We start from the raw sequence: 50,743 nt of genomic DNA, 5'->3' as shown, positions 1-50,743 counted from the left end.
TATGTGCGGTGTGGGCGTTGCAGGCGATATCTTGACGCTGAAATGAAGCTCGTGACGCTCATTTGACGCTCGCCCTGATGGGGTGCCAGGTGAACTGTTGGGCAGGTCAGGCCCTGTCGGGTGGCGCGTATCTATGAGGCGCCGAGGGCGGGCGACGTTCTGCGCGGAGCTGCTGGTGCCTGATGATCACTTGTCCCGGAAGAGACCAGTGAACGCGGTGACCTGCCGCGATGAGTGACTGATGGTCGCTGACCTGCGCGAATGACCTTTCAGCTGTTTCACGTTCGTGCCGGTTGATGGGGCCGGAAGTCCCAGAAAAGTCCCAGAGGGCTCCCACCGCTGACGGGCGCCCTTTCGGCTCTATACGCCAATGCGAGCTCGGCGAACGCCCTGTTGTCGACGGGGGTGCTGGAACCCTCCCCACACGCTCCCCAGGGCCGCGCATACTCCCCGGATTCTCCCCAGAGGAGCCCCCGGTCCGGGGACGGGCGGCGCGGTGCCCATGTTGGCCGGATGGCTGGCAGGCGTCATTCCGAGTGGCGGTTTTTCTGTTCAGTGGGGCAGTCATGGGAGTTGATGTTGTAGTCGGCTGTGCCGTCGCTGTTGTGGTGGATGCCCGCGATGCGGCGGAGTCGCGCTTGTTCCTGCCGCGTCGACGCAGGGGACCATCACGCGGTGGAGGGGGCGGAGAAGCGGTGGTGCTTGGCCCCCCAAGGGCAGGTACTGGCCGGGTCGGCGGGGACCACTCTTCGGCCGGCGAGACCATCTTCATGGCCTTCGGAACATCCCCACGTCGGCCGGGGTCGCGCTGCGTGGCATGCACGGCGACCACGGAAGACCCCAGCGGGCGGGGCAGGTACGCCGCGCTGGGCAAGTTGGCATCCGTGCGTGGCAAGCGGCACCACGCCTGAGGGAGGGGGTCCACAGGGCGTCCACGTGTGGCGGAGCGGATTCCTCGGCGGATCGGTGCCGTCGTCCGATGGATTGACGGCCATCCGCGCAGCCCGCCCCGCCCCGGCACGTGCAAGGGCAAGCGCCGCGCACCGTTGTGCGACGGGTTCGCTCCCCCACGCGTAGTCCGTGCAGCCGTGGGAAACGGCGGGTCAGCGAGCAGCCTGCGCCGTTGCCTCGCCGCCGGCTTCCACACGACGTGTGCGAGCCGAACTCGCCAGCTTCTCGGCAGCCACTTGGGAGGTGATGCCCTGAATCTCCTCGCCCGCCTCGATGGCTGCGCGTCTGACTTCGAGGGTCAGGCCGATCGACGTCTTGATGATGCCTCGCACCAGCGGTTTCGCCACTCTCTTGACCAGAGGGGCCGCGACGAGGCCAACGAGAAAGGGGGGAGGAACTACAGGGGGCATGAGTGAACCCTCTCTTCTGTACACGGCACGGTTGCACATGGCACGGTCACCCCCGCCAAAAACACCGTAGTCGGCCCTCGGCCGATGCGCCCGGGGACGCCGACGCTTTTCATTCGTTCGGACTGCGCACCTGGGCAGACCGTGGCTGCGGAACGGGATCACAACGGATCGGCTCCGCCCGGCCCGCGTTCGTCCAGCAGAGAGCCCACCACATGCACAACGAACTCGGGTACGCGGTCGGGAAAGTCGTGGCCGGTTCCCTCCGGGGTATAGACCCTCCGGGCCGAGCTGGAGGCTGTGAGGAAGCGGTCTCTCGCGGTGAGCAGGAAGTGTCGAACCCGGGCGCTCTCCTCCGGATCGTCGACCGCGTCGAAGATCTCGCCACCGCCCGTCAGATCGCGTGGCGCCACGAGGAGGAGAGGCAGCGAGCCGAGTTCGCCGTCGTACACGACCGTCTGCCAACCGACTCGGGTGATGCCGCCCGGCGACAGCTCTCGCAGGATCGATGCCGCGGCGCAGTTCGCCTTGGTCCTGGTCTCGATCACGGCGAGAACATGCGTCGGGTCTTCGGGAGAATGCGCCTCGTTCTTGGGCGCGAGGGCGTGGAGGCCGAAGAGGTGGCGCAGTGCGAGGGTGGTCTGGTCCCTCACGGTATGCCGCAGGGCCGGGAGTGGCGGGCCGAAGGCGACGACATCGGGCGGGGTGGGATCGAGCAGCACCAGGCCGGCCACCAGGTCGGGGCGGCGCCTGGCGGCGTTGGCCATGAGCAGTCCCCCGAAAGAATGCCCCACGAATACGTAGGGTCCCTTTTCGCCGGCCCGCTCCAGCGCCGTGAGCAGTTCGACGGCTTCGCCGGCCGTCGTGCGCGGGAACGGGCCCAGGTCGCTCCAGCCGGAGCCCGGACGGTCCACCAGGACCGAACGCGTCCGTTCGCGCGCCAGCGCGTGCAGCCGGTACATGGCGTACCCGCCGGTATGGCCGCCCGGCATCCAGACCACGGTTGGCTTCGGTCCGGCGTCTCCCTCGGCCAGGACATGCATGCGGTAGCCGCCCACGTCGACCATTCGTCCGGGTGGCGGATACCTCACCCGTATCCGGCCCACGTGCACCAAATGGCGGAACGACCCGAGACTGAGTGCGAGGGCCACGGCCCACAGCACACCACCGAGAATCCGCCGGCCGGTCCCCCTGGATACACACCGCGCACCCCCGGCCGCCGGTAGCAGAGCAATGCCCAGCCCGGCCCAGTCCCGGCCGAGCAGCCGGAGTATCGCGTCGGCGGCACGTGTTCCCGGTCGCATAGTCCCTTCTCCGTCCCAGCCTTCGCGGCCGCTGCCGGGGACACCGCACGTCTCAGCGACCGGTACAACCATCGTCCCCTGGGAACCCCGCGGGCGCCATGCGCGGTGCCGGGGCCCCGCCTTCCGTCACGGCCGGGCAGCCGCCGACACCGTGCGGACCCTGCCAGGAACCGACCGCGCACAGTCCGGGACCTGTGGGTGTGCGCCGTGGTCTTCCAGGATCTCGATACGGGCATTCGCCGTCAGGCCTGACCAGCGCCTCACGCGCGCGCAAGGCGTGCTGCCACGTCTGCGACCACTTCGGCCTCCCGGGCTGCGAGGTAGAAGTGGTCCCCGGGGAACGGGCACAGCTCGAAGGAGCCCGGGGCGGTCAGGCCGGACCAGGCGAGGACCCCGTCGAGTACGCAACTCGGATCGTCCTGGCCGACGTACGCGGTGATCGGCGCCTTGACCGGAGCCGGATTCGGGGGGTGGTAGCCCTCGATCAGCCGGTAGTCCGAACGGAGGGCGGGCAGCAGCAGGTCACGCAGCTCCGGGATGTCGTAGGCCTCCGAGTGCAGGTCTCCGAGGTGCCGGACATGGGTGATCAGGGTTTCGTCGTCGGCGTCGTGCAGCGCAACGCATTCGGCCCACTGGGGGGCTTCGTGTGCGGAGACCAGCAGGTGCTCGGGGACGATGCCGCGGGCCTCCAGCCGCAGGGCCACCTCGTAGGCGACGCAGGCGCCCATGCTGTGCCCGAAGAACGCCAGCGGCCGGTCGAGCCAGGGCCGCAGTGCGTCCTCGATCGTGTCGGCCAGGGTGGCCATGTCCTCGATGCAGGTTTCCGCAAGCCGGTCCTGGCGGCCGGGGTACCGCACGGCGAGCACCTCGACGTCCGCCGGCAGCAGCGCGGGCCAGCCGTGGAACAACTGTGCCGTGCCGCCGGCGTGCGGGAAACACACCAGTCTCAGCCTGGGGTCCGCCGCACGCCGGTGAACACGGAACCACTTCTTCGCTTCGGTCGCCGTCATCGCCGACGGATCCCGCACAGGTGCAGGGAGCTGGGCTTGGCAAGAGAAGCGGGAAGCTGTTCCACCGCCCTCGTGGACACGCATGCAGGCCGCACGGTGTGGCGCCGGCGATCGGGCACGACGAGTTCGCAGGCACCGCCTTCCCGGATGAGTGCCGCGGAATACAGGGGGGTTCCAGTCGCAGACATCTGACCTGCCTCCATCAGGGTGTCGTGGTGGCCGATACAGCGCAGCCCACCATGTCGCCGTTGGCGCGGTGCTCGCATGCGCGAGGCCGAGCCGACGAACGGCCGCTCTGGCTGGGACTTGGAAGCCTGGACCGGTTACGCAGACGAAAACGTGGCCGTGACATTGGGACGAGCCAAAATCACACGGAGAGTCGGCGGGCAGACTCAGCGCGCCTTGGCGGCGGCCGAACCGGCGCTACGGGCCTTGCCGACGGGCTTGTCCTGACCGCCGGTCCGTCCCTCGGGGGCCTCTGCCGCTGCGGGCGCAGGCTTGGTGGCCTCAGCGGCCCGGCCCGCGGTGCCGTCCTTCGGGGCGCTGACGCCGTGTGCGGCTCCCGGTGTCCCCTGGGCTGCGAGCACCCCAGCGGTCGCCTCGGCAGCGAGATCATGGACTCCCTCGCCGGCTTCATGGACGGCCCGCTTGACTTCGATTCCCAGGCCCACCGACGCTTTGACGACCCCTCGCACCAAGGGCTTGCCCAGCCTCTTCACCAGGGATGCGGCGATCAAACCGATCAGGAAAGGAGGTACTACAGGCGGCATGGCACAACATCCTTCTCTTCTGTCGAGGAGATGATGATTAGACGGACGCACTCCGCTTCAGCGGACCCGCACCCTCCATCACAGAGAGTATCCGAGGCCGGGCAAACGGCTACGAATTCCCCGTGGCCTTCACTCATTCGAGTAGAGCGGCCTTCCCTGGAAGCCTGGTCGGCCGTCTGCCCCGTGCAGTTCCCTCTCCACCCGTCGGCGCAGGGCGGGAAACGGCAGCGTGCCGCCGGCCAGCACGGTCTCGTGAAAGGCGCGCACGTCGAACGCGGCGCCGGAGTCGCGTTCGTACGCTGCCCGCAATGCCGTGAACTCCGTATGGCCCGCCCGGTACGTCAGCGCCTGTCCCGGCATATCGGTCGCGTAGCGCAGCAACTCGGTCGCGATCTGCTCCTCGGACTCGGCCGCCGCGTGGGCGCGCATGAAGGTGCGCGCCTCCTCCAGCGTCATGGTCCCGAGGTTGAGGCCGGTGTCGACGACGAGGCGCTGCGCGGTGAACCGTTCATGGGCCAGGCGTCCGTACGCGTCCCACGGGTCGTCGTACAGCCCCATCTCCCAGGCGAGCCCTGCCGCGTACTCCGCCCAGCCCTCCTGGAACCCGCTGAAGGGCACCAGTTCGCGTCGCAGGTCGGGCAGTTCGGTGCTCTCGGCCTGACGGGCGAGGTGGAAGTGGTGTCCGGGCGCGAGCTCGTGGTAGATCAGCGCGGCCGCGCCGAGCAGTGACCGGTGCGCCAGGTCCGAGGCGTTGTAGCGGTAACGGCCCACCGGTTGCGTGGCGGTCGGCGGGTCGTAGTAGCCGAACGTCATCGACGCCTCCAGCGCCGGGTCGAGGCGGGCCACGCCGTACGGGGCGTCGGGCAGGACCGTGAACCAGCGTGGCAGCAGCGGCGTGAGGCGGTCGAGGTGTCCGCGGTAGCGGGCCTCGACCTCCTCCGGGGTGGCGGCGTACAGGCGGGGCTCGGTCGCGAGCCGTTCGTGGAACTCCGCCTCCGTCCCCGCGAAGCCGAGTGTGGCTCGCATCTCCCGCATCCGCTCGCTGAGTTCGCGGCAGTGCTCCCGGCCGAGTTCGTGGAGGCGTTCGGGTGGTGTGTCGCCGGATGTGTACGTCCTGACGAACGCCCGGTACGCCGCTTCGCCTTCCGGGTAGTGGGCCCATCCGACGGTCTCCGGCGCTTCCCTGAGGTAGTCCGGGTCGTCCACGAGGGCGAGGAGGCGGTCGAACGCCGGCTCCAGTTCGGCGGCCACGAGCCCCGCCACCGCGTCGTGCAGGTGGCCCCGGCTCGCCGCGTCGAGCCGGGTGAGCCGCTCGGCGTCCGCTCGGACGTACCGCGTCGCCGACGCCCGCAGCCTGGTGAGGGTGGTGTGGACCCCGGCCAGCGCCGGGGCCGGGATGCGAAAGCCCCGTGCCGCCTGCCCGGCGGCCTTGTCACCGACCGTCGCGACGCAGCGGGCCAGGTCCCGTACGAGGGACACGTACCGGTCCGTGTCGGCCCGCTGCTCGAAGCGGAACGGGCGGAAGACCGTGTCACCGTACTGCTGGAGGCGGAAGAGCTGGTACGGCGTGGCGGTGGGCGTGAGCCAGTGGAAACGTCCCGCCTCCGCTTCCTGTTCGGCCAGCGCCCGAAGGAATTCCGCGGTGTCGGCGGAGGGGCCGGGCGGCACCGCGGACCGCAGCGTGTCCAGCCGGTTCAGCACCCCTGCCGCGAACCCGGCGCGCTCGTCGGCCTCCGCGTCGGACACCCCCGGCAGCGACTCGACGGGCAGACCGCGGCGGGTCCGCAGCGACGGCTCACGTGCGAGCAGGAAGTCCCAGTACGCGGCCGCGAGTCGGTCGACCTCCCGCGCCGCCGAGCCGTCCGGGAGGTCCGATGAGTGGTTCGCCATGGTGCCAGTGTGCGTGCCGGGTGACGCCACATCAGGCACGGAGATCAACCGCGAGTCGGGGGTCTCACTCGGACGGGGGAATTCGTCCGCCCCGTTCGTGTCCGGCCCGGGAGAGACGGTCCATGCCGTTGATCGCGGTGACACGATGAACGGCATGCGCCGCCGAACCGTGTCGTTTCCCAGGGCCCGGTCGGCCGCGGTGGCGTCCGCCGCCGTCGCGTCAGCCGTGCTCGCCGGTTGTGGCGGCGGCGACGTGTCATCGACCCGCACCCCTGTCGTCGTGGGGGGAACCGTCACGATCGCCACCGCATCCGAGACCCCGAGCTTCCACCCGTACGCGCAGTTCGGCTCTGCCCTGGCTCCTTACGCCTACGACTCGTTGGTCACCATGGCGCCGGACGGGCAGGTGGTGTCGGGCCTGGCCGAGAAGTGGCGGGCCGGAGCCACTTCGGCGAGTTTCACCCTGCGCAAGGGTGTGACCTGCTCCGACGGCACGATCCTCACGGCCTCCGGGGTGGCCCGGTCACTGAGCTATGCGGGCGATCCCCGCAACCGGCTCGTCGGCGCCCGGGCGGCACTGCCCGGTGTGCCGTTCACGTCGTCGGCCGACGACGCGGCCCGGACGGTGTCGGTACGGATGGCGTCGCCGTACAGCTTCATCGTGCGGACGATCGGTCTGCTGCCCGTCGTCTGCCCCTCCGGGCTGGCGGATCCCGGCGCGCTGGACAGGAGCACGCAGGGCACCGGGCCGTACGTGCTGAGCGGCTACACCTCGGGCGGCCCGTACCTCTTCACCCGGCGCAAGGGGTACGCGTGGGGTCCGCGCGGAGCGACGAACGCGGCTGCGGGCCAGCCTGAGCGGATCGTGGTGTCGGTGGTGCCGCAGGAGTCCACGGTGGCCAATCTGCTGCTCACGGGCGGCGTGAACATCGCGACGGTGACCGGCCCGGACCGCGCTCGGCTGACCGGCCACGGCCTGGCCACCGCACAGGTGCCGACCGTGGTGGGGCTGACCTTCTTCAACGAACGGTCCGGCCGCCCCTTGAGCGATCCCGTGCTGCGTCAGGCACTGGTGGGAGCCCTGGACCGCAAGGGCCTCGCCAATGTGGCGATCGGCGGCGACGGAACGCCCGCGAGCCATCTGACCGCCGCGGGCTCCGTCTGCCACACCGACGTGACCGCCCGAAACCTGCCTTCGCACAGTGCCGTGGCAGCCCTGAGCGCCGCGGGCTGGACGAAGAACGCACGGGGCAGGCTGGTCAAGCAGGGCCGGCCGCTACGGCTGCGGCTGCTCAGCAGCGCCGACTTCGGCTCCACCCTTCCGTCGGTCGCCGAACTGATGGCCGCCACCTGGCAGGCGCTGGGCGCGGACGTCGACCTCGTCAGCGAGAGCCGCAACGCGGTGGTACAGGCCATGTACCAGAGCGGGGACTTCGACGTCGTGGTCGGCAGCTCGCCGGGTCCGCCGCTGCCCGCGCAACTCGTCCCGTACTTCTCCGGTCCGCCGCCGTCCCGGGGACTGAACTTCGCACACGTCGTCAACCGCGCCTACGACCGCTATGTCGCCCTCGCGCTGCGCGCGCCGGGCACGGCCAGCTGCGCGGACTGGAACAGGGCCGCCGCGGCGCTGTTCCGCTCGGCCGACGCGCTGCCCGTCGCCGACGGCACGGGCACGGTGTACGGCTACCGGACGACCTTCGCCGTCGCGCCCGGCGGCCAGATCGTACCGACCAGCATCCGCCTGCATCGATAGCGGCGCTGGACGTCGCACACGGCCGACCGCCACCAATCGAGGAGGTCCCCCATGACGACCGTGTCCGCACGGCTCGGTGCCCTGGCCCGGCGCCACCCGTGGGTGGTGTTCTGCTGTCGGCGTGCGGTGCGGCTGACGGTCTCCCTCTTCGTGGTCGTCACCGCTTCCTTCGCGATGATCCGGCTGGTGCCCGGTGACCCCGTCCGGGCCGCGCTGGGCGTGGACGCCCCGCCGGACCTGGTAGCGGCGAAGCGACACGAACTCGGCCTGGATCATGGCCTGTCGGCGCAGTACTGGCGGTATCTGAGGCATCTGACCCACGGGGACCTCGGGGTCTCCCTGGTGACCGGCGAGCCGGTGGCCGACCTGATCAGGGCACGTCTGCCGGCCACCTTGCTGCTGGCTGTCCTGGCGTTCGCCTGCGTACTCGTCGTCGCCCTCCCCGGGGGGCTGCTCGCGGCGGTGTGGACACGCGAAGGGCGGCGGCCCCGGGCGGAGCTGGCGTTCACCGCCACCACCTCCGTCATGGCGGGCGTTCCGGACTTCGTGCTCGCGGCGGGTCTCACCGCGGGACTGGCGGTCGCCCTGCGCATCTTTCCGGTGGCCGGCGACCTCGGTCCCCAGTCCTACGTGCTGCCCGTGCTCGCGCTGGCCCTCGCTCCGACCGCGGTACTCCTGCGGATCGTCCGGGTGGAGACGCTCAAGGTGCTCGCGACGGACTATCTGCGTGCCGCCCGCGCGAAACGGCTGTCCGCCGTCCCGCTCTACCTGCGCCACGTGGCACCGAACACGCTGACCGCGTCGCTGACGGTGGCCGGGAACCTGCTGCCTGCCCTGATCGCGGGAACGGTACTGGTCGAGAAGGTGTTCGCCTGGCCAGGCATCGGGTCGGCGATGGCGCAGTCCGTGGCCGCACAGGACTACGCCGTCGTCGAGGCGTCGGTCCTGGTGCTGGGCTCGGCCGTCCTCGTGGTGAACTTCCTGGTCGATCTGGCTCTCGCGCTGCTCGACCCCCGCTCGGTCATCCGGGAGACGTGATCCGATGGTGTTGTCCTCCCCTTCCCCGCTCACGCCGCGTGCCACCGCCGGCCGTTCTCGTGCGACCCGGTCGGGCTGGTCCACACCGATGGGCGTGATCACCCTGGTGATGCTCGGATCGCTCGCCGTACTGGCCGTCGCGGGGGCGGTGCTGTGGGGGCAGGCCGCCGACCGTCCGGACCCGTCGGCGGTGCTGCGGGCGCCTACGGCAAGTCATCTGCTCGGCACGGACCACCTCGGGCGCGACCTGCTCGCCCGACTGCTCTCGGCGACCTGGCTCTCCCTGCTGCCGGCCGTTGCGGCCACGCTCCTCGGCGCGACGGCCGGGATCACACTCGGGTCGCTCACGGCCGTCGTCGGCGGACGCGCCCGCCGCCTGCTGGGAGCCCTGATCAACCTCCTGCTGGCCTTCCCCGCGCTCCTCGTCGCGATGTTCTTCGCGGCCCTCTTCGGTGCGGGCGCGGGTGGGGCGGTGTGCGCACTCGCCGTCGCCTGTGCACCGGGCTTCGCGCGGATCACCCAGACCCTTGCCGCCAAAGTGGCCGGAACCGACTTCATGGCGGCCGCGCGCGTGCTGGGCCTGCGCCGCCACCGGCTCCTGCTGCGCCATGTCCTGCCCCACATCGCCGAACCGCTGATGCTCAACACCACGGTCGCCACGGGCTCGGCACTCGTGGCCCTGTCGGGACTGAGCTTCCTCGGACTGGGGGTGCAGCCCCCCTCGTACGACTGGGGGCTCCTGCTCAGCCAGGGCCTGGACCGCATCTACACCGAACCGCTGCCCGCCGTGGCACCCGGCATCGCCATCGTCTACGCCGCCGTGGCCTTCCAACTGCTCGGCGAGATGCTGGCCGGAGCCGCCGCGCGACGCGTCCGCCCACGGCAGTCGGAAGAACCCGCGCTGCACCCGGCGCGCACGGGCGTTCCGGAAGCCGCGGACCACGTGCTGGAGGTGGAAGATCTGCGGGTGGCCCTTCCCACGGCGGAGGGGGTGGTCCGGCCCGTCCGCGGTGTCACCCTCGCCCTGCGGCGCGGCGAGATGGTCGGCCTGGTCGGAGAGTCCGGCTCCGGCAAGTCACTGACGGCGCTCGCCATCGCCGACCTGCTGCCGGACGGGGCCTGCGCCACCTGGGGCACCCACCGCTTTCTCGGCACGGACGCCGACTCGTTGTCCCGCAGAGAGCGACGCAGGCAGCTGGCGACGGGGATGGCGATGATCTTCCAGAACCCGGCCTCGGCCTTCAACCCGTCGCTCCGCATCGGTACGCAGATGACGGAGGCCGTGCGCGCACACCATCGCACCCCTCGTGCCCAGGCCGTCGAGCAGGCCCTGGCCCAGCTGCAGCGGGTCGCGCTGCCCGGCGGGCGCCGGCTGCTGCGCTCCCGGCCCTTCCAGCTGTCCGGCGGTCAACGCCAGCGAGTGGCGATCGCCGCCGCTTCGATGATGCGGCCCGACCTCATCGTCGCGGACGAGCCGACGACAGCCCTGGACGTCACCGTGCAGCGGCAGATCATGGACCTGCTCCACGGTGTCCGGCGCGACGACGCCACCGCGATCCTCTTCATCAGCCACGACATCGCCCTGGTGGCCGACGCCTGCGACCGGGTTCTGGTCATGTACGGGGGAACGATCGTGGAGAACCTTCCGGCCCATGAGCTGGCGACCGGCGCACGGCACCCGTACACGCGGATGCTCGTCGCCTCGGTCCCGGACCTGGCCACGGATCGCGACCACCCCCTGCACACCATCGAGGGAAGGCCGCCCGATCCGTGCGGTACGGCCCCGGGCTGCCCGTTCCATGACCGCTGCCCGCATCGAGTGGACCGGTGTGCCGTGGAGAGCCCCGTGTTGTCCGCCCTCGACCCGGAGCACGAGGTTGCCTGCTGGCAGCCCCTGGCCCCGGCACAGTTCCACGGACAGCGTGAGACCGAGGAGGCGGAGCAGTGAGGGAAGAGGCAGAGGCAGGGCTGGCGCTGTATGACGTCACCGTCCGCCACCACGGGCCGTTCGGGCCGGTCACGGCGGTGGACGGGGTGTCACTGGAGGTTCCCCGGGGCACGACGGTCGGCCTGGTCGGCGAGTCCGGTTCGGGGAAGTCCACGCTGGCGCGTGCGGTCGTCGGGCTGGACAGCCCGTGCGCCGGACGGATCACGGTCGGCGGACGGGAGTACCGAGGCCGCCGGGCGGCCGATCGGCGTCGGCTGGGCCAACAGGTCCAACTGGTGTTCCAGGACCCGGACACGGCACTCGACCCCCGCATGACGGTCCGTCAGTCGCTCGCCGAAGCGGCCGGAGCCTTCGTCCGGCTGGACCGCCGCAGCCGCGAACAGCGCATCGGCGGACTGCTGGAACTGGTCGGTCTCGACGCCGGCTGCGCCGACCGGGTGCCGCGGCAGCTCTCGGGCGGCCAGCGCCAACGCGTGGCCGTCGCCCGCGCGCTCGCCGTCGATCCGGCGGTTCTCATCGCCGACGAAGTCACCTCGGCTCTCGACGTGTCGGTCCGGGCGGCGCTTCTGACCACGCTCCGGGACCTGCAGCGGCGCATGGGCTTCGCCATGCTGTTCATCAGCCATGACCTCGCCGCCGTCCGCCAGGTGTCGGACGTCGTCGCCGTGATGTACCTCGGCCGGATCGTCGAGACCGCGGCCACCGAGAACCTGCTGCGCGGCCCGCGGCATCCCTACACCCGGACGCTGCTGTCCGCCGTGCCGAGCCTGCACGCCGGACGACGACCGGTCGGGGAGCCGCTCCTGCCCGGAGAGGTACCCGACCCCGCGTCGCCACCGACCGGATGCCGCTTTCATCCGCGCTGCCCCGTCGGGCCGAACCGGCGTCCCGAGCGGGACGTGTGCGCCGCACGGGACCCCCAGCAGGAGGCGGCCGGACAGCCGCACCGCGCCGCGTGCCACTTCCCGTATCCCGCCGATGCCTGCCCGCCCCACGTCGTCAGCGTGCACCAGAACGCGGACGGTGACCGGACTCCGCGAACCCCCGGGGACCTGCCGTCATGACGGCCAGGGAACCGGACACCCTTCCGTCCGGCGCGGACGCGGTCGTCGTGGGGGCCGGTGTGATCGGTAGCGCGGTGGCACTGGAACTGGCGCGCACCGGCCGGCGCGTCGTGGTCGTCGACAAGGCCGGCGGCGTGGGTCACGGATCCACCAGCGCATCGAGTGCGGTCATCCGTTTCAATTACTCGACCTGGGACGGTGTCGCCACCGCCTGGGAATCCCGGCACTGCTGGGCACGATGGGCGGAGCACCTGGGCACCATGCGGGGCCCGGGCCTGGCGGCGTTCCGGCGGACCGGAGCGGTGTTCCTCGACGCGCCGGACTCCGGGACGCCGGAGGTCATCGCCCTGTTCGAGCGTGCCGGCGTGCCGTACGAGCGCTGGGATGCCGCGACGCTGCGCAGCCGGATCCCCGGCATCGACGTCGGACGCTACGGTCCTCCCAAGCCGCTGCGGGACGAGGCGTTCTTCTCCGGCCCCGAAGGTGAACTCGGCGCGCTGTTCACACCCGACGCGGGCTTCGTCGACGATCCACAGCTCGCGGCACAGAATCTCGCGGACGCGGCGGGCCGCCTCGGAGCGCGCTTCCTCTTCCATCGCACAGTCGTCGGTGTCCTGCGTCGCGAGGACCGGGTGGCGGGCCTCCGGCTCGCCGACGGCACCGCGATCACGGCACCGGTGGTGATCAACGCCGCCGGGCCCTGGTCGGGAGCGTTCAACCGGCTGGCCGGCGTCGGGGCCGAGTTCACCGTCGGGGTGCGCCCGCTGCGGCAGGAAGTCCACCAGGTGGCCGCACCGGTCTGCCAGGGCGGCACCACCTCGTCGGGCCCGGGCGGTGCCGCGACCACGCCCGGCCTGATCGTGGCCGATACCGACCTCGGGACGTACCTGCGCCCCAGCGGCGGACACCTCCTCATCGGCAGCACGCTGCCCGCCTGCGACCCGAGGGAATGGCTCGACGACCCCGACCTGTGCAACCCGCACCCGACGCCCACCAGGTTCGACACCCAAGTGACCAGGGCCGCACGCCGATTCCCGCTGCTGCGCGTGCCGAACCGGCCGACCGGCATCGCCGGCGTGTACGACGCCGCCGACGACTGGGCCCCCCTCTACGACCGCACCGATCTGCCCGGCTTCTACGTCGCGATGGGCACGAGCGGCAACCAGTTCAAGAACGCTCCGCTGGCGGGCCGATTCCTCGCCACCCTGGTCGACCGCGTCGAGGCCGGCCACGACCATGACCGCGATCCGCTGCGGTACACCGGCGAACACACCGGCACGGTCGTCAACCTCGGTGCGTTCTCCCGCAAACGGCCCCTGGCCGAGGGGGCCGCCTCCCGAACCGTCATGGGCTGACCCGTGGCGCGGCGGGGCCGGTGCCGTCCGGGAGTTGCCCCACCGGACGGCACCGGCCGCTGACGTCGGAAGAGGACTACCAGCGACTGCGCACGGGTGCGGAGCCGAGCTTGGAAGTCAGCACGGACAGGAAGGTCGGGAGCCGGTCGACCGCGGATTTGGGGACAGGGGTGATCTGGACCGTGTCCCGCACCACGTCCTGCACGACGAGCTTGTAGGCGCCGTCTTCCTGGACGAGTTCGGCGGCGTAGAGCAGTGTTTCCACCAGGGGTCCTTCAGTTGTGGTGGGCGAGGGGTCAGGCGCCGTTGAGCCAGGCGGTCCACGCCTTGGTGGCCTGCTGTTCGTCCACGTCCTCGGCGAACAGGTGGTGGCCCAGCCAGATCGGCCAGTTCCACGAGCTGCCGTTGAAGAACCGGTACAGCGCGTCCGGGCCTCGCAGGCCGACGAAGTCAGGGCTCAGCCAGTCCACGACCACCTCCGTCGAACCGCCGTCCGTACCCGGGAGGTCGAGCGACAACCGGTCGCCGACGGCCGCGCCGTCGTCGAGGCCGAGGCGTCGGCACAGAGCGGCGAAGTCGGCGGGGTCTTCGGTGGACTCGCCACGGGCGGCCTTGACGTAGACGGCGGGGCGGCCGGCGAAGTGCCTCAGGTACTCGGGGAGGGAGTGCTGGTAGAAGTCGACGTGCTTCTCGGCCGCGTCCGCCTTCGTGTCCCAGTTCCAGGTGTCGTCGACGACGCCCGTGTGCACCCAGTGGATTCCCATCCGCAGGTGGCTCGCGCCGCCGTCGGCCGGCTCGATGCGGTAGGTGAGCGTGTTGGAGAACCCGCCGTCCTGGGTGGCCCGAACCGCGAAGTGGTGCGGCGGCTCCCACGCCACAACGGTGCTGTCGCCGCGCGTGGCCTTTCCGCCGACGCGCGGCTCGACCTCCATCGGGTAGAGCCAGCCGAGGTTGCCGGCGCCGGTGGCGACCGCGTCCCAGACCTGTTCGGGCGTGGCGGGCAGGTCCTGTTCCCGGCGGACCTCGAGCTCTCGGGCCATGGTCACTTCTCCTTCGTCGTTCATGGGTCAGTAGGTGAGCGGAAGCGCGGTGAGCCGCCGTTGCAGCGGGTTGGGCCGCCAGTCGAGTACCGCGCCGTCAGCGAGCCGCAGGTGCGGGAGCCGGCGGATCAGCGTGCCGACGGCCACCTCCGCCTGGAGCTTGGCCAGCGGGCCGCCGAGGCAGAAGTGCGGGCCGTTGCCGAAGCTGAGGTGCCGGTTGCCCGGGCGGGTCAGGTCGAGCCGGTCGGGGTCCTCGAAGCGCTCGGGATCCCGGTTGGTCGCGGCGAGGAACAGGTAGGCCAGCTCGCCCTCGCGCAGCGTCCGCCCGCCGATCTCGACGTCCTCGGCGGCAACCCGGACGATCGCCTGGGTCGGCGTGTCGTAGCGGGCGAGTTCGTCGACGGCCGTGCGGATCAGCATCGGGTCCTCGCGCAACCGGGCCAGCTGGTCGGGGTGGCGCAGCAGGGCGAGCATGCCGTTGCCGACCAGGTGGGTGGTGGTCTCGTCGCCGGCGGTGATCAGGACGAAGCAGGTGGCCAGCAGCTCGGAGTCGGTGAGCCGGTCGTCCTGCGACTGGGTGGCGACCAGGGCGCTGATGAGGTCGTCGCCGGGGTCGGCCCGGCGGCGGCGGACGAGCCGGGCGAGGTACTCCTCGTACTGCTCGATCGCCGCCTCGGACTTGTCGATGTCCTCGGTCAGCCGGCCGAAGCGCTGGAACCAGGTCTTGACCTGCGGGAGGTCCTCGGGCGGGATGCCGAAGAGCTCGCAGACGACGGACATCGGCAGCGGGGAGGCGATCGCCTCGATCAGGTCCATGGCCGGCCCGGCCGCGACCGCCTCGTCGATGAGCCGGTCGACGATCCGCTGGATGCCGTCGCGCAGGGCTTCGACGCGCCGCGCGGTGAAGGCACGGTTGGCCAGCCTGCGCAGCCGGGCGTGGTCCGGCGGGTCGGTGTTGCTCATCACCCGGCCGAGCCGGTCGGTGAGCCGGCTGAAGGCCTTGAGGTCGCCGCCGAGCGCACTGTAGGCGCGGGTCATCCGGTCCCGGTCGTTGGACAGCCGCAGGTCGCTCAGGGCCGCCTCGACGTCGGCGTACCGGGTGAGGTACCAGATGCCCTGGGTACTGCGGTGGACCGGGTCCTCGCGGCGCATGCGGGCGTAGAACGGGTACGGGTCCCGGCGGGCCTCGGGCGTGAGCAGGGCCGCGGCGAGGTCGTCGGACCGGGCGAGGCCCGCGCTGGCGCGGGCCTCGTCGGTGGTTTCGGTCAGGTTCACTGCGAGCCGCGCTACCGCTGGGCGTTCATGGCGTCGGCGAGGCTCTTGGGCCGCATGTCGGTCCAGTTCCGCTCGATGTACTCCAGGCAGGCGGCGTGGGTGTCGGGTCCGTGGGCGACGCTCCAGCCGTCGGGGACGTCCGCGAACTGCGGCCACAGCGAGTGCTGGTTCTCGTCGTTGGTGAGCACGAGGAAGGTGCCGTCCTCGTCGTCGAACGGGTTGGTCATGGGAATCAGTCCTCATGGTGGTGGGTTGGGGTGTCACCGGCGACCTCGGCGAGGCGGGCGGCCAGGATCGGTCCGATCTGGGCCAGTGAGCCGGCTTCGGTCATCCGGTTGTGCCGGGTGGTGATCTCGTGCGATTCGATCCGGCCCGCGATGTACGGGCGCCAGGTCGCGGGCCCGGCGTCGTCCCCGTCACGGTCGATCGTGGAGTTGAACAGCAGCAGGTCGCCGTCGAACCCGGCGGGGACGAAGTCGACCGCCAGCCTCGCGTTGTTGATCATGATGTGGACGATGACCTCGATCTGCTGCTCCGTCAGGCCCTGCAGCGCGCTGCCCCGCCGGTTCAGGACCTCGGCGACCTCGGCGTAGGTCAGCTCCCGGTCGCCCAGCTCGTCCGGGTCGACGTCGAGCACACCGACAAGCACGTCCCGCTCGGTGGGCACGGGCATCTCCTCGAACTGCACGTCCTTCACCGGATAGGCGTCGAGGATGGCCAGCAGCGCGGTCCGCTCGCCGCGCGCCTGCAGCTCGCAGGCGATCGCGTGGGCGATCAGCCCGCCGGCCGACCAGCCGAGCAGCAGGTACGGGCCCTCGGGCTGGATCTTGCGGATCTGGTCGGCGTAGTCGGCCGCCATCTCCTCGAAGGACGTCGGCAGGGGTTCGGGCCGGCCCAGGCCGCGCGCCTGGATCGCGTAGACCGGGTGCTGGGGATCGATGTGGTTCAGGAGCCCGCTGTACGACCAGCTGATGCCGCCGCCGGGGTGGATGCAGAACAGCGGCGTGCGGGTCCCGGTCGAACGCAGCGGCAGCACCACGTCCAGCGCGTCGGCGGGGTCGTCCATGACCAGGCGCTCGGTGAGTCCGGCCACGGTCGGCGCCTCGAACAGCATGCGCAGGCCAAGCTCCAGGCCGAGGGTCTCGCGGACGCGGGAGGCCAGGCGGGCGGCCAGCAGCGAGTGCCCGCCCAGATCGAAGAAGTTGTCGTCGATGTGCACCTGTTCCCGGCCGAGGACCTCGGCGAAGAGGCCGCACAGCAGCTGCTCTCGCGGCGTCCGGGGGCCGCGTCCGGTGCCCTGCGCCCCGTACTCGGGGGCGGGCAGGGCGGCCCGGTCCAGCTTGCCGTTGGCGGTCAACGGCAGCGTGTCCAGGGTGACGAACGCCGACGGCACCATGTAGTCGGGCAGTTCACGGCGCAGTCGCCCGGAGAGCTCGCCCGTCTCGGGGGCGCCCTCGGGGGCGGGCACCAGGTAGGCGACGAGCCGCTTGTCGCCGGGCCGGTCCTCGCGGGCGACGACGGCCGCCTGGGCGACGCCCGGGCAGCTCGCGAGGATCGCCTCGATCTCGCCGGGCTCGATCCGCAGACCGCGGAGCTTGACCTGGTGGTCGGTCCGTCCGGCGAACTCCAGTGTGCCCTCGGCCGGCCACCACGCCAGGTCGCCGGTGCGGTACATCCGGCTCCCGGGCGGCCCGTACGGGTCGGCGGTGAAGCGCTCCGCGGTCAGGCCGGGTCGGCCGAGGTAGCCGCGGGCCACGCCCGTCCCCGCGAGGTACAGCTCGCCGACCAGGCCCGTGGGCACCGGCCGCAGGCGGTCGTCGAGGACGTAGGCGCGCATGTTCGCCATCGGCCCGCCGATCGGCACGGTCGCGGCGTGCTCGGGGAGGCTGTGCACCGGGTGGCAGGTAGCCAGGGTCGTGGCCTCGGTGGGCCCGTAGCCGTTGACCACCTCGATGCCGGGGCAGACCTCCAGCACCCGGGCGACGGCGGCTGGGGAGACCACGTCACCGCCGGTCCACACCTCGCGGACCCCCGCGAGCAGGGCCGGCCGCTCCTCGGCGACCAGGCGGAACAGCCCGGCCGTCAGCCACAGTCCGGTCACCCCGTGCGTGCTGATCGTGTGCTGCAGCAGGTCGAGGTCGAGCCGCTCGGGCGGTGCGACCACGACCCGGCCGCCGTTGAGCAGCGGCACCCACAGCTCGTAGGTCGAGAGGTCGAAGGCGGTCGGGGAGTGCATCAGCACCCGCTCGTGTCCGCCGCCGTGGTATTCAGGGGTGAGCGCGAGGCCCACCACGTCTCGGTGGGTGACGGCCACGCCCTTGGGCCGGCCGGTCGAGCCGGAGGTGTACATCACGTACGCCAACTGCCGCTGGTCGCAGCGTACTTCGATGTCGGACGCGTCGGGTTCGCCCTCGATCGAGGCGGTCAGCACGTCCTCGGTGAGCACCAGGGCGGCCCCGGCCTCCTGGAGGATCAGGTCGATCCGGGACTGCGGGAAGCGCGAGTCGAGGGGCGTGTAGGCGCCGCCCGCCTTGATGATCGCCAGGAGCGCCACGACGAGGTCCGCCGAGCGGTCCAGCAGCACCGCGACCGGTGTCTCCGGTCGTACGCCCTGGCGGATCAGTGCCCGCGCGAGGCGGTTGGACCGCTGGTCGAGTTCCCGGTAGGTCAGCTCGGAGGCGCCCGCCACGACGGCCACCGCGTCCGGGGTGGCGCGCACCTGGCGGGCGAACAGCTCCGGCAACGCGGCCTCGGGCAGCTCGACCGCGGCGCCGGTGGACCGGGACAGCAGCCGGCGGCGTTCCTCGCCCGACATGATGTCGATCCGGCTGATCGGCCGGCCTGGGTCGGCGACCGCCGCGCGCAGCAGCCGCGCCCAGCGCTCGAACAGCAGCTCCACGGTGGCCGGGTCGAACAGGTCGGTGGCGTACTCCACCGCGCCGATCAGGCCGTCGGGGCTGGGGGCACCTCCCGGGCCGCCAGGCCCAGGGGGACCGTCCGGGCGGAACTGCTCGGCCAGACTGAACGTCAGGTCGACCCGCGAGGTCCCGGTCGACGCCTCCAGGTGGCCGGTCTCCAGGCCCGGCAGCGCGAACTCGCCCACTGGCGCGTTCTGCAGGGCCAGCATGATCTGGAACAGCGGGTGGTGCGACAGCGAACGGGCCGGGTTGACCACCTCGACCAGGTACTCGAACGGCACGTCCTGGTGGTCGTACGCGGCGAGCGCCTTCTGCCGCACCCGGCCGAGCAGTTCGGCGAAGCCGGGATCGCCGCTCGTGTCGGTGCGCAGCACCAGGGTGTTGACGAAGAAGCCGACGAGGTCGTCCAGCGCCTGGTCGGTACGGCCGGCGATCGGGCTGCCCACGGGGATGTCCGTACCGGCACCGAGCCGGGTGAGCAGCGCGGCGAGGCCGGCCTGGAGCACCATGAACATGCTGGCGCCGCGCTCGGCAGCCAGGTCTCGCAGTGCCTGGTGCAGTTCGGGGTCCAGCCGGACCGCGACCCTGCTGCCCTGCTGGGAGGCCACCGGCGGCCGGGGCCGGTCTGCGGGCAGCTGCACCTGCTGCGGAATGCCCGCCAGTTCGTCCTTCCAGTAGGCCAGTTGCCGGGCGAACAGGCTGTCCGGGTCGGCGGCGATGCCGAGCAGTTCGCGTTGCCAGCAGGTGTAGTCGGCGTACTGCACCGGCAGCGGGGCCCACTGCGGCTCCTCGCCACGGCAGCGCGCCGTGTAGGCGGCCGCGAGGTCGCCGGAGAGCGGCCCCATCGACCAACCGTCGGCCGCGATGTGGTGCACCACGACCAGCAGCACATGCCGGTCGGGCGCGAGCGCGTACAGCTCCGCCCGGACCGGCGGCTCCGCCGCCAGGTCGAAGCCTCGCCGGGCCGTCTGCGCCAGCCGCTCGGCCAGCCGGCTCTCGTCGAGCTCGACCACCGGCAGCTCCGGGTGCGCCTGTGAAGCGCTCAGCACGACCTGGTACGGCACACCGTCCGTCTCGCGGAAGACCGTCCGCAGGCTCTCGTGCCGGGCGATCACGTCCGCGAGCGCGGCGTGCAGGGCCGGGCGGTCGAGTTCGCCGGTCAGGCTCAGCGCGAGCGGCATGTTGTAGGTGGCGCTCGGCCCGTCCATCCGGTGCAGGAACCACAGGCGGCGTTGGGCGAAGGACAGCTCCACGTGTTCGGGTCGCGGCTGGGCGGTCAGCGTGGGCCGCGCCGTGCCGGAACCGTCGAGGCGGGCCGCCAGTCCGGCCACGGTCGGCGTCTCGAACAGCGTCCGGACTTCGAGCTCCGCGCCGAGGGTCGCCCGGACGCGGGAGGCCAGGCGGGTCGCCAGCAGTGAGTGTCCGCCCAGGTCGAAGAAGCTGTCCTCGACGCCGACCTGGGCCAGGCCGAGCACCTCGGCGAACAGCTCGGCGAGGAGCTGTTCCTGCGGGGTGCGCGGCGCCCGCCCGGCTCCGGCCGGGCCGAGGTCGGGCGCGGGCAGCGCGCGGCGGTCGAGCTTGCCGCTGGCCGTCAGCGGCAACGTCTCCAGCGCCACGAACGCCGACGGGATCAGGTAGTCAGGCAGTCGCCCGCGCAGCCATTCGCGGAGTTCGCCGATGAGGGCGCCGGTGCCCCGGCTGCCGGTCGGGCGGTTGGTCAGCGACGACAGCGGCCTGCCGGCGGTCCGGGCCGACCGGTACGGCTCGACCGGGGAGCCGTCATGCGCCCGCGGGTCGGCGAAGACGACGTCCAAGGCGTCGGCCACGGTGGCCGACCAGGTGACGCCCACCCAGCGGTCGAACTCCAGCCCGATGGCCCGGAAGTCCTCCGGGTCCGGGAGTTCGCTCTCTTCCGGGCCGTGCAGCCGCTCCAGCAGCTCGGCGAGCGAGCCGTCGCCGTTCTGCACCGCCCGCGAAAGGGCGGACTCGCGCAGCACCCGGCGGTTCGGCACTCCGGTGATCCGCAGCACGTCAGCGGGGGGCTGGGCGAGGAGTTCGCGCAGCTCGGCCAGTCCCGCGAGCTGGTGTCCCCACTCCAGCTCGACTGTCCGGCCCGGGGCCGCCGGAACGACCGGGGCCTTGTGCAGCGTCACGTCGTAGCGGTAGCGGGTCAGTTCGTTGTGGTGACGGCCGCGCTTGACCTCCACGGCCACCGCGCCGATGTCCGTGCCGTGCTCCCGCAGGACGGTGAAGAAGTCCGGGTCGACCAGGAGTTCCTTCTCCACCCTCACGGCCTGCTCCACCGCGCGGCGCACCGCCGCGAGGTCGCCGTCGGCACCGGTGCGGTGCAGTTGGACCGCGGTGGCCAGCGGGCGCAGCAGCCGCAGGTTGCGGACGTCGCCGACGAAGAGCGTGCCGCCGGGGGCGAGCAGCCGCATCAGCTTCCCGGTCACGTCAGCGAGGTAGTCGGCGGACGGGAAGTACTGCACCACCGAGTTGATCACGATGGTGTCGAACCACCCGGCCGGCAGGCCCTCGGTGTCGTGCGCCGGGCGGGTCTGCAGCACCACACGCTCGGCCAGGCCGTCCTGCCGGGCGACCTGCGCGGTCAGCGCGTCGACCGCCGTGGCGGAGAAGTCCGTCGCCCAATAGGTCTCACAGTGCGGTGCGATCTGCGAGAGCAGCAGTCCGGTGCCGACGCCGACCTCCAGCACTCGGCGGGGGCACAGGGCCAGGATGCGGGCCACGGTGGCGTCCCGCCACTCCCGCATCTGCTCGACCGGGATCGGGCTCGCGTCGTAACTGCTGTTCCAGCCGACGAAGTTCTGGCCGAAGCCGGCTTCCTCAGGGGTGATGGGCAGGGCGTCGTAGATGTCCTGCCACTCGCCCACGTGGTCCGCTTCCAGGCCACTGTCCCGGGCCTCGTCCTGGTGCGGGACGACGTAGCCGACGAGCCGGTCGTCCTGGGCGAGGACGGCGGCCCGGGCGACCGCAGGGTGCTCGGCCAGCGCCGCCTCGACCTCGCCGGGCTCGACCCGGAAGCCGCGTACCTTCACCTGGTCGTCGGCACGGCCGACGTACTCCAGCTCGCCGTCGTTGCGCCAGCGCACCAGGTCTCCGGTGCGGTACATGCGCTCACCGGCTCCGAACGGGCAGGCGACGAACCGTCCGGCCGTCAGGCCCGGCCGGTTCAGGTAGCCGCGCGCCAGTCCCGCGCCCGCGACGTACAGCTCCCCCGCCACGCCCGGCGGCACCGGCCGCAGCCGCTCGTCCAGCACGTACACCCGGGTGTTGGCGATCGGACGGCCGATCGGCGGGACGCCCGTCCCCGGGGACAGCGGGGCGCTCATGGTCGCGCACACGGTGGTCTCGGTCGGACCGTACGCGTTGATCATCCGGCGCCCTGACGCCCAGCGGTCCACCAGTTCCGGCGGGCACGCCTCACCCGCCACCACCAGTGTCGACACCCGCACCGAGCCCTCCGGCAGGGCGGCGAGGACGGACGGGGGCACGGTCACGTGGGTGACGGCGAGGTCCCGGTCGGCCAGCGCGGCCACCGGGTCCGCCGTCGGGGGCAGCACCAGGGCCGCGCCGCGCAGCAGGGCGGTGTAGATCTCCGACACCGAGGCGTCGAAGCTGGGCGAGGCGAACTGGAGCACCCGGCTGTCGGGTTCGATCGCGAACCGCTCGATCTGTGCGGCGACCAGGCTCGCGACGCCGCCGTGGCCGACCACGACGCCCTTGGGGCGGCCGGTCGAGCCCGAGGTGTAGATCACGTAGGCCGGGTGCCGGACGTCGAGCGCGACCACGGGATCGGTGTCCGGCCAGGCGGACACCTCGGTCACCAGCGCCGGGTCGTCGACCATCAGGGCCGGCCGGGCGTCGTCCAGCATGTACGCGATCCGCGCCGACGGGTACGCCGGATCCACGGGCAGGTACGCGGCCCCGGCCTTCAGTACGCCCAGGACGGCCACCACGGACTCCACCGAGCGCGGCAGGGCCACGGCCACGGTCTGCTCCGGACCGACGCCCCGGGCGATCAGCGCGTGCGCGAACCGGTTCGCCCGGGCGTTCAGCTGCCGGTACGTCAACTCGGCGTCGCCGCACACCAGCGCGAGGGCGTCCGGGGTTGCCACGACCTGTGCCGCGAACGCCTGCGGCACCGGGACGGCCGCCACCTCGCGGGCGGTCGCGTTGCCCCGCTCCAGCAAACGGTGCCGCTCGTCGGCGTCGAGGAGCTCGATCCGTCCGATCGACCGGTCCGGGTCGGCGGTGACCGCCTCCAGCAGGCGCGTCCAGCGCCCGGCGAGCGCCGCGACCGTCGAGCGGTCGAACAGGTCGGTGGCGTACTCCACCGCGCCGACGATCCCCGCCGGGCTGCCGTCCGGACCGAACTGTTCGACGAGACTCACACCGAGGTCGAACTTGGCGGTTTTGGTGGCCACCGCGTAGGTGGCGACGTCCAGACCGGGCAGGGAGAACCGGCCCATCGGAGCGTTCTGCACCGCCAGGATGGTCTGGAACAGCGGGTGGTGGGACAGCGAGCGGGACGGGTTCAGCGCCTCCACCAGGTGCTCGAACGGCACGTCCTGGTGCGCGTACGCCGACAGCGCCGTCTCCCGCACCCGACCCAGCAGCTCGGCGAAACTCGGATCACCGCTCGTGTCGGTCCGCAGCACCAGCGTGTTCACGAAGAACCCGACCAGCTCGTCCAGCGCCTCGTCGGTACGCCCCGCGATCGGAGACCCGATCGGGATGTCCGTGCCCGCACCCAGCCGCGTGTACAGCGCCGCCAACGCCGCCTGCAGCACCATGAACAGGCTCGCACCCGACCTTCGGGCCAACTCCAGCAGGGAGGTGTGCAGTTCGGGGCTCAGCTCCAGGCTGACGTGGTCCCCGCGCCAGCCGGCGACGGCCGGCCTCGGCCGGTCGACGGGCAGCTGGAGCAGCTCCGGCAGGTCGGACAGCTGACGCTTCCAGTAGTCGAGCTGCTCGGCGAACCGGCTCTGAGGGTCGGCGGCGTCGCCGAGCAGGTCGCGCTGCCACAGCGTGTAGTCCGCGTACTGCACCGGCAGGACCGGCCACTGCGGCGCGCGCCCCTCGCACCGGGCGGCGTACGCCTCGGCCAGGTCGCGGGCCAGCGGGCCGGTGGACCAGCCGTCCCCGGCGATGTGGTGCATCACCAGCAGCAGCACGTGCTCGTCCGGCGCGATTACGAACAGCTCCGCCCGCAGTGGCGCTTCGGCCTCCAGGTCGAAGGGCTGTCGTGCGAACTCGGCGAGCTGCTCGAACAGTTCGGCCTCCGACATCTCGGTCAGCCGCGCCCGGGGCCGGGCCTCGGCCGGGTCCAGGACGAGCTGGCAGGGTACGCCGTCAACCTCCGGGAAGACCGTCCGCAGGCTCTCGTGCCGGGCCACCACGTCGGCCAGCGCCTCGTCCAGCGCCGCCCGGTCGAGCGTCCCGGTCAGCCGGAGCGCCAGCGGGATGTGGTACGTCGCGGCGGTGCCGTCCATGCGGTGCAGGAACCAGAGCCGACGCTGGGCGAAGGACAGCGGCACCGCCTCCGGCCGCTCGTGCGTGGTCAGCGCCGGGCGGCCGTGACCAGCCCCGGCCAGCGCCTCGGCCAGGCCCACCACGGTGGGCGCCAGGAACAGCGCGCGCAACCCCAGCTCCACACCGAGCACCGAGCGCACCCGCGCGGCCAGCCGGGTGGCGAGCAGGGAGTGCCCGCCCAGGTCGAAGAAGTCGTCGTCGAGCCCGACCCGCGGCACGCCCAGCACCTCGGCGAACAGCTCGCACAGGATCTGCTCCTGCGGCGTGCGCGGCGCCCGGCCGCCGACGGTCGTGCCCGGCTCCGACGCGGGCAACGCCGCCCGGTCCAGCTTCCCGTTCGGTGTCAACGGCAGCACATCGAGCACCACGAACGCCGACGGCACCAGATAGTCGGGCAGACGGTCACGCAGATACGCCGTCAGCTCCGCCGGGCGTACGTCCGTGTCGGGCCGCGCCGCCACGTAGCCGATGAGCCGGTCATCCTGGGCGAGGACGGCGGCCTGGGCGACCACGGGGTGCTCGGCCAGCGCCGCCTCGATCTCGCCGGGCTCGATGCGGAACCCGCGGACCTTCACCTGCTGGTCGGCGCGGCCGACGTACTCCAGCCCGCCGTTGGTGCGCCGGCGCACCAGGTCGCCCGTGCGGTACATCCGCGCGCCAGCCGGGCCGAACGGGCAGGCGACGAACCGCCCCGCCGTCAGCCCGGGCCGGTTCAGGTATCCGCGCGCCAGACCGGGGCCGGCGACGTACAACTCCCCCGCCACCCCCGGCGGCACGATGCGCAGCCGCTCGTCGAGGACGTACACCCGGAAGCCCGCGACCGATCGGCCGATCGGCGGCACACCGGGCCCCGGGGACAGCGGGTCGCTCATGGTCGCGCACACCGTCGTCTCCGTCGGACCGTACGCGTTGATCATCCGCCGGCCCGGCGCCCACCGGGCCACCAGCTCCGGCGTGCAGGCCTCACCCGCCACCACCAGGGTGGTGGCCGTGAGGTCGGCGCTCTCCAGAGCGGCCAGCGCCGAGGGCGGAAGCGTCACATGGGTGACGTCGAGCCGACGGTCCGTCAGGGCCTCCAGCGGGGCCTCGGACGGGGCCAGGACGAGGGCGGCGCCGGTGAGCACGGCAGCGCACAGGTCCCAGAAGGACGCGTCGAAGCTGGGCGAGGCGAACTGGAGAACGCGACTGCCCGGCGCCACGCCGAGCCGGTCGACCTGCGCCGCCACCAGGCCCGACACGCCGGTGTGGCTCACCATGACGCCCTTGGGCCGGCCGGTCGAACCCGAGGTGTAGATCACGTAGGCCGGGTGCCGGGGGTCGAGCGCGGTCTGCGGGTCGGTGTCCGGCCAGTTTCCTTCGGTCACTGTCGCCGGGTCGTCGATCACCACCGTGGGCCGCGCGTCGTCCAGCATGAACGCGATCCGTGCCGCCGGGTACGCCGGATCCACCGGCAGGTACGCGGCCCCGGTCTTCAGCACACCCAGGACCGCCACCACTGACTCCACCGAGCGCGGCAGGGCCACGGCCACGGTCTGCTCCGGACCGACGCCCCGGGCGATCAGCGTGTGCGCGAACCGGTTCGCGCGAGCGTCGAGTTGACGGTACGTCACCTCGACATCACCGCAGACGAGCGCGACCGCGTCCGGCGTCGCCGCCACCTGCGCCGCGAACAGCTCCGGCAGGCTCACCCCGGCCGCCCCGCCCTCGACCGCGGGCAGCAACTCGCGACGCTCCTCGGCGGACAGCAGGTCGATCCCGCCGATCGGCTGGTCGGGCGCGGCGGCGACCGCGGCCAGCAGCCTGGTCCACCGGGCGACCAGTGCCTCGACCGTCGAGCGGTCGAACAGGTCGGTGCTGTACTCGACCGCACCGCCGATCCCGGCCGGCGCGCCGTCGGTCCCGTGCTCCTCCGCGAACCCGAAGGTCAGGTCGAGCCGCGCGGTCCCGGTGAGCACGGTCACCCCGGAGACCTGGAGACCCGGCAGCTCGAAGTCGCCGCCCGGCGCGTTCTGTACGACCAGCCCGGTCTGGAACAGCGGGTGGTGCGACAGCGAGCGGGACGGGTTCAGCGCCTCCACCAGGTGCTCGAAGGGCACGTCCTGGTGCGCGTACGCCGACAGCGCCGTCTCCCGCACCCGACCCAGCAGTTCGGCGAAACTCGGATCACCGCTGGTGTCGGTGCGCAGCACCAGCGTGTTGATGAAGAACCCGACCAGCTCGTCCAGCGCCTCGTCGGTACGCCCCGCGATCGGAGACCCGATCGGGATGTCCGTGCCCGCGCCCAGCCGCGTGTACAGCGCGGCGAGCGCGGCCTGCAGCACCATGAACAGGGTGGCACCCGACCTTCGGGCCAACTCCACCAGTGCCGCGTGCAGTTCGGCGTCGATCCGGAGTTCCAGCAGGTCGCCGCCGTACGACATGGTGGCCGGGCGCGGTCGGTCGGCAGGCAGCTGCAGCTGCTCGGGCAGCCCGGCCAGCGCCTCGGTCCAGTAGGTGACCTGGCGGGCGAACACGCTGTCCGTGTCGTGCTCGTCGCCGAGGATCTCGTGCTGCCACAGGGTGTAGTCGCCGTAGGTGACCGGCAGCGGCGGCCATGCCGGAGCCCCACCGCCCTGCCGGGTGGTGTAGGCGGTGGCCAGGTCACGGGCCAGCGGGCCCATGGACCAGCCGTCCCCGACGATGTGGTGCATCACCAGCAGCAGCACGTGCTCGTCCGGCGCGAGCGCGAACAGCTCCGCCCGCAGCGGTACTTCCGAGGTCAGGTCGAACGCCCGTACCGCCGCCTCGCGCAGCAGGGCGGGCACCTCCGCCTCGCCGGCCGCGCGTACGGTCAGCGGGACGGCGGCCTCGCCGGCGTCCAGCACCCGCTGGTACGGGACTCCGGCGGTGTGCGGGAAGACCGTGCGCAGGGTCTCGTGCCGGGCCACCACGTCCGCGAGCGCGGCGCTCAGCGCGGCCCGGTCGAGGTCGCCGGACAGCCGCAGGGCGAGCGGCATGTGGTAGGTCGCGCTCGGCGCCCCGAACTGCTGGAGGAACCAGAGCCGGCGCTGGGCGAACGACAGCGGCATCGGATCGCGGCGGGGCCGGGGTACCAGGGCCTGCCGCGCGGTGCCGGCGTCGTGCAGCCCGGCCGCGAGCCCGGCGGGTGTCGGCGCCTGGAACAGGCTGCGCAGTTCCAGCTCGACCCCGAGGGTCGCCCGGACCCGCGAGACCAGCCGGGTGGCGAGCAGGGAATGCCCGCCCAGGTCGAAGAAGCCGTCGTCGACCCCGACCCGCGGCACGCCCAGCACCTCGGCGAACAGCTCGCACAGGATCTGCTCCTGCGGCGTGCGCGGCGCCCGGCCGCCGACGGTCGTGCCCGGCTCGGGCGCGGGCAGCGCCGCCCGGTCCAGCTTCCCATTCGGCGTCAGCGGCAGCGCGTCGAGCAGTACGAACGCGGACGGCACCAGGTGGTCCGGCACCCGGTCGCGCAGGTACGCCGCCAGCGCCGCCGCGGTCGCCCCGGCCCCGGCCGGCGGGACGACGTACGCGACGATCCGGTCCTCCCGGGCGAGCACCGCGACCTGGGCGACACCCGGGTGCGCGGCCAGCTCGGCCTCGATCTCGCCCGGCTCGACCCGGAACCCGCGGATCTTCACCTGGTGGTCCACCCGGCCCGCGAACTCCAGCTCGCCGTCGGGGCGCCAGCGGACCAGGTCACCGGTGCGGTACATCAGCGCGCCGGCCGGACCGTACGGGTTGGCGACGAACCGCGTGGCGGTGAGCCCGGGCCGGTTCAGGTAGCCGCGGGCGAGTCCCGCCCCGGCGAGGTACAGCTCACCCAGCACGCCGGGGGCGACCGGTCGCAGCGCCGAATCCAGCACGTATGTCTGACAGTTGGCGATCGGCCGGCCGATCGGCACCGGCAGCGGACAGTCGGCGGGGTCGGCCGGCAGCGGGTAGGCGGTGATCACATGGGTCTCGGCGGGCCCGTAGTGGTTGTGCAGTTCCCGGCCCGGCCGGCGGGTCTGGAAACGGCGCACGGCACCGCCGAGGCGCATCGCCTCACCGGCCTGGGCGACCAGCCGCAGGCCGGGCAGTTCCAGCCGGGCCTCCTCGGCGGCCTCGGCCAGCGCCTCGACCACCAGGTTGGGCGCGAACAGCTCCTCGACCCCGTGCCGGTCCAGCCAGCGGGCGAACAGCTCGGCGCTGCGGCGCTGCTCCTCGGTCGGCACCACGAGGGTCTTGCCGTACAGCAGCGCGGAGAGCGTCTCCTGCACCGAGACGTCGAAACTGATCGCGGTGAACTGCGCGGTACGCGTGCCGAGTTCGCCACCGACGGACCTGTGGTGCCACGCCAGCAGGTTCAGCAGCCCGGCGGCGGGCATCACCACGGCCTTGGGCCTGCCGGTGGAGCCCGAGGTGTAGATGACATAGGCCGGGTGCCGCGGGTCCACGACGACTGCCGGATCGTGCTCCGGCAGGTCTCCGTCCGGTGTGACGGCCGCGAGGTCATCGAGCACCACGGCAGGCCGGGCGTCGTCCAGCATGTACGCGATGCGGGCGGCCGGATAGTCCGGATCGACCGGCAGGTACGCCGCACCCGTCTTGAGGACCGCGAGGACGGCGACCACCAGCTCGGTCGACCTCGGCAGCCGCAGGGCGACGACCTGCTCCGGCCCCACCCCGCGCGCGATCAGCGCGTGCGCCAGGCGGTTGGCCCTTCGGTTCAGCTCCCGGTAGGTCAGCACGGTGTCCTCGAACGCCACCGCCGGAGCCTCCGGGGTCGCCCGGACCTGCGCCTCGAACAGAGCGGGCAGGCCGGCATCGGGAGCCGGGCAGGCGGTGTCGTTGCGTACGACCAGCAGTTCGTGCCGTTCCTCGGCGGTGAGGACGTCGATCCGGCTCAGCGGCCGGTCCGGTTCGGCGACCACCGACGCCAGCAGACGCAGCCACCGGGCGACCAGTGCCTCCACCATGGCGGGGTCGAAGAGGTCGGTGCTGTACTCGACCCGCCCGACGATGCCCTCGGCCGGCCCGCCGGTGCCGCCGCGCTCCAGCAGGTGGAAACCGAGGTCGAACATCGCCGTCGGCGTCCGCACCAGGACGATCTCAGCGGCCAGACCGTCCAGCGCGAACTCGGTGCGGGGCACGTTCTGCAGCGCGAGCAGCACCTGGAACAGCGGCTGACGGGCGAGCGACCGGGACGGGTTGAGGGCCTCGACGACGTGCTCGAACGGCAGGTCCTGGTGCGCGTACGCGGCCAGCGCGCCCTCGCGGACCCGGCCAAGGAGCTCGGCGAAGGTCGGGTCGCCACCGGTGTCCGTGCGGAGCACCAGGGTGTTGACGAAGAATCCGACGAGGTCGTCCAGGGCCTCGTCGGTCCGGCCCGCGATCAGGCTGCCGACCGGGATGTCCGTTCCCGCGCCGAGCTTGTCCAGCAGCGATGCCAGGGCGGCCTGCAGCACCATGTACACGCTGGCGCCGTGCTCCCGGCCCAGCCGGATCAGCCCGGCGTGCAGTTCGGCGTCCAGTTCGATCGCGAGGTGGCCGCCGGAGCAGGAGGGGGTCGCGGGGCGAGGGCGGTCGGCGGGGAGCCGGATCTGCTCCGGCAGGTTTGCCAACTGCTCGGTCCAGTAGGCCTGCTGGCGGGCGAAGAGGCTGTCCTGGTCGGCCGGGTCGCCGAGCAGCTCCTGCTGCCACAGGGTGTAGTCGGCGTACTGCACCGGCAGCGGTGCCCACCCCGGTTCCTCGCCCTGGCGGCGTGCCGCGTACGCGGTGGCCAGGTCGGCGGCCAGCGGGCCCAGCGACCAGCCGTCACCGGCGATGTGGTGCATCACCAGGAGCAGCACGTGCTCGTCCGCCGAAACCTCGAACACCTCGGCGCGCAGCGGCGGTTCGGTCGCGAGGTCGAATCCGCGCGCCGCGGCCCCCGCCAGCAGTTCCGGCAGGACCGTCTCGTCGGCCGTGGTGACCGACAGCCTCGGGCACGCCTCTGCGGTGGCCAGCACCTGCTGGTGGGGCACTCCGTCCACGGCCGGGAAGACCGTGCGCAGGGTTTCGTGCCGGTCGACGATGTCGCCCAGCGCCGCCTCCAGGGCCGCCAGGTCCAGTGGCCCCGAGAGCCGCCACGCGAGCGGCATGTTGTAGACCGAGTCGGCGCCCTCCAGCTGGCGCAGGAACCACAGCCTCCGCTGCGCGGACGACAGCGGCACCATCCCCCAGCCTTCGGCCGGGGGTGCCCCCACGGGCCGCTCCGCCCGCCCCAGGGCGAGCCGGGCCCGGTCCGCGCCGCCCAGACCGGCGGCCAGCCCGGCCACCGTCGGGGTCTGGAACAGGGTGCGCAGCGCCAGCTCCACGCCCAGGGCCGCACGGACCCGGGCCACCAACCGGGTGGCCAGCAGGGAGTGCCCGCCGAGGTCGAAGAAGTCATCGTCGACACCGACCTGAGGTAGACCCAGTACCTCGGCGAACAGCTCGGCCAGTACGTGTTCCTGCGGAGTGTGCGGGGCCCGGCCGGCCCGCGACGCCGCGTACTCGGGCTCGGGCAGTGCGCGCCGGTCCAGCTTGCCGCTGGCGTTCAGCGGCAGCACGTCAAGGGCGACGAACGCGGCCGGCACCATGTAGTCGGGCAGCCGCTCGCGCAGGTGCGCACGCAGGTCTTCCGGCCGAAGCTCTGCCCCGGTGGCGGGCACCAGGTAGGAGACCAGGCGGGTGTCCCCCGCCCGGTCCTGCCGGGCGGTCACGGCGGCCTGCGCGACCTGCGGGTGTTCCGCCAGTGCCGCCTCGATCTCGCCGAGCTCGATCCGGAATCCCCGGACCTTGACCTGGTCGTCGATGCGGCCGAGGAACTCCAGGTTCCCGTCCGATCCCCACCGCACCAGGTCACCGGTGCGGTACATCCGCGAACCGCTGGGACCGAACGGGTCCGCAACGAACCGTCCCGCGGTCAAGCCCGGACGGTTCAGGTAGCCGCGCGCCAGCCCGGCACCGGCGATGTACAGCTCACCTGACACACCCGCGGGCACCGGCTGCAACGCGGCGTCGAGCACGTGCAACCGCACACCCCCGAGCGGCCGGCCAATCACTTGGCGCGGGCTCGACTCCAACGGTGCGAAGGTCGAGTCCACCGTGCACTCGGCCGGCCCGTAGTAGTTCAGGGCGAACACCCCGTCGGCCGCCCGCAACCGTTCCCACAGTTGCTCCGGAACGGTCTCCCCGCCCAGCCCGACCCACGACGGACGCCACCGCGGGTTGTCCAACAGCCCGTGATCGACAAGGACTTGCAGGTAGGACGGGGTGCCGCCGACCGTGTCCAGCCCGGCCCGCGCCGCATACTCAAGGTAGGCGTCCGGGTCGGTCCAGGTCGCCTCGTCCAGGACGTGCAGCTCGTGGCCGGCGTACAGGGCGAACATCTGGTCGCAGGAGGCGTCGAACGACACGGACGTGGTCAGCCCCACCCGCACCCGCTCCCCCGTCCGGAAGATCAGCGGACACTGGTCGGCGAACAGGTTGGACAGGCCGCCGTGCGTCGCCACCACGCCCTTGGGCCTGCCGGTGGAACCGGAGGTGTAGATGGCGTAGGCCGGATGGGCCGGGTCGATGGCCACCGCGGGGTCCGTCGCCGGGCAACCCGCCACCAGCCCGGCCGTCTCCGGGTCGTCGACCACCAGCCACCCGGCCGGACCGTCCGGCAGCCGACCCCGGGTCCGGGAGTCGGTCACCGCCAGGACCGGCCGGGCATCGTCGAGCATGTACGCGATCCGCGCGGCCGGGTACTCCGGATCGACCGGAACGTACGCGGCGCCGGTCTTCAGCACCGCGAGAATGGCCACCATCAGCTCGGCCGACCTCGGCAGGGCCACGGCCACCAGCCGCTCCGGCCTCGCGCCGCGCGCGATCAGCGCATGCGCCAACCGGTTCGCCCGCGCGTCCAACTCCGCGTAGGTCAGCGATGCTTCCGGCCCCACCAGCGCGACGGCGTCCGGAGTCGCACGCACCTGAGCCCGGAAGAGCTCCGGCAGACTCTCGGTGAAGGCCTGGGCCGCCGGGCCGGTACCCAGCGCCGTCAACTCACCGTGCTCCTCGGCGGTGAGCAGGCCGAACCGGCTGAGCCTCCGCTGCGGGTCGGCGACCACGGCACGGAGCAGCCGCTCCCAGCGCTCGATCATCGTCTCGACGGTGGCCGGGTCGTACAGGTCGCCGGTGTACTCGACGGACCCGTCGATCCCCTCCGGGGAGCCGTCCTGCGCGTGCCGCTCGGACATGGTGAAGATCAGGTCGAGCTTGGCGGTGGTCGACGTCGACGGCATGTCGCCGACGCGCAGCCCGGGTGGCGCGAAGTCGGCCCGGGGCGCGTTCTGCAGCACCAGCATGACCTGGAACAGCGGGTGGTGCGCCAGCGAGCGGACCGGGTTGAGGGCCTCGACCAGGTACTCGAACGGCAGGTCCTGGTGCGCGTACCCGGCCAGCGCGGTCTCCCGGACCCGGCCCAGCAGTTCGGCGAACGTCGGATCGCCCGAGGTGTCGGTACGGAACACCAGGGTGTTGACGAAGTACCCGACCAGCTCGTCCTGCGCCTGGTCGGTACGGCCCGCGACCGGGCTGCCGACCGGGATGTCGTCGCCCGCGCCGAGCTTGCTCAGCAACACCGCAAGACCGGCCTGAAGCACCATGAACAGACTGGTGCCGTGGGCGCGGGCGAGCTCGCGCAGCCCGCGGTGCAGCTCGGCGTCCAGCCCGGCACGCACGGAACTGCCCCGGTGCGAGGCGACCGCCGGGCGGGGCCGGTCGCCGGGCAGCTGGAGCTGCTCAGGCAGATCGGCCAACTGCCGGGTCCAGTAGGCCGCCTGGCGGGCGAACAGGCTGTCCCCGTCGGCCGCGTCACCGAGCAGCTCGTGCTGCCAGAGGGTGTAATCGGCGTACTGGACCGGCAGCTCCTCCCACTGCGGCTCCTCGCCACGGCAGCGCGCCGCGTAGGCGGTGGTCAGGCCCTGTGCGAGCGGGCCCAGCGACCAGCCGTCACCCGCGATGTGGTGGAGCACCACCTGGAACACGTGCTCGTCCGCCGCCAGCTCGAACAGACCGGCACGCAGGGGCACATCGACTGCCAGGTCGAACCGGCGGGCCTTCGCTTCCGCCATGGCGTTCGGCAGCTCGGACTCAGTGGTCCGGCTGACGAGCAGCCGCGGGCGGGTTGCCTCGACCTCCAGCACCTGCTGGAACGGCACGCCGTCGACCGCCGGGAAGACGGTGCGCAGGCTCTCGTGCCGCTCGACCACATCCGCCACGGCGGACTCCAGGGCCCGCCGGTCCAGATCCCCGGACAGCCGCCAGGCCAGGGAGATGTGGTAGTTCGCGCCGGCGCCCTCCAGCTGGTGCAGGAACCACAGCCGCCGCTGCGCGAACGACAGCGGGATCGCGTCGGGGCGTTCGCGCCGTGCCAGGGCGCTCTGCGCCGGTCCGGCCGCCACCAGGGCGGCGGCCAGGCCGGCCGGGGTGGGCGCCTCGAACAGGGTGCGCAGCGGCATTTCCACGCCGAGCGTCGCGCGGATCCGGGCGGCCAGGCGGGTGGCCAGCAGCGAGTGCCCACCGAGGTCGAAGAAGCCGTCCTCGACGCCGGCCGACGCCACGCCCAGGACCTCGGCGAACAGCTCGCAGAGGACCTGCTCCTGCGGGGTGCGCGGCGCGCGGGCGGTGGCCGCCAGGGCGAGGTCGGGGGCGGGCAGGGCCCGGTGGTCCAGCTTGCCGTTGGCGGTCAGCGGCAGCGCGTCCAGCACGACGAACGCCGACGGCACCATGTACTCCGGCAGCCGCTCCCGCAGATGCGCGCGCAGTTCGGCCGAACTCGCTGCGGTATCCGCGGTCGGCACCAGGTACGCGACCAGCCGGGTGTCGTCGGCCCGCTCATGCCGGGCCAGGACGGCGACCTGGGCGACGCCTGGGTGCGCGGCCAGCGCCGCCTCGATCTCGCCGAGCTCGATCCGGAAGCCGCGCACCTTCACCTGCTGGTCGGCCCGGCCGACGTAGCGCAGGCTGCCGTCCACCGCGCGGCGCACCACGTCGCCGCTGCGGTACATCCGCGATCCCGGCGGTCCGAACGGGTCGGCCACGAAGCGCCCGGCGGTCAGACCGGGCCGGTTCAGGTAGCCGCGCGCCAGGCCGGCGCCTGCGACGTACAGCTCGCCGGGCACGCCCGGGGCCACCGGCCGCAGGTGGGCGTCCAGGACGTACGTCCGCAGGTCCGCAATGGCCGTGCCGATCTGACCGGCGGCGGTTCCGGCCCGGTCGAGCGCCGCGTACGTGACGTGCACCGTGGTCTCGGTGATGCCGTACATGTTGACCAGCCTGGGCGCGTCGTCCGGGTGCCGCTCGTACCAGCTCGCCAGCCGGGCGTGCTCCAGCGCCTCGCCGCCGAACACGACGGTCCGCAGGGCGAGTTCGCGCGGGTGCTCGGCGTCCGCGTGCATCAGCTGGTAGAACGCGGACGGCGTCTGGTTGAGGACGGTCACCCGTTCGCGGGCGAGGAGCTCCAGGAAGCGGCCGGGCGAGCGGCTGGTCTCGTGGTCCACGACCACCAGACGGCCGCCGTGCAGCAGCGGGCCCCACAGCTCCCACACCGAGAAGTCGAAGGCGTAGGAGTGGAAGAGCGTCCAGACGTCGTCGGCGGAGAAGCCGAACAGCTTCTCGGTGGTGCCGAACAGTCGCACCACGTTCCGGTGTGTGACCACCACGCCCTTGGGGTTGCCGGTGGAGCCGGAGGTGTAGATGACGTAGGCGGCGTGGCCCGGGTCGAGGGGGATCTCCGGGTCCGTGTCCGGCAGGCCGTCCAGGTCGGCGGCGTCCAGCAGCAGCCGGTCCACCGGTTCCGCGCCCGGCAGGTCGCCGGTCCGGCTCGTGGTCACGAGGAGGGTGGGGCGGGCGTCCTGGAGCAGGTAGGCGATCCGGGCGGCCGGGTACTGCGGGTCCACCGGGAGGTAGGCGCCGCCGGCCTTCAGTACGGCGAGCACCGCCACGACCTGCTCCGCCGAGCGCGGCAGGACCAGCGCCACGCGCTGCTCCGGGCCCACTCCCCGGCCGATCAGGGCGTGCGCGAGCCGGTTCGCGCGGGCGTTCAACTCGCGGTACGTCAGGGTGACTTCACCGTCCGTGAGGGCGACGGCGGCCGGGTTCGCCCGCACCTGTCGCTCGAACAGCTCGGTCAGACTGCTCTCCGACGGCCTCTCGGTCCGGCCGGTCGGCGCCGGGAGCAGCGCGCGGAGCTCGTCGGCGGACAGTACGTCCACCTGTCCGATCCGCCGGCCGGGGTCGGCGACGACGGCGCGCAGCAGTCGCAGCCACCGCTCGACGATCCCGGTGACGGTGGCCTCGTCGAACAGGTCGGTGCTGTACTCCACCACACCCGACAGGCCGTCCTCACCTGGCTGTTCGGCCAGGATGAAGGTCAGGTCGCACTTGGCCGTCCCGGTGTGGACCAGGCCGGTCGCCACCCGCAGCCGGGGCAGGTCGAACGTGGCGAGGGGCGCGTTCTGCAACGCGAGCATGGTCTGGAACAGCGGGTGGTGCGCCAGCGACCGGGCCGGGTTCAACGCCTCCACCAGGTGCTCGAACGGCACGTCCTGGTGCGCGTACGCGGCCAGCGCGTCGGTGCGCACCCTGCCCAGCAGTTCGGTGAACGACGGGTCGCTGGAGAGGTCGGTGCGCAGCACCAGGGTGTTGACGAAGAGGCCGACCAGGTCGTCCGCGGCCTCGTCGGTGCGTCCGGCGATCGGCGTGCCTACGGGTACGTCGGTGCCCGCGCCCAACTTGCCCAGCAGGGCGGCCAGTCCGGCCTGGAGCACCATGAAGAGGCTCGCCCCGCCGTCCCGGGCGAGCGCGCGCAGGCCCTGGTGCAGCTCGGCGTCGATCCGCACCGGCAGGTGGGCGCCCCGGTAGGACATCGCGGTCGGCCGGGGCCGGTCGAACGGCAACTCGACCTGTTCGGGCAGGTCCGCCAACTTCTGCTGCCAGTAGGCGAGTTGGCTGTTCAGCAGGCTGTCCTGGTCCGAGCCGTCGCCGAGCAGCTCCCGCTGCCAGAGGGCGTAGTCGGCGTACTGGACCGGCAGCGGCGACCACTCCGGCTTCGCGCCCTCGGCGCGGGCCGCGTAGGCGGCCGTGAGGTCCCGTGAGAGCGGCCCCGTCGACCAGCCGTCGCCGGCGATGTGGTGCACCACCAGCAGCAGCACGTGCTCCTCGGCCGCCAGCTGGAAGAGTTCGGCGTGCAGCGGCGGTTCCTCGGCGAGGTCGAAGCCGTACCGGGCCGCCTGCGCCAGCCGCTCCGGCAGCTCGCGTTCGCCGAGCTCGGTCATCCGCAGTCGTGGCCGGGCCTCCTCCGGGTCCAGCACCCGCTGGCAGGGCTCGTCGTCGACCGTCGGGAAGACAGTGCGCAGGCTCTCGTGCCGCTCGACCACGTCCGCCAGGGCGGCTTCCAGGGCCCGCCGGTCCAGGGTCCCGGACAGCCGCAGGGTCAGCGGGATGTTGTACGTGGCGCTCGGGCCCTCCATACGGTGCAGGAACCACAACCGGCGCTGCGCGAAGGACAGCGGGACGGTCTCCGGCCGCTCGCGCCGCCCCAGCGCCGGACGGGCCCGGCCCGCGACATCCACGGCCGCCGCCAGTTCCGCCGGCGTCGGCGCGTCGAACAGGTCGCCGAGCCGCAGCTCCACGCCGAGGATCGAACGGGCCCGGGCGACCAGCCGGGTGGCCAGCAGGGAGTGCCCGCCGAGGTCGAAGAAGCTGTCGTCAAGGCCGGGCTCGGCCACCCCGAGCACCTCGGCGAACAACCCGACGAGCAGGTGCTCGGTCGCGCTGCGCGGTGCGCGGCCGGGCGCGGCGGACTGTCGCTCGGGCGCCGGGAGGGCCCGCCGGTCGAGCTTGCCGTTCGGGGTAATCGGCAGCGCGTCCAGCAGCACGTACGCGGCCGGCACCAGTTGCCGGGGCAGCCGGTCCCGCAGGTGGTCGCGCAGGGCGGTGCCGGTCACGGTGGCGCCGGGCTCGGGCACCGCGTAGGCGACCAGCCGGGATTCCTCCTCGGTGCGCACCGTCACGGCGGCCCGGGCGACCTGCGGGTGCTCGGCGAGAACGGCCTCGATCTCGCCGAGCTCGACCCGGAAGCCGCGGATCTTGACCTGGTCGTCGGTGCGGCCGAGGAACTCCAGGTTCCCGGCCGCATCCCAGCGCACCAGGTCCCCGGTGCGGTACATCCGCGACCCGCCCGGCCCGAACGGGTCCGCGACGAACCGCCCGGCGGTCAGCCCCGGCCGGTTCAGGTAGCCGCGGGCCAGCCCCGCGCCCGCGATGTACAGCTCACCCGCCGCGCCGGTCGGCAGCGGCCGCAGGGCGCCGTCGAGCACGTACAGCCGGGCGTTGGTGACCGGCCGGCCGATCACCGGGCGTGGGCTCGACTCCAGCGGCGCGACCACCGAGTTGACGGTGCATTCGGACGGTCCGTAGAGGTTGAGGCAGGACACGCCCTCCGCCGCCCGCAGCTGCTCCCACAGCCGCTCCGGGACGGCCTCGCCGCCCGCCCCGACCAGTGCCGGGCGGCGCTGCGGGTCACTCAACAGCCCGTGAGATACCAGCACTTGGAGATAGGACGGGGTGGCTTCGAGGTAGTCCAGCCCGCAGCTCGCCGCATAGGCGACCAGGGCATCGGGGTCGGTAAAGGTCTCATGCTCCAGGACGTGCAGCTCGTGGCCTCCGAACAGGACGGACAGCTGGTTCCAGGAGGCGTCGAAGGACACCGAGGTGGTCAGCGCCACCCGCAGCCGCTGCCGCTTCTTCAGGAGCGGTGCGAAGTGCACCTGCCGGAGGTCGGTGAGCAGGTCGAGCAGGCCGCCGTGGGTCGGCAGCACGCCCTTGGGCCGTCCGGTGGAGCCGGAGGTGTAGATGACGTACGCCGGGAGGCCCGGGTCGACGGCCACCATCGGGTCGGCCGCCGGGCAGTCGGTCACCAGGGCGGCCGTCTCCGGGTCGTCGAGCACCAGCCGGTCGACAGGCCCGGCCTCGGGCAGCCGTCCCTCGCTGCGGGAGTCCGTGACCAGCAGGGCCGGCCGGGCGTCGTCGAGCAGGTACGCGATCCGGGCGGCCGGGTACTCGGGGTCGACCGGCACGTACGCCGCCCCTGTCTTCAGCACCGCGAGGATCGCCACCACCAGCTCCGCCGAGCGCGGCAGGGCCACCGCCACCCGCCGCTCCGGGCCCGCTCCCCGGGCGATCAGGGCGTGCGCCAGCCGGTTGGCCCGCGCGTCCAGTTCCGCGTACGTCAGCGAGACGTCGCCGCACACCAGCGCGACCAGGTCGGGAGTCGCCCGGACGTGCTCCCGGAACAGCTCCGGCAGGCTCGTGGCCGGGGCCTGCGTCACCGGTCCGGAGCCGAGCACCGCCAGCTCGCGGCGCTCCTCGGCGGTGAGCAGTTCGATCCGGCCCACCGGCTCGTCCTGGTCGCAGTCGGCGAGGGTGTCCAGCAGCGCGAGCAGCCGCTGCTGGTGGCCGGCGAGGTCGTCGGGGCCGTACGCCTCCGGCGAGCCGTGCAGCCGGAGCAGCGGCGGGTTGCCGTCCCGGTAGTCGAAGACCCAGACGGCGAGGTCGGTGGTCGACCCGGACACGAAGTGGTGCACGGAGGCCGGGTGCCCGGCGAAGCTCGGCCTGGAGTTGAAGGCCATGATGTTGACGATCAGCGGGAACGCCGTCCCGATGCTGCCGGGGGCGCCGAGGTCCCGCAGCAGGTCCTCGCTGCGGTAGCGCTCGTGCGCGACGGCCGTCTCGACCTCCCGCGCCGCCTGGGCGACGAGTTCGCGCCACGGCATGTCCGGCCGGACCGTCAGCCGTAGCGGCACCACGTTGGACGTCGTGCCCGGCACCGCCGTCAGGTCGCGGTCGGCGCCCCGACGGGCGGTGACGGGCAGGGCGAGCACCACGTCCTGGTTGCCGGTCAGCCGGTGGGCGTAGAGCGCCGTCGCCGCGACCACCAGCCGGGACCACCGGACGCCGGACCGTCCCGCCGCCGCCCGCAGGGCGTCCGGGCGGCGCAGTTCCCGCTCCTCGGCCAGCCGGAGGGCGCGGTGCGGGTCGGTCGCGGAGGTGTCGGTGAGCCGGGTCGGGGCGGGCAGGTCGGCGAAGCGCTCGGTCCAGTAGGCGCGGTCGGCGGCGAAGTCGGTGGAGGCGCGGTAGGCGGCGTCGCTGTCGACCAGGTCCCGCAGCGAGCCGAACGGGCAGGGCGGCACGGCACCGCCCTCGGCAAGTGCCGAGTACACCTCGCCGACCCGCTGCCGGAGCATGGAGCTGCTGATCGCGTCCAGCACCACGTGGTGGTAGTTCAGGTACCAGAGGTACTCCGTCGGCGAGGCCTTGATCAGGGCGTGGCCGAACAGCGGGTCACGGGCGAGGTCCAGCGGGCGCAGCAGGTCCCGCTCCATCCATGCCACGGCCGCCGCCCGGGGATCGGGCTCGGCGCTGAGGTCGAGGTGGGCCGGAGCCCAGTCCCAGCTCTCCCGCAGAACCTGGCGCGGGCCCTCGCCGCCGTCGACGAAGGTCACGTGCAGGGCGTCGACCTCGTCGACCACCCGGCGCAGCGCGGTCTCGAACAGCTCCCGGTCCACCGGCCCGTGGATCTCCAGGCACTCGCCGACGCGGTAGCCCGCAATCGGCGTCCGGGAGCGCTGCTCGGCCAGCCAGATCTCGCGCTGGGCCGCTGTCAGGGGAAGGGCGTCACCATCGCGACGGGACATGGGGGGACCTCCGAGGGTGTGGGCAGGCGTGGTGGCGGGGCACGCAGGACCGCGCCGACCGTGGTGTCGTCACACGGTCGGTCGGCAGGGGGGGCTGCGGTCAGGCGGCGGGTTCGCCGGCCTGGAGTTGCCATAGGGATGCGTAGAGTCCGTGCTGGGCGAGGAGTTCGTCGTGGGTGCCCTGCTCGGCGACGACGCCGCCCTTGTCCATGACGTAGATCCGGTCGGCGTGGCGGACCGTGGAGAGCCGGTGGGCGATGATCAGCACCGTCCGGTCGGCCGCGAAGACGCGGAGCGCGCGCTGGATGGCGGCCTCGGTCTCGTTGTCCACGGCGGAAGTGGCTTCGTCGAGGATCACGACCGGCGCGTCCTTGAGGATCGCGCGTGCCAGCGCGATCCGCTGTCGCTGGCCGCCGGAGAGCGCGGCACCGCGTTCGCCGATCACCGTGTCGTAGCCGTCCGGCAGCGTCGCGACAAAGGTGTGTGCCTCGGCCTTCATGGCCGCCTCGGTCACGGCCTCGTCCGAGGCGCCGAAGCTGCCGTAACGGATGTTGTCGGCGACGGTGCCATCGAAGAGGAAAGGGTCCTGGGCGACGAACCCGATCGCGTGGCGCAGGTCGTGCCGCGACAGCTCGCGCACGTCCCGCCCGTCGAGCAGCACGCTGCCGATGTCCGCGTTCTGGAATCGCATCAGCAGCTTGGCGATCGTCGTCTTGCCGGAGCCGGTGGCGCCGACCAGGGCGGTGACCTGCCCGGCGGAGATGGTCAGCGAGAGGTCCTCCAGCGCCGGCGGCCGATCGGGGTAGGCGAAGGTCACGCTGTCCAGGACGATCTCCCCGCGCGCCTTCTCGGCGTCGAGGGGTCCGCCGGTGCCGTCGGTCTCGGCGGGGAGGGCGCGCAGCCGCTGGACCCGATCGTAGGCGGTGATCGTGCGCTGGTACTGGTCGACGATGCCGCCGAGCCGGTTCATCCGCAGCAGCACCATCTGGGGCAGCCCGATCAGCGGGCTGAACACCTCGAACGGCAGGCTGCCGTCGAGCACCGCCCGGCCGCCGATCAGCAGGGTCCCGGCCATCGAGCCGGTCGTGCAGACCCGGACGATCTCGGCGTGGCGGATCGTGCTCCGGTCGGTCCGCCGACTGCTGTCCTGGACCTCCCCGCTCAGCACGTCGATGCGCTCGGCCTCGTAATCCTCGGTGCAGAAGCTCTTGACGGTGGCACCGGCCTCCAGCGTGTTCACCAACTGGCTGTGCAACCTGGCCCGGTGCTCGCCGGAGACGGCGTAGTCGGCCGCGACTTTGTCCTGGTAGTGGAACGACAGCCAGGCGATGACCGGGATGGGCAGGAACGCGATCCAGGCGATCTGTGGTGCCAGCAACAGGAACAGCGGCACCAGGAGGGCCAGACTGGTGCCGAGTTGCAGCAGGTCGTTGGCCGAGGTGGCGAAGAAGGTGCCCAGCTGACGGACGTCGTCGGTGAGCGCGCCGGCGATCCGGGTGGTCCGCTCGCCTTCCAGGTGCCGTAGTTCGAGGTGCTGCACATGGGCGTACGTCCGGTTGCGCCAGTCGTGCTCGATGTCCTGGCCGAGCCGGCGCCATTGGAGGTTCGAGGCGTACGAGAGACCCGCCACGGCGGCACAGGCGGCGGTCATCAGCCCCGCCAGACCGAGGAGTTGGGCGGACGCGGTGGTCAGGCCGAGGCGGACCAGCGGAGCTGCCTGCCCCTTGATGAGGACCAGTCCGGTCCAGCCGAGGAAGGTACCGAGCGCCATCTCCGAGGCCTGGCAGGCGACGGACAGGGCGACGGCCCCGTAGAGACGGCGTCGGTGCGGTCCGACGATCTCCACCAGGGGGTGACGTTCGACGCCGGGCCCGGCCGCTTCCTGGGACGCGTCGACCGTTCTGCGCCAGGCCTTGCGGAGGACAGCCGTGGTCAGCGCGGCCACCCCGCCCACTGCCACCAATTGCCTGCTCAGCGCCGACCCCTTGATCAGCGCGATCCCGGCCGCGACCCCGCCGCCGACGGCGAGCACCGGTCGCACGACCAGGCCGCGGTCCGCCCTCGGGGCCGCTGCGGCGACGGGTCGGGCCGGTGCCGGGCGTCCCGCTCCGGTCGGATCCTCCGCGACGAGGGTGACGGCTCTGCGGACGAGCCAGCCGACGTCCGTGGCGCGCACCCGCGCATCGTGCCGGACGAGCACCCCGCCGGTGACCGGGTTGGCCCGGGCCTCGGTGATCCCGGGAATGCGGCGCAGCGCGGCGGCGAGGATCTCGGCCGTCCGTGGCCGTCCGAGCACCAGCTTGACGTCCCAGCGCTGGCGGCCCGGAGTGACCGAGCGCGGGCTCACGTCCAATTCCGCGGAGCCGAATCCGGCCGAGGCACCCAGTAGCGATGACATGCGTACGATCACCTGTTTACGGAGGTCACGGGTAATCCGTCAACATGCGCGGCGAATTTCGGCGCACGGTGGATTACTGCGACGGAGCGGAAAGTCCGAAAGAGGGCGGAGGCGCGACCAAAAGACCCACGGCCGACCGCCGCGAGGACCCGTCTTCCCAGGTCGGCAGGAAGACGTGCTCAGGCGGCGGGCCGGGCCGCGCATCAGGGCGTCACTACGCCTTCGCGGCGCTGGCGGTCGCACGGATCTTCGGAGTCCTGGCCTCGTCCTTCTCGCCGCTCGAGGCTGCACCCTCGGTGGGCCGGTCTTCCTCACCAGCGGCGATCTGCGCCGCCACCATCTCGGCAGCCACCTCGACCGCGAGGTCGTGGATGTTCTCTCCGGCCTCTTGGGCCGCTTTCTTCACCTCCATGACAAGACCGACGGACGTCGTGACGACACCGCGCACCAGCGGCTTGAGGACACGCTTGGCCAGTGGCGCGACGATGAGACCGATCAGAAACGGCGGAACGACGGGCGGCATGATGCTCCAACTTCTCTACGCAGATGTATGACGGGGGACCCAGGGCACTGCGCACCCCGGAGCACGCACAGCGGGGAAGGCGGAAGCACCCATTTCCGGAATTCTCGATATCCAGTGCCGGACTCCCCGGCTGGTTGAATTCCTTGCCGATGGGGTAATCCGTCCGCTCATCGATCACGGTAGCCCAGTCATGACCGTCGAGGCCAAACGCTCTCGGCAGGTTTCACCCATGCGAGTGCTATCCATGTTCGGACCGCTACGGATTACAGTAGGCGCACCCACCAAGCGAAGCGCTTTTCTAATTTACCTATTACTAGTGGTCGGCTGCACGGTCACTGCCGAGTTCGCGCGCCGGCCCCCGGCGCAGGGCAGGAAAACGGCAGCGCGCCGTCTCCCAGCACCGCCTCGTGGAAGGCCCGCACGTCCCGAACCCGGCACTCACCGCGGTCTGACCGCCGCCGGACGCGCCCGACCTGAACCCGGTCGAGGCCGCCGTCTGGTCACTCGTGCGCAGAGCAACGGCCCACACTGCCTCCGACACACCCGACGACCTCGACCGCACGCTCCGCCGCGAGTTACGCAAGATCCAGCTCAGGCCCCACCTGATCGGCGGCTGCCGCACCGCCACCGCCCTGCCCCTCAACTCACCGGGCCCGCCCTGAAAAGCTCAGTGATCGGAGAGACCTTCCCCGGCAGACTTCCCGCGCCCGCGTCCGAAGTCACGTCGCTGCTCCGACCGTTCACGGACGAGTGAACTCCCGGCCGACCACTGGCTAACCGGCTGCCGCGAACACCAGCATGGCCGATATGGCCACCACGCACCCCAGAGCTGAGCGGGCCGCCCAGGCCCGGGCGGCCGAAGCCCAGCTCGCCGCCGACGGAATCGACGGGGTGGTGTTCGGCTGGGTCGACAACGCCGGACTCACCCGGGTGAAGTCCGTCCCGCTCGCCCAGCTCGAACACGCCGCCGAACACGGCGTCGGCGCCGTGCCCTGCTTCGACGTCTCCCTGGTGGACGACTCCTTCACCGTTGCGCCTTCGAGTACCGGCCCGGTGGGCGACCTGCGGCTCGTCCCCGACCTCGACCGGCTCACGCCGCTCGCCGCCCAGCCCGGCTGGGCCTGGGCCCCGGCCGACCGCTACGCCCAGGATGGCACCCCGCACCCCGGCTGCCAGCGCCGATTCGCCCGCCAGGTCACCGAGGCCGTCGAGCGGCGCGGGCTTTCGGTGCGAGCCGGGATCGAGGTCGAGTGGGTGGTGGCCGACGCCGCCGGGGCCCCCGCGACGGTCGGGCCCGGGTACGGGATGACGTGCTTCGTCGAGCACTCCGACTACCTGCGGGAGGTGCTGCGCGCCCTCACCGCCCAGGGGTTGGCCGTGCTCCAGCTCCACCCCGAGTACGCCGCCGGGCAGTTCGAGGTCTCGGTCGCCGCCGAGGGGCCGGTCGAGGCGGCCGACACCACGATGCTGGTGCGCCACACCATCCGGGCCGTCTCCGCCCGGCACGGCCTGCGGGTCTCGTACGCGCCCGTCTTCACCGAAGGCTCGGTCGGCAACGGCGCCCACCTGCACCTCAGCCTCTGGCGACAGGGCCAGAACCTTGGGCACGGCGGCCTCGGCCCCCACGGGCTGCACCCCGACGCCGAGCAGTTCCTCGCGGGCGTACTGGCCGAGCTGCCCGCCCTGCTCACTCTTGGCGCGCCCAGCGTCGCCTCCTACCTGCGGCTGGTCCCCTCCCGCTTTGCCGGGGCCTACCGCTGCTGGGGCCTGGAGAATCGTGAGGCGGCGATGCGCCTGATCACCGGCACCGCCGCCGGGCAGGCCAACGCCGAGCTCAAATGCTTCGACGCCGCCGCCAACCCGTACCTGGAGATCGGCGGCGTGCTGGCCGCCGGACTCGCCGGCCTGGACGCCGGCCTGCCCCTCCCGCCCGAGACCCAGAGCGACCCCGCCGCCCTCGGCGCGGCCGAACGCCTCCCGGCGAGCCTGCCGGAGGCGATCGACGCGTACGAGAAGTCCGCACTGCTGCGGCAGGCGCTCGGTCCCGAGTTGTACGAGGCCGTGCTGGCCGTCCGGCGGTCGGAGGCGGAGCTGTTCGGGATGCACACGGATGCGGACGTCATCGAGGCCGTCCGCTGGCGCTACTGATGAGCATCGGCTCTGCACCTCCGGCTCCCCATCCATGAGTTGGTCGAAGGCCTGCTGGTCGCCGTCAAGCTTCACGGAGCTCAGCAGGATGCGGCCCCAGAAGGTGCGGAGCAGATCCTTGGCCGCGCCCGTGCCTGTGGCCGAAACGGTCGCAGGCACGGCGTCGTCCGAGGTGAGGGGAGCGGGCCAGGCGCCCATGCCGCCGAGCTCCACGCCTGCCGACATAGGCTGCGGCGACCTGCGCGAGCCGGGCATCGTAGGTGTGCACCAGAACCCGACTCCGGGCAACACACCAGGCCTTCTGCGGCGGCAGCCCCGCACCCACCACACGCGGCGCCCACGCTCCGGACCGCGTGAGCGGCGGTCGTTCCACATGGCGAAATTCATTTCATACGGCCCTCGCCACGGCCCTGCCCGAGGCGACTGCCGGTCACCTCGGTGTGCGGATGCTCGCCGCCCGTGGCGAGAGGCGAGGCCCACTTGTCAGCGCTCGACAACTCGTGCGCCCGGTGGGACTGCCGGCGTGGGTAGCGGTGCCGGCCCCACCGCGAGGGGAGTCGGCTCCTTCGAGGTACCAAGTCTCACCGCCCCAGCAGGGTCGGTCGAGCAGGGCCTCTGCGAGGGCGGCCGCGGCCTCGGGTGAAGTGCCGATGGTGGCGAGGGAGATGGTCGCGGTGGCGTCGGCGGTACTGCTGCCGAGACTGACGATTACCCCGGCATTTTGATCAGCTGTGCTGCTGCGGCTGGCCTGTCCGGGCAAGACGAACGCGTTCGCGACTTTGCTGCGAGTGTCCGGAAACCCAGGTGGCGTACTGGAATCCGAGGACGAAGAACAGTGCCTTGATGGCCAGTTGAGAGCGGCGGAACTCGTCGGGTACGGAGGACATCTGCATCAGCCCACTTCGGCTCTGGGAGAGGATCCGAGAGTCAAACCGGTAACAGCGGGTTCCAGTGGCTTCGCCATGTAGACCGCCTCGGCTCCGTAGCTCGCGGGCAGCCCGACCTCGGGCCGGGCGCGGTAGCCCAGCCGGGACCACAGCACCTCGGAGCCGCGCACGGCAACCAGAGAGAGGGTTCGGTGGTGGGCCGCCCGCCCGGTCTCCTCCAGATGCCGCTGCATCCGGCGGGCCAGGCCCCGGCCGCGCGCCCGCTCGGCAATCACCAGGTCGTGGGTGTGCAGGTTGCTCCCTCGGTTACTCTCCTGTACCGCGCCGTCCTCGGCCAGGCTCAGGTCCGGGCAGCGGAACAGCGGGTACGGCAATGCGAGGAGGTAGCCTCCGAAGCCGCCCGCGTGCTCCAGCACGAAGCAGGTCGAGGGCGAGGCACGATGCCGGGAGCGCAGTGCCTCCCGCCCCTCGGACAGACCGCTCGCGGCGTAGGCGCGTTCCTCCAGCTCGACCACCTCGTCCCAGTCCTCCTCCCGAAACCGCCGGATCCGGGTGTCGGTCATGCGTCTCCTCCATCCAGAGCCGGGCCTCCGACGCAGGTGTACGGCAGCGGCGCGAAGCCGTTGAACCCCCGGGTGGCGTAGGCGGCGGCGTACGCGCCGCAGGAGTGGACCCACACCGGGTCGCCGGAGGTGATCGCGCGCGGGACCCGTACCAGGCCGTCTTCCTGGGCGTACGCGTCGTCGCTGTCGCAGGTCGGGCCGGCCACCATGGCGTCGACGAACTGCCCGCCGGAATGGGTGGGGAACTCCAGGCGGTACTGCAACTGGTCCATCTCGTACAGACCGTTGAACTTGCCGCAGCTCAGGTAGAGCCAGTCCTCGCGGGTACCGTCGAGCCGATGGCGGGAAGAGAGCCGGGCGACGTGGGCGCGGATCGCGCCGTGGTCGGCGACCAGGTGGCGACCGGGCTCCAGCAGGAAGTCCAACGGGGCGGCGTTGACGGCACGCAGCCGTTCCATGCCCTCGCGGATCACCAGGAACATCTTCTCCAGCGGCGGTTCCAGCGGCCGGCCGTGCCGGTCGAGGACGCCGAGGGCGGGCAGTCCGCCGCCGAGGTTGATCCGGTCCGGGGTGATGCCGCGCCGACTGAGCGCCTCCAGGACCGCCGCCAGCGAGTCGATCGCCGCGACCCAGGCCCCGGCGGTCATCTGCTGGGAGCCGACGTGCACCGACAGGCCGGAGGGCACCAGCCCGGCGCTCCTGGCGGCGCCGAGCACCCGCAGGGCGTCCTCGGGCGAGCAGCCGAACTTACGGCTGAGGCCCCACAGCGCGCCCTCGCCTGTGGTCGCGAGCCGGCAGAACACCCGGGAGCCGGGGGCGTGTTCGGCGATCGCGCCGACGTCCTCCAGACAGTCGGTGGCGAAGTCACGCACACCCAGTCGGTAGGCCTCGGCGATGTTGCGGTCGGACTTGACGGTGTTGCCGTAGTGGATCAGCCCGGGGGCCACCCCGGTGCGCAGCGCCTGGGCAATCTCCTGCGGGCTCGCCGCGTCGAAGCCGGAGCCGAGCCGGGCGAGGTGGCCGAGCACCTCGTCCACCGGGCAGGCCTTCATCGCGAACCGGACGGCGACGCCGGGCAGTTCGGCGCACAGGGCGGCGTACTGACGGCCGATGCCGTCCAGGTCGTAGATGATGGTGTCCTCGATGGCAGCGGCGAGCGCGGCGCGCAGCGCGGGGCGGACGTGCTGGTCGGGGATGGGCGCGATGGACGCGTGCACGATGGCCGGCGCGGTCGGGGCGCGGTGGCCGGTTCTGCCATGGTCGGCCGTCCGACGCGGTTCGGCGATCTGGCGCACGTCGGTGGTCTGAGGCCTCACGTGTGAACTCCCGGAACGACTGGATGAATGATGCCAAGGGCTTGCTGGCCCGCATGAGATGAAGCGAGGGAGTCCAAAGGTCGGCTGTGACGCCTGACCTGGACTCCCTCCACGCCGCACTCTATGCACTTCCGGGGCCTGCGCCTGCACCTGCTGTGCACCCTGCGCGGCCCGCCCGCCACCTTCGCGCTGACCGGCGCAAAGGCCGACGATCGGGAGATCTTGCCAGCCCGCCACGAACGGGTTTCATCCGGCGGGCGAATCCCGCGAAGGAGAGGCCGATCTGGCGATGCAGCCTCCGCCTGCGAACAGACTCACCGATCTTTCTTCTGGACGTCCTTGCCGGTCGAGGGCAATGAGCCGCGCCGCCCGTCGTCCCCGTCGTCCTGGCAGCACACGATCTCGGCGTTGTCGGGATACAGCCGCAGCCGGACCTCATCCCCCCTGTCTCCCAGCGCGGCCGGCCCTTGTCCGGCCTGCCGCTCACTGACGCAGTGCACCACCGCGTCATCGGTACAGCGCTCGAACTGGGCGGTGGGGAACGCCCCGGTCCAACCAGGTATCGAACCTGTAGTGCACGAACATGTTTGCCGGCACTGGCGAGACAACGGACCCTTGAGGAGTCCCCCGATCCCGCTCCTGGAAGGTGCCGCCGGGCAGTCGCAGCGCGCCTTGAGCCACCGCTCGACATACAGAACCACCCGAACGGCGTCGGTGTGAACATCCACAACCTTGACGATCATGTACCACCGGATGCTGCGGGCTGGTCGGCCCCTCGACCTGCTCAGCGAACGCCGTCGCCGGACACGGCGGATGGAGCCACTTCAACCGCGCACCACGAGTTCGCCCCCCGCCGGGACTCCTTCGACGTGCGCGTCAGCGAGCCGGCGCGCGCACCGGTCGTGCACACGCCACGACACCACTCCGCGTCTTGGGCACCTCGCCGTCGGCACTGCGGGGTATACGCAGAACGTGACTGTCCCAGCCGCACGCTCGATCGACTCGACCTCCACCCTGGCCAAATGTCGCAGCAATCGCCCCAAATCCTCCGAAGCGCACAGCCTGTAGGGCCTAGTTCATGCTGGGTACGTCACAAGATCCCCAGCTCAGCCCGTAATCGCCCACCGCTGCGATCACGGCTCCCCATGGCAGAGCGAATCCGTCGGTGTGGACTCAGCAGGCCATAACCGTCCACGGGCGGCCGTGGTGCTCGTCGAACTGCCCGGTCAGAACCTCGATCGGCGCCGAGCTTTTACCAGCCGGCCCCCACTCGATACACGGAAGAGGTCCAAACACCGTGGGCAGTTTGATCTGCGTATCCTAAAGAAAGGGACGAACAAGGCCCGGAAAATGCCCCGTTCAGCGACCTTGGCCAGCCAGACCGCGTCCAGCTTGTCGGTCTCGGGCCAACCCGGGACGATCATCACCTCGGGTGCGTTTCCCCGTTGGGTGAGGTTAGCGGGGGTCGCCCGTGTCCGGCGTGATACCCATCTCGTTGCGGTAAGCAGGTTGATCAGCTTGCGCGAGAGGTGGGTCGGATGAGCTGTGATGAGGTGCTGCGGCTGCTTCGGGAGCGGGAGGCCGCCTGTCACAGCGAAGCGGAACGGCTTGGGGCCGAGGCTGAACGGCTCATGGTCCAGCCGGTGATGTGTGAGCAGGAGCCGGCCCGTATCTCAACGGCGTGCGACGTTGTCGGTGAACTGCCGCGAATCGAGCCGGTGCCGGCAATCCCTACCGGCTCCACTGCCATGATCCCCGACCCCGCGCCGGGGTGGACATCCGCCGGACACCGAGGCTCTGGAACATCTGCTTGCGGTACTGGCCTGGTATGCCGGTCCAGCGTGTTGTCGGCAGGTAGTGGAGGGTCTTGGTCCGGAGGCGGTGCCCCGCCGGATGGAAGTGATCCGGCATCGTTTGAAGAAGGCCGTTGCGGCGAAGCTGACGGTGCAGACTCCGGGCGGGTTGTTCACCGTGACGCGTGGCACGGCCGCGGCGAGCGGGTGAACGTGCGACAAGAGGATGGTCTTCTCCTCGTTGGCCGGGTTGATCTGCCTGACCGCGCAAGGGAGAAGACCTGGTGGCACCTTATGTGTCCGAGCCCCGCCAATGCCTTCACCGCGAGCCGTATCCGGGTGGAGGAGATACTCGCGCATCTGTCCGACCTTGTGATGATGACCTGCACCCAAGATGTATCGGAGGACTACGTCACGGTCGCGGGGCGGGTGCTGGTGCAGGATCAGCTCGATATCCTTGCCGCCGCGCCGCCGGGATGTGACCGGCTCGGAACGGGTGGGTGCTCATGCGCGCGGAGCGTGGGCACGTGCGGCAGTTGGCCACCACCGTCGGGCGCGTGGACATCTCTCGGGTCGCGTACCGCTCGCCGGCGCCGAATTTGCACGTACCTGGCAGCTCGTATCGACGCCGAGCTGCTGGTGCTCACCTGTGACGCCACCGGCGTGAACATGATCCCGTCCTGGTTGGGGGACACCACCCACGTCACCGCCGAGACCCACGCGGCGGCCAGCCTTCCCCAAGCGTTTCGATGTCTGCCCAAAGAGCGCCGTGCGGTGCCTTGGCCCGCAGATGTCTCCGAACGATGTTTCGCCCCGACAGCTGGAAGGTGCCATGAGCGCGCGTCGTCTGTTACCGAACGATGAGTCCCTTGACCTCATCAGGCTGGTGCGGAAGCTGGCGACCGATGAACTCGCGTCGCGAGCGGATGCCGATGAGGCGAACGAGGCATTCCCCCGTGACGTCTTCAGGCTCCTCGGACGCGCTGGCCTGCTCGGATTGCCGTACTCCGAGGCGTACGGCGGCAGCGGCCTGTCCTACGAGGTGTACCTGCAGGTTGTCGAAGAGATCGCGTCCGTGTGGGCTTCAGTCGGC

23 protein-coding genes and 2 pseudogenes (1 of these 25 only partly in view) are annotated in these 50,743 nt (G+C 72.0%); 9 read left to right on the top strand and 16 right to left on the bottom strand.

From position 1 onward, the window contains the following. Positions 1-1,103 precede the first annotated feature (1,103 nt). The 5 genes from AQJ27_RS53285 to AQJ27_RS40965 form a co-directional block, all read right to left on the bottom strand. Positions 1,104-1,298, bottom strand: coding sequence for a DUF5132 domain-containing protein (locus AQJ27_RS53285; RefSeq protein ID WP_159064534.1), 195 nt, complete (start codon positions 1,296-1,298; stop codon positions 1,104-1,106). Between the two features lie 221 nt (positions 1,299-1,519). Continuing rightward, the gene (locus tag AQJ27_RS40980; RefSeq protein ID WP_067380754.1) at positions 1,520-2,425 is read right to left on the bottom strand and encodes an alpha/beta fold hydrolase; all 906 of its coding nucleotides are present in this window, start codon (positions 2,423-2,425) and stop codon (positions 1,520-1,522) included. A gap of 497 nt (positions 2,426-2,922) precedes the next feature. Next, positions 2,923-3,672: a thioesterase II family protein gene (locus AQJ27_RS40975; protein ID WP_067380751.1), complete on the bottom strand. Its 750-nt coding sequence runs from the start codon at positions 3,670-3,672 to the stop codon at positions 2,923-2,925. Positions 3,673-4,064: 392 nt separating this feature from the next. Then, entirely contained in the window at positions 4,065-4,442 is a 378-nt protein-coding gene (locus AQJ27_RS40970; protein ID WP_067380748.1) for a DUF5132 domain-containing protein, read from the bottom strand. A 129-nt stretch (positions 4,443-4,571) separates the two neighbouring features. Next, positions 4,572-6,332, bottom strand: coding sequence for a DUF885 domain-containing protein (locus tag AQJ27_RS40965; protein WP_067380745.1), 1,761 nt, complete (start codon positions 6,330-6,332; stop codon positions 4,572-4,574). Between the two features lie 154 nt (positions 6,333-6,486). Between AQJ27_RS40965 and AQJ27_RS40960 the strand changes: the two genes are divergently transcribed. From AQJ27_RS40960 to AQJ27_RS40940, 5 genes are all read left to right on the top strand, one after another. Continuing rightward, entirely contained in the window at positions 6,487-8,085 is a 1,599-nt protein-coding gene (locus tag AQJ27_RS40960) for an ABC transporter substrate-binding protein (protein ID WP_067380800.1), read from the top strand. A 51-nt stretch (positions 8,086-8,136) separates the two neighbouring features. Beyond that, a complete protein-coding gene (locus tag AQJ27_RS40955; protein ID WP_067380742.1) occupies positions 8,137-9,123 on the top strand; it encodes an ABC transporter permease in 987 nt (328 codons plus the stop codon). Between the two features lie 94 nt (positions 9,124-9,217). Continuing rightward, positions 9,218-11,071: a dipeptide/oligopeptide/nickel ABC transporter permease/ATP-binding protein gene (locus tag AQJ27_RS40950; RefSeq protein WP_425275259.1), complete on the top strand. Its 1,854-nt coding sequence runs from the start codon at positions 9,218-9,220 to the stop codon at positions 11,069-11,071. Next, positions 11,068-12,135, top strand: a complete 1,068-nt coding sequence (locus AQJ27_RS40945; protein WP_067380736.1) for an oligopeptide/dipeptide ABC transporter ATP-binding protein — start codon at positions 11,068-11,070, stop codon at positions 12,133-12,135. The genes AQJ27_RS40950 and AQJ27_RS40945 overlap by 4 nt, the downstream gene beginning before the upstream one ends. Continuing rightward, a complete protein-coding gene (locus AQJ27_RS40940; protein ID WP_067380733.1) occupies positions 12,132-13,490 on the top strand; it encodes an NAD(P)/FAD-dependent oxidoreductase in 1,359 nt (452 codons plus the stop codon). Before AQJ27_RS40945 ends, AQJ27_RS40940 begins: the two co-directional genes overlap by 4 nt. Before the next feature lie 76 nt (positions 13,491-13,566). On the opposite strand, the gene AQJ27_RS40935 is transcribed toward AQJ27_RS40940, so the two are convergent. The 7 genes from AQJ27_RS40935 to AQJ27_RS40905 form a co-directional block, all read right to left on the bottom strand. Then, positions 13,567-13,755 carry a hypothetical protein gene (locus AQJ27_RS40935; RefSeq protein ID WP_235613983.1) on the bottom strand — a complete coding sequence of 63 codons (189 nt, stop codon included), beginning with the start codon at positions 13,753-13,755 and terminating at the stop codon, positions 13,567-13,569. 31 nt (positions 13,756-13,786) lie between these two features. After that, positions 13,787-14,530, bottom strand: coding sequence for an SRPBCC family protein (locus tag AQJ27_RS40930; RefSeq protein ID WP_067380726.1), 744 nt, complete (start codon positions 14,528-14,530; stop codon positions 13,787-13,789). 27 nt (positions 14,531-14,557) lie between these two features. After that, the gene (locus AQJ27_RS40925) at positions 14,558-15,805 is read right to left on the bottom strand and encodes a cytochrome P450 (RefSeq protein ID WP_067380724.1); all 1,248 of its coding nucleotides are present in this window, start codon (positions 15,803-15,805) and stop codon (positions 14,558-14,560) included. 11 nt (positions 15,806-15,816) lie between these two features. Then, entirely contained in the window at positions 15,817-16,032 is a 216-nt protein-coding gene (locus AQJ27_RS40920; RefSeq protein ID WP_067380722.1) for an MbtH family protein, read from the bottom strand. A 5-nt stretch (positions 16,033-16,037) separates the two neighbouring features. After that, positions 16,038-40,022 (bottom strand): non-ribosomal peptide synthetase, encoded by a 23,985-nt coding sequence (locus tag AQJ27_RS40915; RefSeq protein WP_067380720.1) that lies wholly within the window; start codon positions 40,020-40,022, stop codon positions 16,038-16,040. A gap of 100 nt (positions 40,023-40,122) precedes the next feature. Beyond that, positions 40,123-42,420, bottom strand: a complete 2,298-nt coding sequence (locus AQJ27_RS40910; RefSeq protein WP_067380797.1) for an ABC transporter ATP-binding protein/permease — start codon at positions 42,418-42,420, stop codon at positions 40,123-40,125. Positions 42,421-42,634: 214 nt separating this feature from the next. Beyond that, on the bottom strand, positions 42,635-42,943 hold the full coding sequence (locus AQJ27_RS40905) for a DUF5132 domain-containing protein (RefSeq protein WP_067380718.1): 309 nt from the start codon (positions 42,941-42,943) through the stop codon (positions 42,635-42,637). A 455-nt stretch (positions 42,944-43,398) separates the two neighbouring features. Between AQJ27_RS40905 and AQJ27_RS53280 the strand changes: the two are divergent. Next, positions 43,399-43,605, top strand: a pseudogene (locus tag AQJ27_RS53280) (IS630 family transposase); the annotation flags it as partial. A 145-nt stretch (positions 43,606-43,750) separates the two neighbouring features. Next, a complete protein-coding gene (locus AQJ27_RS40900) occupies positions 43,751-45,091 on the top strand; it encodes a type I glutamate--ammonia ligase (protein WP_067380715.1) in 1,341 nt (446 codons plus the stop codon). A gap of 725 nt (positions 45,092-45,816) precedes the next feature. On the opposite strand, the gene AQJ27_RS58040 is transcribed toward AQJ27_RS40900, so the two are convergent. Genes AQJ27_RS58040 through AQJ27_RS40890 form a run of 3 tightly spaced genes read right to left on the bottom strand, consistent with a single transcriptional unit; the run spans position 45,817 to position 47,746 of the window. Then, entirely contained in the window at positions 45,817-45,978 is a 162-nt protein-coding gene (locus AQJ27_RS58040) for a hypothetical protein (protein ID WP_162489381.1), read from the bottom strand. 5 nt (positions 45,979-45,983) lie between these two features. Continuing rightward, complete coding sequence (locus AQJ27_RS40895) at positions 45,984-46,541, bottom strand: GNAT family N-acetyltransferase (RefSeq protein ID WP_067380712.1); 558 nt, start codon at positions 46,539-46,541, stop codon at positions 45,984-45,986. Beyond that, the gene (locus tag AQJ27_RS40890) at positions 46,538-47,746 is read right to left on the bottom strand and encodes a type III PLP-dependent enzyme (protein WP_067380794.1); all 1,209 of its coding nucleotides are present in this window, start codon (positions 47,744-47,746) and stop codon (positions 46,538-46,540) included. The genes AQJ27_RS40895 and AQJ27_RS40890 overlap by 4 nt, the downstream gene beginning before the upstream one ends. 228 nt (positions 47,747-47,974) lie before the next feature. Here AQJ27_RS40890 and AQJ27_RS59270 point away from each other — a divergent pair. Continuing rightward, positions 47,975-48,082: pseudogene (locus AQJ27_RS59270) on the top strand (IS982 family transposase); the annotation flags it as partial. An 89-nt stretch (positions 48,083-48,171) separates the two neighbouring features. Here AQJ27_RS59270 and AQJ27_RS56785 read toward each other — a convergent pair. Then, positions 48,172-48,600: a hypothetical protein gene (locus tag AQJ27_RS56785; protein WP_159064533.1), complete on the bottom strand. Its 429-nt coding sequence runs from the start codon at positions 48,598-48,600 to the stop codon at positions 48,172-48,174. Positions 48,601-50,482: 1,882 nt separating this feature from the next. Between AQJ27_RS56785 and AQJ27_RS40880 the strand changes: the two genes are divergently transcribed. Further along, positions 50,483-50,743, top strand: partial view of an acyl-CoA dehydrogenase family protein gene (locus tag AQJ27_RS40880; RefSeq protein WP_067380706.1) — the beginning only. The gene runs 909 nt beyond the window's last position; the window shows 261 of its 1,170 coding nt (coding positions 1-261); the start codon lies at positions 50,483-50,485; its stop codon lies beyond the right edge, outside the window.

The sequence above is a fragment of the Streptomyces olivochromogenes genome, assembly GCF_001514115.1.
Taxonomy (GTDB): Bacteria; Actinomycetota; Actinomycetes; order Streptomycetales; family Streptomycetaceae; genus Streptomyces; species Streptomyces olivochromogenes.
This window is presented reverse-complemented; position numbering and strand designations above follow the sequence as displayed.

What these genes read in the sequence shown, in the direction of transcription:
- AQJ27_RS40980 (WP_067380754.1), bottom strand. Translation starts at nt 2,425, where the DNA reads ATGGTCGACGTGGGCGGCTACCGCATGCATGTCCTGGCCGAGGGAGAC.
- AQJ27_RS40975 (WP_067380751.1), bottom strand. Translation starts at nt 3,672, where the DNA reads ATGACGGCGACCGAAGCGAAGAAGTGGTTCCGTGTTCACCGGCGTGCG.
- AQJ27_RS40970 (WP_067380748.1), bottom strand. Translation starts at nt 4,442, where the DNA reads ATGCCGCCTGTAGTACCTCCTTTCCTGATCGGTTTGATCGCCGCATCC.
- AQJ27_RS40965 (WP_067380745.1), bottom strand. Translation starts at nt 6,332, where the DNA reads ATGGCGAACCACTCATCGGACCTCCCGGACGGCTCGGCGGCGCGGGAG.
- AQJ27_RS40960 (WP_067380800.1), top strand. Translation starts at nt 6,487, where the DNA reads ATGCGCCGCCGAACCGTGTCGTTTCCCAGGGCCCGGTCGGCCGCGGTG.
- AQJ27_RS40955 (WP_067380742.1), top strand. Translation starts at nt 8,137, where the DNA reads ATGACGACCGTGTCCGCACGGCTCGGTGCCCTGGCCCGGCGCCACCCG.
- AQJ27_RS40940 (WP_067380733.1), top strand. Translation starts at nt 12,132, where the DNA reads ATGACGGCCAGGGAACCGGACACCCTTCCGTCCGGCGCGGACGCGGTC.
- AQJ27_RS40930 (WP_067380726.1), bottom strand. Translation starts at nt 14,530, where the DNA reads ATGGCCCGAGAGCTCGAGGTCCGCCGGGAACAGGACCTGCCCGCCACG.
- AQJ27_RS40920 (WP_067380722.1), bottom strand. Translation starts at nt 16,032, where the DNA reads ATGACCAACCCGTTCGACGACGAGGACGGCACCTTCCTCGTGCTCACC.
- AQJ27_RS40915 (WP_067380720.1), bottom strand. Translation starts at nt 40,022, where the DNA reads ATGTCCCGTCGCGATGGTGACGCCCTTCCCCTGACAGCGGCCCAGCGC.
- AQJ27_RS40910 (WP_067380797.1), bottom strand. Translation starts at nt 42,420, where the DNA reads ATGTCATCGCTACTGGGTGCCTCGGCCGGATTCGGCTCCGCGGAATTG.
- AQJ27_RS40905 (WP_067380718.1), bottom strand. Translation starts at nt 42,943, where the DNA reads ATGCCGCCCGTCGTTCCGCCGTTTCTGATCGGTCTCATCGTCGCGCCA.
- AQJ27_RS40900 (WP_067380715.1), top strand. Translation starts at nt 43,751, where the DNA reads ATGGCCACCACGCACCCCAGAGCTGAGCGGGCCGCCCAGGCCCGGGCG.
- AQJ27_RS58040 (WP_162489381.1), bottom strand. Translation starts at nt 45,978, where the DNA reads ATGTCCTCCGTACCCGACGAGTTCCGCCGCTCTCAACTGGCCATCAAG.
- AQJ27_RS40895 (WP_067380712.1), bottom strand. Translation starts at nt 46,541, where the DNA reads ATGACCGACACCCGGATCCGGCGGTTTCGGGAGGAGGACTGGGACGAG.
- AQJ27_RS56785 (WP_159064533.1), bottom strand. Translation starts at nt 48,600, where the DNA reads ATGATCGTCAAGGTTGTGGATGTTCACACCGACGCCGTTCGGGTGGTT.